Annotated in this window: 53 protein-coding genes, 20 tRNA genes, 1 rRNA gene, 1 riboswitch and 1 other annotated feature (1 of these 76 running past the window's edge); of the genes, 61 read left to right on the forward strand and 13 right to left on the reverse strand. The window is 58.0% G+C overall.

What is annotated here, in order from left to right:
• The first annotated feature begins 190 nt into the window (after positions 1-190).
• From rrf to ACFFIY_RS09425, 21 genes are all read left to right on the forward strand, one after another.
• Positions 191-306 (forward strand): 5S ribosomal RNA (gene rrf / locus ACFFIY_RS09325).
• 32 nt (positions 307-338) lie between these two features.
• Positions 339-414: transfer RNA gene (locus tag ACFFIY_RS09330), tRNA-Val, on the forward strand.
• A gap of 7 nt (positions 415-421) precedes the next feature.
• Positions 422-497, forward strand: a tRNA-Thr gene (locus ACFFIY_RS09335).
• Positions 498-505: 8 nt separating this feature from the next.
• Positions 506-581: transfer RNA gene (locus ACFFIY_RS09340), tRNA-Lys, on the forward strand.
• Between the two features lie 21 nt (positions 582-602).
• A tRNA-Leu gene (locus ACFFIY_RS09345) sits at positions 603-690 on the forward strand.
• Between the two features lie 3 nt (positions 691-693).
• Positions 694-768 (forward strand) — tRNA-Gly (locus tag ACFFIY_RS09350).
• Positions 769-778: 10 nt separating this feature from the next.
• A tRNA-Leu gene (locus ACFFIY_RS09355) sits at positions 779-867 on the forward strand.
• A 23-nt stretch (positions 868-890) separates the two neighbouring features.
• Positions 891-967: transfer RNA gene (locus ACFFIY_RS09360), tRNA-Arg, on the forward strand.
• Between the two features lie 3 nt (positions 968-970).
• Positions 971-1,047: transfer RNA gene (locus ACFFIY_RS09365), tRNA-Pro, on the forward strand.
• 5 nt (positions 1,048-1,052) lie between these two features.
• Positions 1,053-1,128: transfer RNA gene (locus tag ACFFIY_RS09370), tRNA-Ala, on the forward strand.
• Between the two features lie 20 nt (positions 1,129-1,148).
• Positions 1,149-1,222, forward strand: a tRNA-Met gene (locus tag ACFFIY_RS09375).
• A gap of 7 nt (positions 1,223-1,229) precedes the next feature.
• Positions 1,230-1,306 (forward strand) — tRNA-Ile (locus ACFFIY_RS09380).
• Between the two features lie 17 nt (positions 1,307-1,323).
• Positions 1,324-1,416 (forward strand) — tRNA-Ser (locus ACFFIY_RS09385).
• 71 nt (positions 1,417-1,487) lie between these two features.
• Positions 1,488-1,562, forward strand: a tRNA-Met gene (locus tag ACFFIY_RS09390).
• A 2-nt stretch (positions 1,563-1,564) separates the two neighbouring features.
• Positions 1,565-1,640, forward strand: a tRNA-Asp gene (locus ACFFIY_RS09395).
• Positions 1,641-1,665: 25 nt separating this feature from the next.
• Positions 1,666-1,741: transfer RNA gene (locus tag ACFFIY_RS09400), tRNA-Phe, on the forward strand.
• A 5-nt stretch (positions 1,742-1,746) separates the two neighbouring features.
• Positions 1,747-1,820: transfer RNA gene (locus ACFFIY_RS09405), tRNA-Gly, on the forward strand.
• Positions 1,821-1,826: 6 nt separating this feature from the next.
• A tRNA-Ile gene (locus ACFFIY_RS09410) sits at positions 1,827-1,903 on the forward strand.
• Between the two features lie 3 nt (positions 1,904-1,906).
• Positions 1,907-1,981 (forward strand) — tRNA-Asn (locus tag ACFFIY_RS09415).
• Positions 1,982-1,983: 2 nt separating this feature from the next.
• Positions 1,984-2,074: transfer RNA gene (locus ACFFIY_RS09420), tRNA-Ser, on the forward strand.
• Between the two features lie 4 nt (positions 2,075-2,078).
• Positions 2,079-2,150 (forward strand) — tRNA-Glu (locus ACFFIY_RS09425).
• 43 nt (positions 2,151-2,193) lie between these two features.
• Here ACFFIY_RS09425 and ACFFIY_RS09430 read toward each other — a convergent pair.
• Together ACFFIY_RS09430 and ACFFIY_RS09435 are read right to left on the reverse strand one after the other, a co-directional pair.
• Positions 2,194-2,940 carry a TraR/DksA C4-type zinc finger protein gene (locus ACFFIY_RS09430; RefSeq protein WP_354196351.1) on the reverse strand — a complete coding sequence of 249 codons (747 nt, stop codon included), beginning with the start codon at positions 2,938-2,940 and terminating at the stop codon, positions 2,194-2,196.
• A 159-nt stretch (positions 2,941-3,099) separates the two neighbouring features.
• Positions 3,100-4,014: a 1,4-dihydroxy-2-naphthoate polyprenyltransferase gene (locus ACFFIY_RS09435; RefSeq protein WP_354196353.1), complete on the reverse strand. Its 915-nt coding sequence runs from the start codon at positions 4,012-4,014 to the stop codon at positions 3,100-3,102.
• Between the two features lie 160 nt (positions 4,015-4,174).
• Here ACFFIY_RS09435 and ACFFIY_RS09440 point away from each other — a divergent pair, with 160 nt between their 5' ends.
• The 5 genes from ACFFIY_RS09440 (at position 4,175) to ACFFIY_RS09460 (ending at position 10,434) form a co-directional block, all read left to right on the forward strand.
• Positions 4,175-5,560: an isochorismate synthase gene (locus ACFFIY_RS09440; protein WP_354196355.1), complete on the forward strand. Its 1,386-nt coding sequence runs from the start codon at positions 4,175-4,177 to the stop codon at positions 5,558-5,560.
• On the forward strand, positions 5,553-7,274 hold the full coding sequence (gene menD / locus ACFFIY_RS09445; RefSeq protein ID WP_354196357.1) for a 2-succinyl-5-enolpyruvyl-6-hydroxy-3-cyclohexene-1-carboxylic-acid synthase: 1,722 nt from the start codon (positions 5,553-5,555) through the stop codon (positions 7,272-7,274). The genes ACFFIY_RS09440 and menD overlap by 8 nt, the downstream gene beginning before the upstream one ends.
• Entirely contained in the window at positions 7,262-8,092 is an 831-nt protein-coding gene (gene menH / locus ACFFIY_RS09450; RefSeq protein WP_354196359.1) for a 2-succinyl-6-hydroxy-2,4-cyclohexadiene-1-carboxylate synthase, read from the forward strand. Before menD ends, menH begins: the two co-directional genes overlap by 13 nt.
• Positions 8,089-8,907, forward strand: a complete 819-nt coding sequence (menB, locus tag ACFFIY_RS09455) for a 1,4-dihydroxy-2-naphthoyl-CoA synthase (protein ID WP_354196361.1) — start codon at positions 8,089-8,091, stop codon at positions 8,905-8,907. The genes menH and menB overlap by 4 nt, the downstream gene beginning before the upstream one ends.
• Before the next feature lie 81 nt (positions 8,908-8,988).
• The gene (locus ACFFIY_RS09460) at positions 8,989-10,434 is read left to right on the forward strand and encodes an o-succinylbenzoate--CoA ligase (RefSeq protein WP_354196363.1); all 1,446 of its coding nucleotides are present in this window, start codon (positions 8,989-8,991) and stop codon (positions 10,432-10,434) included.
• A 44-nt stretch (positions 10,435-10,478) separates the two neighbouring features.
• Here the strand turns inward: ACFFIY_RS09460 and ACFFIY_RS09465 are convergent, their stop codons facing one another.
• Positions 10,479-11,438 carry a metal ABC transporter solute-binding protein, Zn/Mn family gene (locus ACFFIY_RS09465; protein ID WP_354196365.1) on the reverse strand — a complete coding sequence of 320 codons (960 nt, stop codon included), beginning with the start codon at positions 11,436-11,438 and terminating at the stop codon, positions 10,479-10,481.
• Positions 11,439-11,513: 75 nt separating this feature from the next.
• Positions 11,514-11,750 (reverse strand): membrane protein insertion efficiency factor YidD, encoded by a 237-nt coding sequence (yidD, locus tag ACFFIY_RS09470; protein ID WP_354196496.1) that lies wholly within the window; start codon positions 11,748-11,750, stop codon positions 11,514-11,516.
• Positions 11,751-11,856: 106 nt separating this feature from the next.
• On the opposite strand from yidD, the gene ACFFIY_RS09475 reads away from it, so the two are divergent.
• The 4 genes from ACFFIY_RS09475 to ACFFIY_RS09490 all read left to right on the forward strand — a co-directional run bounded on the left by ACFFIY_RS09475 (position 11,857) and on the right by ACFFIY_RS09490 (position 13,989).
• Positions 11,857-12,306, forward strand: coding sequence for a Dps family protein (locus ACFFIY_RS09475; protein ID WP_354196367.1), 450 nt, complete (start codon positions 11,857-11,859; stop codon positions 12,304-12,306).
• A gap of 87 nt (positions 12,307-12,393) precedes the next feature.
• A complete protein-coding gene (locus ACFFIY_RS09480) occupies positions 12,394-12,699 on the forward strand; it encodes a transposase (RefSeq protein ID WP_354196369.1) in 306 nt (101 codons plus the stop codon).
• A gap of 47 nt (positions 12,700-12,746) precedes the next feature.
• A complete protein-coding gene (locus ACFFIY_RS09485; RefSeq protein ID WP_354196371.1) occupies positions 12,747-13,220 on the forward strand; it encodes an NUDIX domain-containing protein in 474 nt (157 codons plus the stop codon).
• The gene (locus ACFFIY_RS09490) at positions 13,198-13,989 is read left to right on the forward strand and encodes an alpha/beta hydrolase family protein (protein ID WP_354196373.1); all 792 of its coding nucleotides are present in this window, start codon (positions 13,198-13,200) and stop codon (positions 13,987-13,989) included. The genes ACFFIY_RS09485 and ACFFIY_RS09490 overlap by 23 nt, the downstream gene beginning before the upstream one ends.
• Positions 13,990-14,058: 69 nt before the next feature.
• Here the strand turns inward: ACFFIY_RS09490 and pckA are convergent, their stop codons facing one another.
• Entirely contained in the window at positions 14,059-15,642 is a 1,584-nt protein-coding gene (gene pckA / locus ACFFIY_RS09495) for a phosphoenolpyruvate carboxykinase (ATP) (RefSeq protein WP_354196375.1), read from the reverse strand.
• A gap of 360 nt (positions 15,643-16,002) precedes the next feature.
• A riboswitch (SAM riboswitch) is annotated at positions 16,003-16,114 on the forward strand.
• A gap of 195 nt (positions 16,115-16,309) precedes the next feature.
• Here pckA and metK point away from each other — a divergent pair.
• Complete coding sequence (metK, locus tag ACFFIY_RS09500; protein WP_354196377.1) at positions 16,310-17,506, forward strand: methionine adenosyltransferase; 1,197 nt, start codon at positions 16,310-16,312, stop codon at positions 17,504-17,506.
• 100 nt (positions 17,507-17,606) lie between these two features.
• On the opposite strand, the gene ACFFIY_RS09505 is transcribed toward metK, so the two are convergent.
• A complete protein-coding gene (locus ACFFIY_RS09505; protein ID WP_354196379.1) occupies positions 17,607-18,119 on the reverse strand; it encodes a gamma carbonic anhydrase in 513 nt (170 codons plus the stop codon).
• Between the two features lie 115 nt (positions 18,120-18,234).
• Here ACFFIY_RS09505 and ACFFIY_RS09510 point away from each other — a divergent pair, with 115 nt between their 5' ends.
• The 10 genes from ACFFIY_RS09510 to hutG all read left to right on the forward strand — a co-directional run bounded on the left by ACFFIY_RS09510 (position 18,235) and on the right by hutG (position 26,293).
• Positions 18,235-19,026, forward strand: a complete 792-nt coding sequence (locus ACFFIY_RS09510) for an alpha/beta hydrolase (RefSeq protein WP_354196381.1) — start codon at positions 18,235-18,237, stop codon at positions 19,024-19,026.
• A gap of 11 nt (positions 19,027-19,037) precedes the next feature.
• Positions 19,038-19,718, forward strand: a complete 681-nt coding sequence (locus ACFFIY_RS09515; protein ID WP_354196383.1) for a S1 family peptidase — start codon at positions 19,038-19,040, stop codon at positions 19,716-19,718.
• Positions 19,711-20,202: a cupin domain-containing protein gene (locus ACFFIY_RS09520; protein ID WP_354196385.1), complete on the forward strand. Its 492-nt coding sequence runs from the start codon at positions 19,711-19,713 to the stop codon at positions 20,200-20,202. Before ACFFIY_RS09515 ends, ACFFIY_RS09520 begins: the two co-directional genes overlap by 8 nt.
• A gap of 561 nt (positions 20,203-20,763) precedes the next feature.
• On the forward strand, positions 20,764-21,216 hold the full coding sequence (locus tag ACFFIY_RS09525; RefSeq protein ID WP_354196387.1) for a hypothetical protein: 453 nt from the start codon (positions 20,764-20,766) through the stop codon (positions 21,214-21,216).
• Positions 21,217-21,273: 57 nt separating this feature from the next.
• Positions 21,274-21,510 carry a hypothetical protein gene (locus ACFFIY_RS09530; RefSeq protein ID WP_354196389.1) on the forward strand — a complete coding sequence of 79 codons (237 nt, stop codon included), beginning with the start codon at positions 21,274-21,276 and terminating at the stop codon, positions 21,508-21,510.
• Between the two features lie 93 nt (positions 21,511-21,603).
• Positions 21,604-23,790: an ATP-dependent helicase gene (locus ACFFIY_RS09535; protein WP_354196391.1), complete on the forward strand. Its 2,187-nt coding sequence runs from the start codon at positions 21,604-21,606 to the stop codon at positions 23,788-23,790.
• Positions 23,787-24,152, forward strand: coding sequence for a fluoride efflux transporter FluC (locus ACFFIY_RS09540; RefSeq protein WP_354196393.1), 366 nt, complete (start codon positions 23,787-23,789; stop codon positions 24,150-24,152). Before ACFFIY_RS09535 ends, ACFFIY_RS09540 begins: the two co-directional genes overlap by 4 nt.
• Positions 24,149-24,508 (forward strand): fluoride efflux transporter FluC, encoded by a 360-nt coding sequence (locus ACFFIY_RS09545; RefSeq protein WP_354196395.1) that lies wholly within the window; start codon positions 24,149-24,151, stop codon positions 24,506-24,508. The genes ACFFIY_RS09540 and ACFFIY_RS09545 overlap by 4 nt, the downstream gene beginning before the upstream one ends.
• Before the next feature lie 74 nt (positions 24,509-24,582).
• Positions 24,583-25,338 carry a thermonuclease family protein gene (locus ACFFIY_RS09550; RefSeq protein WP_354196397.1) on the forward strand — a complete coding sequence of 252 codons (756 nt, stop codon included), beginning with the start codon at positions 24,583-24,585 and terminating at the stop codon, positions 25,336-25,338.
• 16 nt (positions 25,339-25,354) lie between these two features.
• Entirely contained in the window at positions 25,355-26,293 is a 939-nt protein-coding gene (gene hutG, locus ACFFIY_RS09555; RefSeq protein ID WP_354196399.1) for a formimidoylglutamase, read from the forward strand.
• 424 nt (positions 26,294-26,717) lie between these two features.
• Here the strand turns inward: hutG and ACFFIY_RS09560 are convergent, their stop codons facing one another.
• From ACFFIY_RS09560 to mnmM, 3 genes are all read right to left on the reverse strand, one after another.
• On the reverse strand, positions 26,718-27,266 hold the full coding sequence (locus ACFFIY_RS09560; RefSeq protein WP_354196401.1) for an isoprenylcysteine carboxyl methyltransferase family protein: 549 nt from the start codon (positions 27,264-27,266) through the stop codon (positions 26,718-26,720).
• A gap of 8 nt (positions 27,267-27,274) precedes the next feature.
• Entirely contained in the window at positions 27,275-28,354 is a 1,080-nt protein-coding gene (locus tag ACFFIY_RS09565) for a type III polyketide synthase (protein WP_354196403.1), read from the reverse strand.
• 95 nt (positions 28,355-28,449) lie between these two features.
• A complete protein-coding gene (mnmM, locus tag ACFFIY_RS09570) occupies positions 28,450-29,037 on the reverse strand; it encodes a tRNA 5-(aminomethyl)-2-thiouridylate-methyltransferase MnmM (RefSeq protein ID WP_354196405.1) in 588 nt (195 codons plus the stop codon).
• 168 nt (positions 29,038-29,205) lie between these two features.
• On the opposite strand from mnmM, the gene ACFFIY_RS09575 reads away from it, so the two are divergent.
• The 6 genes from ACFFIY_RS09575 (at position 29,206) to ACFFIY_RS09600 (ending at position 35,277) form a co-directional block, all read left to right on the forward strand.
• On the forward strand, positions 29,206-30,393 hold the full coding sequence (locus ACFFIY_RS09575; RefSeq protein ID WP_354196407.1) for an MDR family MFS transporter: 1,188 nt from the start codon (positions 29,206-29,208) through the stop codon (positions 30,391-30,393).
• A gap of 155 nt (positions 30,394-30,548) precedes the next feature.
• The gene (locus ACFFIY_RS09580; RefSeq protein ID WP_354196409.1) at positions 30,549-31,235 is read left to right on the forward strand and encodes a CoA transferase subunit A; all 687 of its coding nucleotides are present in this window, start codon (positions 30,549-30,551) and stop codon (positions 31,233-31,235) included.
• 26 nt (positions 31,236-31,261) lie between these two features.
• On the forward strand, positions 31,262-31,918 hold the full coding sequence (locus ACFFIY_RS09585; RefSeq protein ID WP_354196498.1) for a 3-oxoacid CoA-transferase subunit B: 657 nt from the start codon (positions 31,262-31,264) through the stop codon (positions 31,916-31,918).
• Positions 31,919-31,994: 76 nt separating this feature from the next.
• On the forward strand, positions 31,995-32,942 hold the full coding sequence (locus tag ACFFIY_RS09590) for an AAA family ATPase (protein ID WP_354196500.1): 948 nt from the start codon (positions 31,995-31,997) through the stop codon (positions 32,940-32,942).
• Positions 32,939-34,102 (forward strand): DUF58 domain-containing protein, encoded by a 1,164-nt coding sequence (locus ACFFIY_RS09595; RefSeq protein WP_354196411.1) that lies wholly within the window; start codon positions 32,939-32,941, stop codon positions 34,100-34,102. Before ACFFIY_RS09590 ends, ACFFIY_RS09595 begins: the two co-directional genes overlap by 4 nt.
• Positions 34,099-35,277: a DUF4129 domain-containing protein gene (locus ACFFIY_RS09600; protein WP_354196413.1), complete on the forward strand. Its 1,179-nt coding sequence runs from the start codon at positions 34,099-34,101 to the stop codon at positions 35,275-35,277. Before ACFFIY_RS09595 ends, ACFFIY_RS09600 begins: the two co-directional genes overlap by 4 nt.
• Positions 35,278-35,348: 71 nt before the next feature.
• Here the strand turns inward: ACFFIY_RS09600 and ACFFIY_RS09605 are convergent, their stop codons facing one another.
• Complete coding sequence (locus ACFFIY_RS09605; RefSeq protein ID WP_354196415.1) at positions 35,349-36,572, reverse strand: CynX/NimT family MFS transporter; 1,224 nt, start codon at positions 36,570-36,572, stop codon at positions 35,349-35,351.
• 129 nt (positions 36,573-36,701) lie between these two features.
• Positions 36,702-36,916, forward strand: a binding site (T-box leader).
• A gap of 40 nt (positions 36,917-36,956) precedes the next feature.
• On the opposite strand from ACFFIY_RS09605, the gene leuS reads away from it, so the two are divergent.
• On the forward strand, positions 36,957-39,374 hold the full coding sequence (gene leuS, locus ACFFIY_RS09610) for a leucine--tRNA ligase (protein WP_354196417.1): 2,418 nt from the start codon (positions 36,957-36,959) through the stop codon (positions 39,372-39,374).
• 190 nt (positions 39,375-39,564) lie between these two features.
• Here the strand turns inward: leuS and ACFFIY_RS09615 are convergent, their stop codons facing one another.
• Positions 39,565-40,836 carry a BaiN/RdsA family NAD(P)/FAD-dependent oxidoreductase gene (locus ACFFIY_RS09615; protein ID WP_354196418.1) on the reverse strand — a complete coding sequence of 424 codons (1,272 nt, stop codon included), beginning with the start codon at positions 40,834-40,836 and terminating at the stop codon, positions 39,565-39,567.
• 337 nt (positions 40,837-41,173) lie between these two features.
• On the opposite strand from ACFFIY_RS09615, the gene ACFFIY_RS09620 reads away from it, so the two are divergent.
• Both ACFFIY_RS09620 and ACFFIY_RS09625 read left to right on the forward strand, forming a co-directional pair.
• Positions 41,174-42,784, forward strand: a complete 1,611-nt coding sequence (locus tag ACFFIY_RS09620; protein WP_354196419.1) for a putative polysaccharide biosynthesis protein — start codon at positions 41,174-41,176, stop codon at positions 42,782-42,784.
• Positions 42,785-42,794: 10 nt separating this feature from the next.
• On the forward strand, positions 42,795-43,514 hold the full coding sequence (locus ACFFIY_RS09625; protein ID WP_354196420.1) for a pseudouridine synthase: 720 nt from the start codon (positions 42,795-42,797) through the stop codon (positions 43,512-43,514).
• Positions 43,515-43,555: 41 nt separating this feature from the next.
• Here ACFFIY_RS09625 and ACFFIY_RS09630 read toward each other — a convergent pair whose 3' ends face one another.
• Complete coding sequence (locus tag ACFFIY_RS09630) at positions 43,556-43,777, reverse strand: DeoR family transcriptional regulator (protein WP_354196422.1); 222 nt, start codon at positions 43,775-43,777, stop codon at positions 43,556-43,558.
• A gap of 280 nt (positions 43,778-44,057) precedes the next feature.
• On the opposite strand from ACFFIY_RS09630, the gene pepV reads away from it, so the two are divergent.
• Genes pepV through ACFFIY_RS09655 form a run of 5 tightly spaced genes read left to right on the forward strand, consistent with a single transcriptional unit; the run spans position 44,058 to position 48,813 of the window.
• Positions 44,058-45,446: a dipeptidase PepV gene (pepV, locus tag ACFFIY_RS09635; protein ID WP_354196424.1), complete on the forward strand. Its 1,389-nt coding sequence runs from the start codon at positions 44,058-44,060 to the stop codon at positions 45,444-45,446.
• A gap of 40 nt (positions 45,447-45,486) precedes the next feature.
• Positions 45,487-46,338 (forward strand): D-amino-acid transaminase, encoded by an 852-nt coding sequence (gene dat, locus ACFFIY_RS09640; RefSeq protein ID WP_354196426.1) that lies wholly within the window; start codon positions 45,487-45,489, stop codon positions 46,336-46,338.
• Between the two features lie 2 nt (positions 46,339-46,340).
• Positions 46,341-47,405 carry a diacylglycerol/lipid kinase family protein gene (locus tag ACFFIY_RS09645; protein ID WP_354196428.1) on the forward strand — a complete coding sequence of 355 codons (1,065 nt, stop codon included), beginning with the start codon at positions 46,341-46,343 and terminating at the stop codon, positions 47,403-47,405.
• Positions 47,335-47,937, forward strand: coding sequence for a tRNA (guanosine(46)-N7)-methyltransferase TrmB (trmB, locus tag ACFFIY_RS09650; protein ID WP_354196502.1), 603 nt, complete (start codon positions 47,335-47,337; stop codon positions 47,935-47,937). Before ACFFIY_RS09645 ends, trmB begins: the two co-directional genes overlap by 71 nt.
• Positions 47,938-47,961: 24 nt before the next feature.
• A complete protein-coding gene (locus ACFFIY_RS09655; protein WP_354196430.1) occupies positions 47,962-48,813 on the forward strand; it encodes a YtnP family quorum-quenching lactonase in 852 nt (283 codons plus the stop codon).
• A gap of 49 nt (positions 48,814-48,862) precedes the next feature.
• On the opposite strand, the gene ACFFIY_RS09660 is transcribed toward ACFFIY_RS09655, so the two are convergent.
• Complete coding sequence (locus ACFFIY_RS09660; RefSeq protein WP_354196432.1) at positions 48,863-49,177, reverse strand: hypothetical protein; 315 nt, start codon at positions 49,175-49,177, stop codon at positions 48,863-48,865.
• A gap of 171 nt (positions 49,178-49,348) precedes the next feature.
• Here ACFFIY_RS09660 and ACFFIY_RS09665 point away from each other — a divergent pair, with 171 nt between their 5' ends.
• From ACFFIY_RS09665 to ACFFIY_RS09690, 6 genes are all read left to right on the forward strand, one after another.
• Complete coding sequence (locus ACFFIY_RS09665; protein WP_354196434.1) at positions 49,349-50,422, forward strand: M42 family metallopeptidase; 1,074 nt, start codon at positions 49,349-49,351, stop codon at positions 50,420-50,422.
• A 62-nt stretch (positions 50,423-50,484) separates the two neighbouring features.
• Positions 50,485-51,033 carry a DUF84 family protein gene (locus ACFFIY_RS09670; RefSeq protein WP_354196436.1) on the forward strand — a complete coding sequence of 183 codons (549 nt, stop codon included), beginning with the start codon at positions 50,485-50,487 and terminating at the stop codon, positions 51,031-51,033.
• Between the two features lie 38 nt (positions 51,034-51,071).
• On the forward strand, positions 51,072-51,608 hold the full coding sequence (locus tag ACFFIY_RS09675; protein WP_354196438.1) for a hypothetical protein: 537 nt from the start codon (positions 51,072-51,074) through the stop codon (positions 51,606-51,608).
• A gap of 44 nt (positions 51,609-51,652) precedes the next feature.
• Positions 51,653-52,468, forward strand: coding sequence for a DUF1444 domain-containing protein (locus ACFFIY_RS09680; protein ID WP_354196440.1), 816 nt, complete (start codon positions 51,653-51,655; stop codon positions 52,466-52,468).
• Complete coding sequence (gene ytpR, locus ACFFIY_RS09685) at positions 52,465-53,070, forward strand: YtpR family tRNA-binding protein (protein ID WP_354196442.1); 606 nt, start codon at positions 52,465-52,467, stop codon at positions 53,068-53,070. The genes ACFFIY_RS09680 and ytpR overlap by 4 nt, the downstream gene beginning before the upstream one ends.
• Positions 53,071-53,286: 216 nt before the next feature.
• A protein-coding gene (locus tag ACFFIY_RS09690) for a DNA translocase FtsK (RefSeq protein ID WP_354196444.1) crosses the window boundary here: on the forward strand, positions 53,287-55,463 show its 5' portion. The gene runs 565 nt beyond the window's last position; 2,177 of the gene's 2,742 nt are visible here — the first part of the coding sequence; its start codon is at positions 53,287-53,289; the stop codon falls past the right edge of the window.

Consider the following 55,463-nt stretch of genomic DNA (forward strand, 5'->3'; position numbering starts at 1 on the left):
GTCCTGACCTGCAAGCCGCCGGCCGGCTTATGACCCGAGCGGCTGGCCGCCGAGGCCGGACAACATAAGCAAGGTTCGGCAGAAGCTTGGTTCAATGTCTGTTTTATCCGGTTTTGAAAGAACAAAAAAAGTACTTGCCAAACCGTGCAGGATTGGTATAATAGTACTTGTCCTTTCAAAGTGAATCAGGTCTGGCGATGATGGCGAAGAGGTCACACCCGTTCCCATCCCGAACACGGAAGTTAAGCTCTTCAGCGCCGATGGTAGTTGGGGGCTTCCCCCTGCAAGAGTAGGACGTTGCCGGGCCGATCACTTGATTGATGATACATACTTAATATGGAGGATTAGCTCAGCTGGGAGAGCATCTGCCTTACAAGCAGAGGGTCGGCGGTTCGAACCCGTCATCCTCCACCATTATTTTGCCGGCCTAGCTCAATTGGTAGAGCAACTGAATCGTAATCAGTAGGTTGGGGGTTCAAGTCCTCTGGCCGGCACCACAAAATACGAGCCATTAGCTCAGTTGGTAGAGCATCTGACTTTTAATCAGAGGGTCGCAGGTTCGAGCCCTGCATGGCTCACCATTTATATGCAAATCCACACATGCGGGTGTGGCGGAATGGCAGACGCGCTAGATTCAGGTTCTAGTGTCCTTTACCGGACGTGGGGGTTCAAGTCCCTTCACCCGCACCATATGCGGAAGTAGTTCAGTGGTAGAATACCACCTTGCCAAGGTGGGGGTCGCGGGTTCGAATCCCGTCTTCCGCTCCATATTTATTCCGCCGGGGTGGCGGAACTGGCAGACGCACAGGACTTAAAATCCTGCGGTAGGTGACTACCGTACCGGTTCGAAACCGGTCCTCGGCACCAGTTGTATGATTCAATTTAATAATGCGCCCGTAGCTCAATTGGATAGAGCGTCTGACTACGGATCAGAAGGTTGTGGATTCGACTTCTGCCGGGCGCGCCATTTCGGGAAATAGCTCAGCTTGGTAGAGCACTTGGTTTGGGACCAAGGGGTCGCAGGTTCGAATCCTGTTTTCCCGACCACCTATGGGGCCTTAGCTCAGCTGGGAGAGCGCCTGCTTTGCACGCAGGAGGTCAGCGGTTCGATCCCGCTAGGCTCCACCATTTCATATACATACTACTGTGGCGGTGTAGCTCAGCTGGCTAGAGCGTACGGTTCATACCCGTAAGGTCGGGGGTTCGATCCCCTCCGCCGCCATTTCAAAGGACCTTTAGCTCAGTTGGTTAGAGCAGACGGCTCATAACCGTCCGGTCGCAGGTTCGAGTCCTGCAAGGTCCACCATTCACTGGTTGATGCACGGAGGAATACCCAAGTCTGGCTGAAGGGGTCGGTCTTGAAAACCGAGAGGCGGGTCACACCGCGCGGGGGTTCGAATCCCTCTTCCTCCGCCATTTTCATGCCTCTTCAGTCAAGGGGAGCACTTTTCCGTCAGGGGATACCTGATCAGCCATCATTTTATTATCGCGGAGTGGAGCAGTGGCAGCTCGTCGGGCTCATAACCCGAAGGTCGCAGGTTCAAATCCTGCCTCCGCAACCAATGGTCCCGTGGTGTAGCGGTTAACATGCCTGCCTGTCACGCAGGAGATCGCGGGTTCGATTCCCGTCGGGACCGCCATTTTTTATACATAATTCTTGTTGCTGGCTTGGTAGCTCAGTCGGTAGAGCAAAGGACTGAAAATCCTTGTGTCGGCGGTTCGATTCCGTCCCAAGCCACCATTGACGCGGATGTAGTTTAGTGGTAAAACCTCAGCTTCCCAAGCTGAAGTCGAGGGTTCGATTCCCTTCATCCGCTCCAGAGAGTGGGCCTATAGCTCAGCCGGTTAGAGCGCACGCCTGATAAGCGTGAGGTCGGTGGTTCGAGTCCACTTAGGCCCACCATTTTCCGCAGTAGCTCAGTGGTAGAGCAATCGGCTGTTAACCGATCGGTCGTAAGTTCGAGTCTTACCTGCGGAGCCATTGGAGAAGTACTCAAGAGGCCGAAGAGGCGCCCCTGCTAAGGGCGTAGGTCGGGTAACCGGCGCGAGGGTTCAAATCCCTCCTTCTCCGCCATTCCGGCCCCTTGGTCAAGCGGTTAAGACACCGCCCTTTCACGGCGGTAACACGGGTTCGAATCCCGTAGGGGTCATCACAAAAAGAGCAGCTTTCCTTTTCAGGAGGCTGCTCTTTTTTTATTCTTTTTCTCCTGTATAGCTGTCCCGCTCATGATAGGGAATGTCGCCCATCGGGGATTCAAGCTGTTCTGCATCCAACTCTTCTTCGTACTCTTCCATCGTCTCGGACCTTGAAAAACCCTTCTTTGTTCCGGTTTCGTCCGTGCTAGCGAATTCCTCATATTCCTCGACAGCCCCCGATTCCAGGCCGTCATCGTAAAGATGGTTATAGTCATCGTGGTCTCCGGTCATGTCGGACGGCGTTTCGGAAGTGCCGTACTGGGCCACATCCCGGAAACTGTCTTGATTGTCCTGCACGTCGTCTTCCTGGCCGACTTCGAATGTATCCGGCTTGACCGGGTCCATGACGTTTTCCAGCACGTCTTCCTCAACCGGCCGGTCGTCCGGTATTTCACTGTCTGCATGTTCGATGCAGCGGTTTGTATACGGGATGGCTTCAAGCCGCTCGAACGGAATGTCTTCGCCGCATACTTCACATACTCCATAGGAACCGTCGTGCATGGCCCTTAGCGCATTCTCCACCTTTTCGAGTTCGCTTTCGGCATGGGTTTCAAGCGCCTGGTCGCGTTCCCGGTCGAAAAGTTCAGTTCCTGCATCTGCTGGATGGTTGTCCGCCAGAGACAGCTCTCCCGTGTCGTCACGCATGCTGTCATCGATTTCCCGGTCTTCTGCCGTTTCGGCGTATTGCCGTTGCATCTGTATCAGTTCCCGTTTTAGTATGGTTTTTTCCTGTTCACTCAACATGATGTCACTTCCTCATCCGGTTTTTATACGCAAGCCCCGCTGTGATGAAAATCAGGTCCTCGTGTCCCTCATCTTTTCCTTTTTGTCCGGATTGCTAAACCTGGTTCGGGGCAGACGAAAAGAACCGCCGCTCAAGAGAGCGGCGGTTCAGCGGAGCTTTCAGAGAAACCAATGTTCGATCATCAATGCGATGCAGAGGAGAAGCCCGAAGAAGGTGTTTGTCTGTGCTGTGGCCTTCATGGCCGGCATGACACGCAGAGGAATGTGTTCAGCCCGGAAGGTTCGGATGGCGGCGAGAGGCTTCGGAACGCTGAGCAGGACGAGCAGTGCCCAGGGCGTCAGTTTGCCGAACAACACCATCCCGGCTATCCACGCATAGGCGACGATGAAGAACAGGGCGAGAATGGTGACGGCATGATCCCTGCCGGCCAGGATGGCGACGGTCTTTCGTCCGCTTTCCTTGTCGCCTTCGAGATCCCGGATGTTGTTTGACATCATGATGGAGGCCACCAGGATCATACTTGGAACCGAAAGGGCCAGGGCAAACCCGCTGACATGTCCGGTCTGGATGAAGTAGGCAATCAATACGATGGCCATTCCCATGACCACTCCCGAAAAGAGCTCGCCGAGCGGGGTATAGGCGATCGGATAAGGACCGCCGGTATACAAGTAGCCGATGGCCATCGCCGCGCCGCCGACCGCGAGCAGAAGCCATGAAGTCTGTCCTGCGATATACAGTCCCATGGCCGCTGCAGCGAGATAGAGCCCGACGGCGATGGCAAGGACGGTCCGCGGACGGACGCCGTTGCGCACGATGGCACCCCCGATGCCGACGGAGTGTTCGGTATCCAGTCCGCGCCTGAAATCATAGTACTCATTGAACATGTTGGTTGCCGCCTGAAGGAACAGCGTTGCCAGCATCATCAGGATAAACAGGACCGGATCAATGGCCGTTTCCCGAAAGGCAATCAATGTCCCCAAGAGAACAGGAACAAAAGAGGCGGTCAGCGTATGCGGTCGCGTGAGCTGCCACCAAACTCTCCAGCCCTCATCCGCTTTTATCGAATGCTGCATGAAACTTCTCTCCTTAACTGTTCATTTTCCGCTCCTCATTATATATGAGTTTTGGGTGAAAGGACAGAGTGGCAGGCGTGGCTCCCCGACTCTTCCTGCAGGATATGATAAAATGGAAGGGCTATGCAGGATGAAGTGAACTGAGTTGGAGGGGTCTTGAATGAAACGAAATACGACTCCGCATTCGACGGGGCAAGCCGGCCGCGCGATCGGCGGTCTCCATTTTTACACGGAGACCCTCGATGCGGGCAGGCTGTCGCCGCTTGCGTTCTTTGAGGCGGGTTCGGATGAATTTTCCGGCCGCCGGTTTTATTGGGAAAATCGGGACAAGACGTGGAAGATGGTCGGGATCGGCCATGCGGCGGTCCTGGAAAGCGAGGCCGCGGACGGTCGGTTTGCCGATGTCCGTGCCCAGTGGCAGCGCCTCTGTTCGGTGCTGGTGAAAGAGGAAGGGGATTTGAACCCGGTGCTGTTCGGCGGCTTTTCGTTTGATCCGAAAAACCGCCCCTCTTCTGAGTGGTCGGGTTTTTCGCCCGCTTTCTTTGCCGTGCCGCAATTCCAGCTGATTGAGAAAAACGGACACACTTTTGTTTCGATCAACATGATCACGGAGGGTGAAGCGGCTGCGGCTGATTTTGAGCGGCTGCGCTCAATCGGCGAATCGCTCATCCATGAAGCACAGGTGATGGAAAGAACTCCGGCGCAAAAGCCTGATGTGAGCAGACTCGAAGAGCTGGCAAAAGATGATTATATGGATGCCGTGGGCTCAGTGACGGGCAAAATCCGGGCCGGGGAAGCGGAGAAGGTGGTCATTGCCCGTTCGGTGGAACTTCTGTTCAAGGATCCGGTCACGCCGGCCGCCGTTCTCGAGAATTTGTCGTCGGAACAGCAGGAAAGCTATCTGTTCGGCCTGGAAAGAGACGGAAAACTCTTTTTGGGGGCAACGCCAGAACGTCTTGTGGATCTGCACGATGGACATGCCCGGACCGCCTGTGTGGCGGGCTCCATCGGTCGCGGAAAATCGGCGGCAGAAGACCGCCGGCTTGGAGAGGCACTTCTCAAGGATGCGAAAAACCGGTCTGAACACCAGTACGTTGTCAGCATGATCGGTGATGTGTTCCGCGAATTTTGCTCGGATGTCAAAATCCCGGCAGGCCCCCGCCTGCTGAAAGTCCGGGACATTCAGCATCTGTTCACGCCGGTTGAGGGAATTCCGGATAACGGCAAGGATATTCTGGACTTCGTGGAGGCCCTGCATCCGACTCCCGCACTCGGCGGGACACCGAGGGAGGAGGCCCTTCCGATCATCCGTGAAAGCGAATGTATGGATCGCGGCTATTACGGAGCACCGATCGGATGGATGGATGCCGCGGGCAATGGAGAATTTGCGGTGGCCATCCGGTCCGCGCTGCTTGAAGAGCAAAAGGCGCGCTTGTTTGCTGGCGGGGGGATCGTCGCCGATTCGGTTCCTGAAGATGAATATGTTGAAACCTGGGTTAAACTGCGGCCCGTGATGAGGGCGCTCGGAGGGAAGCTGCATGGATGAGCGGAGAACACTGACTGCACATGTATTGGCAATAACGGAATCGCTGATCCGGGCGGGTGTCCGCCACGTCGTTGTCAGCCCGGGCTCCCGTTCCACGCCGCTCGCCTATGCTTTTGCAAAATCAAAAGGGATCTTGATGCATATCCAGACAGACGAGCGGTCCGCCGGGTTTTATGCGCTCGGCCTTGCCAAGGGATCCGGCGGTCCGGTTGCGATGCTTTGCACGTCCGGCACTGCGGCCTCAAACTACATGCCGGCGCTTACAGAAGCCAAGTATGCCCGCATCCCGCTCATCGCCATTACGGCGGACCGACCCCATGAATTGAGGGAAGTCGGCGCGCCTCAGGCGATTGACCAGGTCGGCATGTACGGACGCACGGTGAAATACAGCGTTGATTTTCCGCTTCCTGAAGAGCGCCCGGAATCTGCCGAGTTCATCACCCGGCATGTCCGCCGCGCGGTTTCGATCGCCACGGATGCGCCTGCCGGACCGGTGCAGCTGAATGTGCCGTTCCGGGAGCCGCTGCTCATCGACTTTGAGATGGAAGCAGCCGAGCCGGCGTTCCGGCATCGGTTCGCCGGGCAGATAGGGCCTGATCCTGAAATGATTGATTGGTTCGAAGGAGCTCTCCGGTCTGCCCATAAAGGGATGATCGTGGCCGGCGAGCTGCCGCCCGGCTTCGACCGGGGAGCGTTCTGGCGGTTTGCGGAAAGTCTTGGCTGGCCGGTTCTGGCCGATCCGCTGTCGGGACTGCGAAGCGAGGTTCCGGCAAGTGCGCGGTCCCTGTGCATCTCTTCCTATGATGCCGTCCTCAAGCACACCGGATTCGCGGAAAAGATGGAGCCTGACACAGTGATCCGGTTCGGCCCGCAGCCGGTTTCCAAGCCGCTGGCGCTGTTTTTAAAATCATGCAGGCCCAAGGTGTATGCCGTGGTGGACGACAGCCCGTCTTTCCGGGATCCGTATCACTTGGCGACCCACCATCTGCAATGTGCGCCGGAATCCCTGCTCGGTGTCCGGACGGATTCATCCGGCCCGGAGGAATATGCCCGGCTATGGGAAGAGGCGGACGCTGACGCGGCAGAAGAAACTGCGGCGTTTGCGAAAAACGGGAACGATGAAGGAGCGATGGCTGCCGTCCTCTTCGAGGAAATGAGCAGCGGCAGTGACTTGTTCGCCAGTTCGAGCATGCCGATCCGGGATGCCGACACGTTCTTCCTGAAGACGGAAAAGGACATCGGGATCTTTGCAAACCGGGGAGCCAACGGGATTGACGGGGTCGTTTCAACGGCGCTCGGACTCCAGGCGGCCCGGAACCGGCCGGCCTGGCTGCTCATCGGGGATCTCGCGATGCTGCATGATCAGAACGGGCTCATCGCCACCCGGTTTTCGGATGCGGATTTGACGATTGTCGTGATGAACAATGACGGGGGCGGGATTTTTTCTTATCTGCCTCAAGGAAGCGAGCCCCGCTACTTTGAAGAGCTGTTCGGCACTCCGACGGGACTCCGATTTGATCATCTTGCCGCCATGTACGGCTTTCAGTACGATGGGGTCCGCGATGCAGCGGAGTTCAGGGATGCTGTGAGAAAAGAAAAAGAGACGCCGGTCCGGATCATCGAGGCATTCAGCGACCGCAGCTTGAACCTGGCAGAGCACAGAAGGCTTTGGGGACGGATCTCCGAAAGGCTGGACGCGCGATGGAAGAACTGATCGCGAGTCTCCGGGGGCTCTGTACAGGCTGCCTGCTGAGCGGGGACCCGGAAGCGGAACCGCTTGTGCTCCTGCACGGATTCACCGGAAGTTCCCGCACCTGGCAAGAGACCGGACAGCTGCTTGGACACCAACGGATCATCATGCCCGATCTGATCGGGCACGGACGGACGGACTCGCCGGCTGAGCCGGGGCGGTATGCCATGGAAGAGCAGATCGAAGACCTGGATGCGCTGCTGGATGAACTCGGCGTCGGCCGTGTTGCGCTCCTCGGCTATTCGATGGGGGGGCGCGTGGCGATCGGATATGCCTCGGAACATCCGGAGCGGGTCAGCCGGCTGATCCTTGAAAGCACTTCTCCGGGACTCGGGACCGAAGAAGAGCGGGCTTCCCGCCGCGAGTCGGACAAGAAGCTTGCGGAGTTCATCCGGCGTGAAGGAGTCCCGGCTTTTACCGGCTACTGGGAGGGCATTCCGCTGTTTGCCTCACAGCGGAACCTGTCTGCAAAGAGGCGGCAGGCGATCCGTGACGGACGGCTCAACAACCGGGCGGAAGGACTGGCCGGCAGCCTGCTCGGCATCGGGACCGGCAGTCAGCCGTCTTACTGGGATAGGCTGGGGGAACTCACCATGCCCGTCACGCTCATCACGGGCAGCCTGGACGGAAAGTATGATGAGATCGCAAAGCGGATGCTCGGAATGCTGCCTGACGCACGGCATATCCGGGTGGCGGGCGCCGGACATGCCGTCCACGTGGAAAATCCGGAGCGCTTTGCTACAATAGTGAAGGAAGCCATAATTGAAGGAGGAAGACAATGACACGTCAATGGGAAACGATTCGTACATATGACGAGATCAAGTACGAAAGATACAACGGAATTGCAAAAGTGACGATCAACCGTCCGGAGGTGCGGAATGCCTTCACGCCGAAGACGGTCGAAGAAATGATTGATGCATTCTCCCGCGCACGCGACGATGAGAGCATCGGTGTCATCGTGCTTGCCGGCGAAGGGGACAAGGCATTTTGCTCCGGCGGCGACCAGAAAAAACGCGGTCACGGCGGCTATGTCGGCGAAGACCAGATTCCGCGGCTGAATGTGCTCGATCTCCAGCGGCTCATCCGGGTCATTCCAAAGCCGGTCGTGGCAATGGTATCGGGTTATGCAATCGGCGGAGGACACGTTCTTCATGTGGTCTGCGACTTGACGATTGCCGCAGACAACGCCATCTTTGGACAGACCGGACCGAAAGTCGGCTCGTTCGATGCGGGCTACGGCTCGGGTTACCTCGCGCGGATTGTCGGCCACAAAAAGGCTCGAGAAATCTGGTACCTGTGCCGGCAGTACAATGCACAGGAAGCGCTCGACATGGGGCTCGTCAATACAGTTGTTCCTCTTGAACAGCTCGAGGATGAAACGGTGCAATGGTGCGAAGAGATGCTCGAAAAGAGCCCGACTGCACTGCGTTTCCTGAAGGCGGCGATGAACGCCGATACGGACGGCCTGGCCGGCCTGCAGCAAATGGCGGGCGACGCAACGCTTCTTTACTATACGACGGACGAAGCGAAGGAAGGGCGCGATGCCTTCAAGGAAAAGCGCAAACCGGACTTCGGCCAATTCCCTCGTTTCCCTTGATCCGAAACACCCAAAAGACTGTCCGGCCGATCCGGACAGTCTTTTGCATACTCACGCACGAACCAGACGGAGGAGATCCACATGAATTTACCTAACTGGATATTGCAGCGTGCGGATCTGAGTCCGAACCGCACGGCACTCAGCTGCGGGGAAGAAAGATGGACCTTCCGGGAGGTGGCCGGAGAGGCGAAGCAGATGGCCGGCAAGCTCAGATCTCTCGGGATGAAGGAAGGAGACCGGGTGGCGCTGCTGCTGGAAAGCGGTCCGCGTGCGGTTTTCCTCATCCACGGAGCGCTGCTCGCCGGGCTTGAACTCGTTATGCTCAACAGCCGTCTCACAGAGGCGGAGCTGGCTTATCAGATTGCCGATTCGGCGGCTGTGTCCGTCATTGCTTCTGACGGGCTTGCAGCCAAGGCGGGCGTGCGGGCAATCCCGGCAAGCCGGCTGGCAGCTCTTGAAGCGGCGGCATTCACTCCTGCTTCTGTCTGGGCGGAGGATCGCACGGTGACAATCATGTATACGTCCGGAACGACAGGGTTCCCGAAGGGCGTCCGCCAGACGGTCGGCAACCATTTTGCCAGTGCCATGGCGAGCGTGCTCAATATGGGGCTGGCGGAGGAGGATGTGTGGCTCTGCTCCATGCCGCTGTTCCATATCAGCGGGTTTTCGATCCTCATGCGTTCATTGCTGTACGGCATGGAAGTCCGTCTGCAGCCGAAGTTTGACGAGACGGCGGCGGCAAGGGAAATCGCGGACGGCTCCGTCACGAGGATTTCTGTGGTGTCCGCAACGCTGGCACGGCTCCTCAACCGGCTTGAGGAAGAAGGGCTGCGGGCATCGGATCGCTTCAAAACCATGCTGGCAGGCGGCGGTCCCGTTCCGGTGCCGTATATCCGGCGTGCACAGGCGCTAGGCATTCCGATTCTCCAAACGTACGGGATGACCGAAACCGCATCCCAGACGGCGACGCTTTCCGCAGAAGACGCCGTACACAAGGAAGGGTCTTCCGGGAGACCGCTCTTTTTCAGCCGCATCCGGATTGACGGGGCCAAAGCGCCGGGGGATGAAGGAGAAATCCTGGTCAGCGGACCGAATGTAACCCCCGGCTATGTCGGCCGCTTTGCGGAGCGGGCCGCACTGCAGGACGGGTGGCTCCATACCGGGGACATCGGCCGCATCGACAAGGAGGGATTCCTCTATGTGCTCGACAGGCGATCGGATCTGATCGTGTCAGGCGGTGAAAATGTGTACCCGGCGGAGATCGAGCAGGTGCTGCTGGCCCATCCGTCCGTCATGGAAGCCGGCGTCATCGGCATGGCCGATGAGCAGTGGGGAGAAGTGCCGGCCGCATTCATTGTGGCTAAATCCGCTGTTACCGATGAAGAGCTCAGGGATTTTTGTGCGGAGCGGCTGGCCCCGTACAAATTGCCGAAGAAGTTCACCTTCACCGGCAGCCTGCCGAGAAATGCGTCCAACAAACTGCTGCGCCGGCAATTGAAGGAGCAGCTCGGCGGACCGAAACCATGAAAAAAGCGGCTTCCCCATGGGACAGCCGCTTTTTGCGCGAGCATTCATTCAGTTTTTTGTCCGAGTGCCGTCTTGAACCGATCAAGGTTGCGCTCCATCAGCGAAAAATAGGTTTCGCCATTTTTGACGTCGTCTGCAGTCAAGACACTGAGGTTGTGGAGCAGGAGCGGTTCGGCACCGATCTCTTTCCTGATGACTTCCGAAAGCTTGGAAGATACATTTTGTTCAAAGAAAATGTAGCGGATGTTCTCGTCCCGCGCCTGGTCAACAATGTGGGCCAGCTGTTTCTGGGATGGTTCGCTCTGGGAATTCAGACCGGCGACCGAGACTTGCTTCAATCCGTATTCATCCGCCACATAGCCGAACGAGGCATGCGAGATGTAGAACGTCTTCACATTTGCGGCATCTGCCATTTCCCGGTACTCGCCGTCCAGCTTCTTCAGTTCGCCGGAAAGGGCATCATAGCGCTCGGTGAAAGTTGCCTCAAGGTCGGGGCGCTCCTTGACGAGCGCGTCTTTCACGGATTCCGCCAGGCGATCGGCAAGAACCGGTGACAGCCAGACGTGAGGATCGATGCCGGAATGGTCATGGCTTTCGTGGCCGGCCTCTTCATCGTGATGGGCTTCCCCGTGACGCAGCATATTTTCCGGAATGGACGCACCGGCCGGAACGAGCCGGACGTTTTCGTTTTTCAGCGTTTTTTCCGCTTTGTCCACAAAGCCCTCCAGTCCGAGTCCGATATAGATGAACAAGTCGCTGTCTGCCAGCGCCATCATGTCCTTCTGGGTCGGTTCGAATGTATGGCTGTCTGCGCCGGGCGGGTAGATGGAGGAAGCCTCCACCGCATCACCGCCGATGCGCTGGGCAAAATAAGCGAGCGGGTAGACGGTCGTCTTCACTTGGATCGCTTCTTTGTTGTCGTCTGCACGTTGTTTATCTGAATTGGACCCGCAGGCGCCGAGCAAAAGTACGGCAGCCAGCAGAATCATCCACAAACGTTTCATGAATTCACCTCTAAATCGTAATCAATACGATTTATCATAACGCATCTGTTATCGGATTGGCAACCGCGAATCGGTTCAGCCTTTTTTCTTTTTGGGCCAATCTTCCGGAACAGGGTCGTATCCGCCATCATGGAACGGATGGCATTTGGAGATTCTGCGCACGGTCAGCCACAGCCCCTTGACCGCGCCGTGTTTTTCAAAAGCCTCCAGTCCGTATGCCGAGCAGGTCGGATAAAACCGGCAGGAGGGCGGCGTCAGCGGAGAGATCGCTTTCCGGTAAAACTTGATGATCAGGATAAATAAATGTTTCAGGACCAACACTCCAATCGTTGCATACGTTTATTTTAGACCCGCCGGTGGTAAATGAACAAGGGAATGAATTCGGAATCAGGAATGAAAAGAAACGGAGTGTTTGCAGATGTCAAAAGAACTGATGGATGAATTGAATGTACAGGTGGCCACTTGGTCGGTGCTCTATACGAAGCTGCACAATTACCACTGGTACGTGAAGGGGCCGCAATTCTTCACGCTGCATGCAAAATTTGAGGAACTGTACAATGAGGCGACGCTCCATATGGATGAAATTGCGGAGCGGATGCTGACGCTCGGCGGGAAGCCGGCCGCCACGATGTCCGAGCACCTCGAATTGTCGGTCATCGGCGAAGCGGACGGAACGGAAACTGCGAATGAAATGGTCGGCAGACTGACGGATGACTTCACCCGGGTGATGAAGTCACTTAAAACCGGGATGGAGCTTGCGGCGAAGGACGGGGACGACATGACGGAGGATCTCCTGAATTCAACTTACCAGAGCGTTGAGAAACATCAGTGGATGCTCAACGCATTCCTTGGCGAAGACAACAACTGACTCAACGGAAAATGCCGGCGGACGGCATTTTCTTTTTGTATCCTTAAACGGCAGCGGTGCATCCTAACCGGGAAAGGAGGAGCACCGATGTCCGAAAAATTGTATGTGTCCATTTCCGGCCGGCAGATCCACACTGAGCCGAAGCCGTTCCCGTGGGAATTCGCCATTGAGGCAACACCGGAAACGGAGCGGGTCATGAGAAGACTGTTCAGGCAGATCGAAGACGTGGAATGGACGAATTTCACCAGGGCGCATCTGCCTATTATTCCTTATCATCTCGATAAGGAAAATCACATGATCGACCGCAGGGTCATGAAGCTGTATGCGCTCGTCCATGAATACGGGGACGAGGAGACAAAGAGATTCATCGAAGAACTGCCGTATTTTCGTTGAATGGCGGGACTCTCCTCCGCTAAACTTGAACCAAAGGGGGGAGCCCGTTGTTTACATACAAAGACAAAGCCGGACAGCGAGTGGATCTGTTTGAAGAGCCCGGAGCGGCCGGAATGCCGCCCGGACACGTGCTGATCGCGGCACGGGTGCGCGGCAGCTGGCTCATGACGGACCATCCGAAAAGAGGGCTTGAGTGGCCCGGCGGCAAGCTGGAGGATGGAGAAACCCCGGAACAGGCAGCCGTGCGGGAAGCTTATGAAGAAACCGGGGCGGTCATCGGCAATCTGCGGTTCATCGCGGACTATGTCGTCCAAGCCGATCCCCCGTTCTGCAAGCGGGTGTTCGCAGCGGATGTGTGCAGGCTGGACGAAAAGGCACCGCTCCGGGAAACGCGCGGCGCGGCATGGTTGACGGAAGCGGACTGGGGTACCGGCGGCCTTCTGAGCAGCCATATGGACGATGAAGGGATGCGGCGCATCCGAAGGAGGGTGATCAGCCTTGAAACCGGACGGAACGATTGAATATTCGCGGCCCTATCCCTCGCCGGCCCCGAACGTGCGTCTGCGGGAAGTGACTTACTGGTCAAAAGGACTGCGGGTGAAAGGGATGATGGCGGAGCCTGCCGCTGAAGGAATCCGCGACGGCATCGTCTACCTGAGGGGCGGCATCCAGCATGTCGGAATGGCGCGTCCCGCCCGGCTTGCCCAGTTCGCCGCCCAGGGGTTCGTCGTGTTTGCCCCTTATTACAGGGGAAACCGGGGCGGCGAAGGGTTTGATGAATTCGGCGGAGAAGACCGGTGGGACGCGGTGAACGCGGTGGATGTCCTGAAACAGCACCCGAAGACCGATGCATCGAGGATCCATCTGTACGCCTTTTCGCGAGGCGGGATCATGGCGCTCTGGACGGCCATCCTGCGCGACGACATCACGTCCGTCGTCAACTGGGCGGGCGTCTCCGATGTCGTTTTCACCTATAAGGAACGGAAGGATCTGCGTCGCATGATGAAACGGGTGATCGGCGGCAGTCCGAACAGTGCGCCGGATGCTTACCGCGAACGGACCGCCCTGTTCCATGTCGACAGAGTGACGGCACCGTTTTTGCTGATTCACGGGCGGATGGACGAAAATGTCTCGCTTGAGCAGTCGGTGATGCTGGAGGAAGCGCTCAAAGAAGCCGGAAAGCCGGTGGAAACCTGGTACTTTGCGGAATACACCCACCACTTTCCGCCCGCCGTCAACGCGAGGATCGTCCGGGATCTGTGCAACTGGATGAAAGGGAAGGGGCACTGAACAGGACATATTAAAAAAGCAGCGCATCAGCCAAAAAGGCGATGCACTGCTTTTTTGTTAGGATCAGATTCAGATGATCGGTCCGCCCAGTTCTTTGATGTCTTCGGAGACGGAGCCGAATTTTTTGAAGTTCTCACGGAATGCGTCCGCAAGCTCTTTTGCTTTTTTGTCGTAAGCTTCTTTGTCCGCCCAGGCATTGCGCGGGTTGAGCACGTCGGTCGGGACGCCTTCGATCTCTTTTGGCATTTCAAGGCCGAATACGTTGCCTTTTTCCGTGTCGACGCCTTTGAGCTTGCCGTCGATCGCCGCGCGGACCATTGTGCGTGTGTAGCTGAGCTTCATCCGGGAGCCGACGCCGTATTCGCCGCCGGTCCAGCCGGTATTGACGAGATACACATTGACATCATGCTCATCGATCTTCTTGCCGAGCATTTCCGCGTACACTGTCGCATGAAGCGGCAGGAACGGGGAGCCGAAGCAAGTGGAGAAGGTCATCTGCGGAGAAGTGATGCCGCGCTCCGTGCCGGCGAGCTTCGAAGTGAAGCCGCTCAGGAAGTGATACATCGCCTGCTCTTTCGTCAGTTTGGAGATTGGAGGAAGCACGCCGAACGCGTCGGCCGTCAGGAAGATGATTGTCTTCGGGTGGCCGGCGACGGAAGGGATGACGCTGCCGTCGATGTAGTCGAGCGGGTAGGCCGCACGCGTGTTTTCCGTGAGCGAGCCGTCGTCGTAGTCCGGAACGCCCTCTTCGTCGAGCACGACGTTTTCGAGGACCGACCCTTCGCGGATGGCGCCGTAGATCTGCGGTTCTTTCTCTTCCGACAGGTTGATGCACTTCGCATAGCAGCCGCCTTCGATGTTGAAGACGCCGTCATCGGACCAGCCGTGTTCGTCGTCACCGATGAGCCGGCGGCCTGGATCTGCGGAAAGGGTCGTCTTCCCTGTGCCGGAAAGTCCGAAGAACAGGGCCACATCGCCTTCCTCGCCGACGTTGGACGAGCAGTGCATCGACAGGATGCCTTTTTTCGGCAGCAGGTAGTTCATGACGGAGAAGATCGATTTCTTCATCTCCCCGGCATACTCGGTCCCCCCGATGAGAACAATGCCGCGCTCGATGGAAATCATGACAAACGCCTCGGAGTTTGTACCGTCTGTTTTTGGATCTGCTTTGAACGAAGGGGCGGAAACGATCGTGAACTGCGGATTCATCTCTTTCAGCTCTTCTTCGGAAGGCCGGATGAACAGCTGGTGCACGAACAGGTTATGCCACGCGAATTCGTTCACGACCCGGATCGGCAGGCGGGAGGCCGGATCGGCGCCGGCAAAGCCGTTGAAGACGAACAGCTCCTCTTTTTTGCCGAGATGGTCAATTACCTTGTCGTAGAGACGCTCGAACACTTCCGGGCTGACGGGCTTGTTGACGCTGCCCCAGTCGATATCTTCCTGGGAGGGCAATTCTTGGACGATGAAGCGGTCCTTCGGCGAGCGGCCCGTGTAGGCACCCGTCGTCGCACGGACGGCCCCTTTGTCTGTGAGGACGGCTTCTCCGCGCTGGACCGCTTTTTCCGTCAGCGCAGCGGCCGACAGCTGTTCGCGGATCGAATCTCCTGTCAGAAGATCATTCAGTTTGTCGCTCAGTTTCGAAGAAGTCATCATCTGTACCACCCTTATCTGGTTAGTCCCGCAATCGGCGGGCTGCTTTAATGTGAAATAGTATAGCACATTTAGAATAATAGTCTATACTAATTGAAACCTCAAGCAAAAACCGGCAATCTTCATCATTTCTTCACAGAAATCACCCGCCCGGCTGGAGGGCGCTGAAAAAAGTTGGTCATGCACATTTTCGTTGCAGGTTTCCGCTTGCCGCAGGTATTTCGGGCCTGCAGCGGAAATAGCAACCGAGGCGTGTTTTTTTGTTGCTTCCCCGGTTGCCGGCTTGTTTGGACGGGGTGGGCAGGGAGAACTGTTTGACAGGATGAGAATTGTTTATTAGTATGGAAAATTGTACGGATACTCTTATCCCGAGCTGGTGGAGGGACAGGCCCTGTGAAACCCGGCAACCTGCCGTCTGAGGACGGAAAAGGTGCCAACCTGAAGCAAGGTGGAGAACCTTGGACGATAAGAGTGAAAGGTGTCAGACGATCCGGGCCTTTCCTCATTTTAGCCGATGAGCGGAAGGCCTTTTTTGATTGCAACGCCCTGCAGCCTCTTCAAAGCCCAAAACGGCTTGGAGTTCAATCCGTCAAGGAGCGGACTTGACAGGGGGAATGAGTACCGTAACATTTTCCGGCAGGCTGCCGGAGCCGAGGAGGAAATATCATTGACCAATCGTCGCCTTTTTACATCGGAATCGGTCACTGAGGGCCATCCGGACAAGATCTGCGACCAGATCTCCGATGCGATCCTGGATGCAATCCTGAAAGACGACCCAAATGCGCGCGTCGCATGCGAAACGACCGTCACGACGGGCCTTGTGCTTGTGGCGGGTGAAATCACGACTTCCACTTACGTGGACATCCCGAAAGTGGTCCGTGAAACCGTTAAGGAAATCGGCTACACGCGGGCGAAATACGGATTTGATGCCGAGACGAGTGCGGTGCTGACTTCGATCGATGAGCAGTCGCCGGACATCGCCGCCGGAGTCGACGTCGCACTGGAGTCGAGGGAAGGCCGGATGGACGATCAGGAACTGGAAGCGATCGGTGCCGGGGACCAGGGGCTCATGTTCGGCTTTGCGTGCGATGAAACACCGGAGCTCATGCCGCTCCCGATCAGCCTTGCGCACAAGCTGGCCCGGCGGCTGGCGGAAGTCCGCAAAGAAGAGGTTCTTCCTTATCTGCGTCCGGACGGCAAGACTCAGGTGACCGTGGAATACGGCGAAGACGGCCGGCCTGTCCGGGTCGACACGATCGTCATCTCGACGCAGCACCATCCTGAGATCTCCCTTGAGCAGATCCAGCGGAACATCCGCGAATATGTGATCGACGAAGTCGTTCCGGCGGAATTGATCGACGGGGAGACCAAGTTTTTCATCAATCCGACCGGTCGCTTCGTCATCGGCGGTCCTCAGGGAGATGCGGGTCTCACCGGCCGCAAAATCATCGTGGATACGTATGGCGGCTACGCACGGCACGGCGGAGGAGCATTCTCGGGCAAGGATCCGACTAAAGTCGACCGTTCTGCGGCTTATGCGGCGCGCTACGTCGCAAAGAACATCGTCGCAGCAGGGCTTGCGACAAAATGCGAAGTGCAGCTTGCCTATGCGATCGGCGTCGCACAGCCGGTTTCGATTTCGATCGACACATTCGGCACCGGCCAGGCAAGCGAAGAAGAGCTTGTCGGGTGGGTACGCGACCTGTTTGACCTGCGTCCGGCAGGCATCATCCAGATGCTGGATCTCCGGCGTCCGATGTACAAACAGACAGCCGCCTACGGACACTTCGGGCGCACCGACGTGGACCTTCCGTGGGAGCGGACCGACAAAGCCGGATCCCTGAAGGAAAAAGCGGGTCTTTAAGACGGCTGGCTGCGCGTCAAACGCAATGCCGCCCGATCCCCATCGGATCGGGATCAACAACAGGAAAGGCCCGGGTGCCAGATGGCACCCGGGCCTTTCTTCATTTCTGCAGGCTTTTATAGTATTGGCCTTTTTGGGCGTATTCACGCACGATCCGTTCCATGTCTTTCCGGTCTTCTTCATTGAGAGGCCGGATGACTTTTGCCGGAGAGCCGAAGGCGAGCATGCCGGCGGGGATTTTCTTGCCCTGCGGGACGAGCGAGCCGGCACCGATGAATGCACCCTCGCCGATTTCCGCTCCGTCCAGCACGATCGATCCCATTCCGATGAGTGCACCCTGCCGGATCGTGCAGCTGTGGAGGATAACATTGTGGCCGACCGTCACGTCGTCTTCGAGGACAAGCGGGAAGGCAGGGCTTTGGTGAAGCATCGACAGATCCTGGATATTGACGCGCTTTCCGATTTTCGTGGGCGAGACGTCGCCGCGGATCACAGTGTTGAACCAGATGGAGGACCCTTCGCCGATTTCGACATTGCCCGTCACGGTGGCATGGTCTGCGATGAAAACCGACGGGTGGATGGTCGGTTGTTTGCCGTTGAATGGATAAATCATCGAAAAATCCTCTCTTTCCATGTAAGATTGGTGATATATTAACTTTACCAGAAAAAGAGGTTCCGTTGGTTTCCGGGAACGGCCGGCAATCGCGGACGGGAGAGGATGGACAGCCATGTGGAAATGGGAAGCGGAGGGGCAGCCGAAGGCCACGGTCGTTCTGTTTCATAATGCATATGAATATCACGGCCGCCATGCATGGCTCATCGAACGGTTCAGGACGGCCGGCATGCATGTGATCGCGGGGGATCTTCCGGGCCACGGAAGCCGCGGAACGGAAGTCCATGACGAGGCAATCCAGGAATACCGCGAATTCGCAGGGCAGCTCGTCAAGGCCGGTCTCGCGGAGAGCGTCCCGCTGTTTTTGTACGGCCACGGACTTGGGGGTCTGCTCGCTGCCGACCAGGCAAGGCTGATGGGCAATGCGTGTGCGGGCCTGGTCCTGACTTCGCCGTGGTTTGCGCTCGATCATCTTCCGCCGAAGATGAAGGGAGCCTTGTCCGGCATCGGTAAAATCGCCTCGGGCATCAAGTTTAACCACCGGATCACCGAAGAAATGCTGACACGGGCACCGGAGCCCGGTGCTGCGGAAGGCAGCCGGCTTTCCTATCATCCGGTCGCAACGGCGGGATGGTACCGGGAACTGGCTTTATATATGAGGGAAATGTCCGAACTGCCTGCAGCCGGCGGAGCGCCTGTCCTGCTGCACACGGGGGAAAAGGATGAAATCGCCAGCCGGAAGGCGGCACGGGAGTGGCTCGTCAAGGAAGGCAGGGAGGAATTCCAGTACAAAATGTGGAATAACTGCCGTCATGACATTTTCCACGAACCCGAGAAAGAGGAAGTGTTCCTGTATACGGAAGCGTTCATCAACTCCGTGCTTCGTTCGCTCGGCTACGTGGCCTGAGGAGGAATGGGATGGACCAGGGAATCAGGAAGGCGGCGGCCCGGCTGCTGTTGACGGCGGCCCTGCTGCTGTTCGGCGACCCCGTGACCGGCACGTTCGGCACGAAAGACGAACCGTTGCTCGACCAGGTGTTCATGATCGGCAACGATGACGGGACCGGAACGGGATTTCTTATTGAAAAGTCGGGACTTCTCCTCACCAATCACCATGTGGTCGGCTCATTCGAGGAACAGGATGTCTGGTCGCTCGGAGGAGCGGAGTACAAGGGTGAGGTCTTGGAGACGAACCGATTCCTCGACCTGGCACTCATCAAGATCGACGGCTTTCCCGGCGGAACGCCGCTCGTGCTGTCCGATGTGACGCCCGAAAGGATGGAGAAAGTGCTTACGCCGAGCTGGACGGTGGATCATCCGTTCGTCATCCGGGAAGGCACGGTCCAGCTGCTGCATCAGATGGTCGGAGTCGACGAACAGGAACCGGTGTTTACCGACTTTATGATTGCCAGCACGAAGCTTGAACCCGGCATGAGCGGCAGTCCGGTCATCCGGACGGAAACGGGGGAAGTGATCGGCATCAATGTGGCAACGGAGGCCTGGAGCAAAATTTCAATCAGTGTCCCGGTCGCAACGGTCAGTGAAGTCACCGGCCGCTGGATCAACGAACACGGAGAAGGAGGTACGGAAGATGAATGACCGGTCGGAAATGTATATCCGCACGCTTGGACTGGAACCGCATCCGGAAGGCGGCCATTATGCCGGGACGTTTGCGGGGACTCCGGATGAGGAGGGCGGGGCTCATCTTTACACGAGCATTTATTTTCTCCTGGAGTCGGGGGACTGCTCCCGTCTGCACCGGCTGAAGTCGGACGAGCTCTGGTATTTCCACGACGGCGGGCCGCTCGATATCCATATGATTTTCCCGGACGGCTCTTGCCGGAGGGAGCGGCTCGGACTCGGGATCGAATGCGGAGAAAAGCCGCAGGTCCTCGTCCCGGCCGGTACGATCTTCGGCTCCGAACCGGCAGCCGGCAGCGAATTCTCGCTCGTCGGCTGCATGGTCGCCCCGGGCTTCGACTTCGCAGACTTTGAGCTGTTCACACAAAACGAACTGCTCGTCGACTATCCCCAACATGAAGAATTAATCCGGCAACTCGCCTACCCAGCCATCCCGAAATGACGGGATGACTTTTTTTGCAGGAAAACGGAATGAAGGTCGGAATATGCGGCCGGAAATCGGAGTATGGGGCCGAAATTCGAAGTATGGCATCTGAAATCGGAGTATGGGATCGAAATTCGGAGTATGGCATCTGAAATCGGAGTATGGGGCCGGATATCGGAGTATGGCGTCTGAAATCGGAGTATGGGATCGAAATTCGGAGTATGGCGTCTGAAATCGGAGTATGGGATCGAAATTCGGAGTATGGCGTCTGAAATCGGAGTATGGAAGCGAAAATCGGAGTATGGGGCCGAATATCGGAGTATGGGATCGAAATTCGGAGTATGGGATCGAAATTCGGAGTATGTCGTCTGAAATCGGAGTATGGGGCCGAAATTCGAAGTATGGCATCTGAAATCGGAGTATGGAAGCGAAAATTGGAGTATGGGGCCGAAAGTCGGAGTATGAAGCTGAAAACGGAGCATCCCGCCCCAACCCGCCGACACCCTCCATCTTCGCGTAACCCCGGGCCTTTTCCTCCGTCTGATTAAATAGGGGAAGGGGCGATCATGGATGATCCGCTTGACCATATTTTCATTGATCATCATGCTGACGCTTGCCGGCTGCGGCGAGCGCACCGGCGGGCCGGTGGAGACGGCAGAACCCGCAATACCGGAAATGATCATAGTCATCGACGGGCAGGAGTACCGGACTGCGGTCGGTCCGTATTGCTGGCAGTCGGGCAACTCGGCCGTTTGTGCGGACAAGGAAGGGGATCCGTTTGCCTACGAAGAATCGGTTCCCCCGATCACGGGCGCGCCGGGGGAAGAGGCGACATTAAAATTTGAACAGCCGCCTGATTCGTTTTCCGTCAAGGTCCAAGACGAGCACGGCCGGGACATTTCCCAATCCGGTGAACCCATCTTATTGCCCGGCGCAGACGGAAAATATGGTTATTCGGTCACCGGCGTCTGGCCGCAGGGAGAAGTGACTTTCCTGTTCGTCGTCCGGGTCAAGCCGCATTCGCCGGATTGAAAAATGGCTTTCCGGGTAAAGTAAGCTGTAGACGCAATCAAGAAGGAGGAATCCGTCATGTCCCAAAACAACAGCAGAACGCCCGAACAGATGGCCAAGGCTTCGGCGGAAGCCATGAAGAAGAGCCATGAGCAGACGCAAAACATCGCGAAGAAATCCGGCGGCACCTCACCGGTCAAGCCGGGGAAACAATTCTCCGATGAGGCGCGCAAGACCGACCAGGTGGCAGCCACTGAATATACGGACGGCGACGGCGGTTTCGACCCGCGGGACAAGCTGGAGACAGGCGAATAAACACGGAATATCCGGAAGGCGGCGCTGCATGGGTTTGCAGACCGCCTTTTTTTGATTAGAATAAAGGGATTGAGGAAAGAAAGGGTGGCGGACATGACGGACTTTTTCGAACGGAAGCGGGCGGAGACGGGAGTGGCGCTGAATGAAGTGCAGAAGCAGGCGGTCCTGACGACGGACGGCCCGCTTCTACTGCTTGCCTGCCCGGGTTCGGGAAAGACGACGACGATGATCATGAGGATCGGCTACATGATCGAGGAAAAGGGGATCAACCCCGGCCGCATCAAACCGATCACATTCAGCAAGGCGTCCGCCCGCGACATGGCCAACCGGTTTGCGCAGCTTTTCCCGACGCTCCGGGTGCCCGCATTCTCGACGATCCACAGCCTGGCATTCAAGATTGCCCGGGAGCATCTCGAGCAGACAGGCAAAGGCTTTGCGCTTATTGAAGGGGAAAAGCAGCCGGGCATCCCGACGAGGAATGCGCTGCTCCGCCAAAGCTTTCGCGATGTCGAAAAAGAAGAACCGAAAGAAGAAGAGCTGGCTTCCCTGTCCACTTTTGCTAGCTACGTGAAAAACCGGCTCATTTCACCAAGTGAATGGGGCGGCCTAAAAGGTCCTTTTCCGCAGGCGGGAATGATGCTCAGGAAATATGAAGCACTGAAGACGAGAAACCCGCGGCAGCTGTTGCTGGACTTCGATGATATGCTCACCATTGCGGAGGAAGGGCTGCGGACTGATCCCGATTTGTGCAGGCGGACGCAGGATCGTTTCGACTATGTCATCACGGATGAAAGCCAGGACACCTCGCTGGCGCAGCACCGGATCGTCGAGCACCTCGTCCGCCGTCATCAGAACCTGTGTGCGGTCGCGGATGACGACCAGACCATCTATACATGGAGGGGAGCGGATCCCGAATATTTGCTGGGGTTCACCGGGCCGTATCCTGATGCGAAGATCCTGATGATGGAGACCAATTACCGGTCATCGGAAGAAATCGTGGGCGTTTCGGCGGGCTTCATCAAGCGCAACCGGAAAAGATACGAAAAAGGAATGAGGGCCGTCAACGGCAATGCCGGCCCCGTCTTCGTCAAAAAATTTCCGGACCGGGACACGCAGGTCCGCTACATTATTTATGAACTGCTCGCAGAGGAAAATCCGGGCGATGCAGCGGTGCTGTTCCGCAACAATTCGTCTTCGACGGCATTCGTCCATGAGCTGCACCGGCGAGGCATCCCGTTTTACATGAAAGACGCGGACGACCGGTTTTTTGACCACTGGATCGTGGAAGACGTGCTGAATTTCATGCGCCTTGCCTTCAATACCGCACACAAAGGCGTGTTCGGCAAGATCGCACTGAAAATGGATCTGTACATATCACGCGCGGCGCTTGACCAGTTTATCCGTTCGGGTGTCGGCGGGAACGTTTTCGACGGATTCCTTGAAGAGCCGGGGCTCAAGGACAGCCAGCGCAGAAAGCTTGTCCTTTACCGGGATATTTACGGCAGCCTGAAGGGCAAAAGGCCGGCAGAAGTGATCCGGATCATCCGCCGGGACCTCGGATACGAAGAATCCCTGAAAAGCCGTGCGGACAAGTTCGGTTACCGCGCGGATGCCCTGCTCGGCATGCTGGACACACTGGAAAGCATCGCCAAGCCGCTCAGGACGATGACCGAGTTTGCAGAGCGGCTCACCGAACTGAAAGAGGCCGTGAAAGAGGCAAAGACACGTCCGTCGGAAGGCGCCGTGACGCTTTCGACTTTCCACAGTTCAAAGGGCCTTGAGTTCCGCCGGGTGTTCATGATCGACTTGATCGAAGGCCAGTTTCCGTCTGCCGAAGATGCAAAGGATCCCGATCTGCTCGAAGAAGCGAGGCGGCTGTTCTACGTCGGCATGACGAGAGCGAAGGCTCGGCTTGAGTTGCTTGGCTATGATCGGGATGACCGCGGCTCGTCTGTGTCTGCTTCGCGTTTTGTCGGAGAAGTGGATGGCCTGCTTGCGATCAAGGAAGGGCGCGAACGCCTGCAGGCTCCCTCGGCAGCCGGGGAAACGCGATCATTTGTCCGGTCCTCCACCAACACCGAGCCGATGCCCGGCGCGATCCAGGATCCGGCGAAAATTGTGCCCGGCCTGAAAATCCGCCACCGCGTCTTCGGCGACGGAGAAGTCGAAGCGGTCCGGGACGGCCGGGTTTCCGTCAAGTTCAAAAAACAGCAGAAGGATCTGGATCTCGGGATGTGCATCGGGCGCGGGCTGATCGCGGAAGCCGGTGAAGGGGCGTGAAGGCATGGATTGCGGTCGGGATCGGCGGCGCAGCCGGCGCGACGGGGCGATTCCTGGTCGGCCTGTTGCTCCAGCAGTCAGGCGGCTTCCCGTACGGCACTCTTTTCGTCAATTTGACGGGGACGTTTGTCCTTTGTGCCCTGATTTCCGCCTCTCCGTTCAAAGGTGCCTGGAAATCGGGCGTCCAGACCGGATTCCTCGGCTCCTTTACCACCTTCTCGGCACTTGGAACAGAACTGGCCGGCTTTCTTGATGAACAAAGATGGGCCACGGCCGGTCTCTACGCCGCCGTGAGCCTGGCGGGCGGATTTATTGCGGGAACGGCGGGCTTTCGGGCCGGCGAGAGGAGTGAAAGCGCATGAGCGCCTGGACAATCGGAGCGGTGGCGGCGGGCGGATTTCTCGGAGCGGTGGCGCGCCACGTTGTGTCCGGCCGGCTGAACCGCCCAGATCGCCCGTTTGGAACGGCACTGGTCAATCTCGCCGGCGCTTTCCTGGCCGGTTTTTTCCTGAACGGCGTGCTGGCCGGACTGCCTCATGCCTTCGCTGTTTATGGATTCCTCGGCTCCTTCACCACTTTCTCCACCTGGCAGTCGGAAGTTGTGGGGCTGTGGAAGAAAGGAAGCCGGCGGTCGGCTGCGATTTCTTCGTCCGGCCTGCTCGTCCTCGGTGTCCTGGCCGCAGCCTTTGGCTGGCTGGCCGGGCATGCGGGCGGTTGAGCACTGATTGACTGGAAAGGGAGGGGGATTTAATGGCTTCCGGTAAAAAGAACGGCAACAGGTTTCGGCCTTTTATGATATTAATCGTCGTGCTCCTGCTGGCCGCGGCATATATGCAGCTGGGGTCGGAGGAACAGGACGGAGAGGGTCAGACGGGGTCCGGTACGCAGCCTGCGGAAGAACAGACTGCGGTTTCGGCGCCTGCCGGGGACCTCATCCCCGTTAAGCTCGTCAAGACAATCGACGGCGACACGATCAAGATCAAGTACGAAGGAAAAGAACAGAACGTCCGCTATCTGCTCATCGACACGCCGGAAACGAACCATCCTAGACTCGGCAAGCAGCCGTTTGGCGAGCAGGCAAAAGAGCGGAACCGGGAACTCCTCGCAAAAGGCGAAGTGTCGATCGAGTTCGACGTCGGAAACCGGAAAGACAAGTATGACCGGCTCCTGGCCTATGTCTATGTGGACGGGGAAAGTGTGGAGGAAAAACTCCTCGAAGAAGGGCTGGCGCGCGTCGCCTATGTGTATCCGCCGAACACCCGCCACCTCGACCGTTTTGAAAAAGCGGAAAAAAGGGCAAAGGATAAAGGGATCGGCATTTGGTCAATCGAAGATTATGCTACAGACCGGGGCTTTGACAAAGAAAAGGCCGAAGAAGTTGAAGAAGCGCCTGGCTCCGAGCCGGCTTCCGACAAGAATACGGGCAACCGGTTCGAGAATTGCACGGAACTGCGGAAAGTGTATCCGGACGGGGTCAAGCGGGGACACCCTGCCTACGAACCAAGAATGGACGGCGACAAAGACGGAGTGGCGTGTGAGCCGGCGTAAGGAGGAAGATGAGGAGATGGACTTAAAAAGCAGATGGAAGGGCCGCGTTGACTCTGCAACGGACCGTGCCTTTTTCAGGTACCACCAGATTGTGGAGGAAAAGCAGGAAGAGGGGTCGGCGATTTCGCTTGTCGGCTTCTGCTGTGATGAAGGGGTCCGGCGTAATCAGGGCCGCCCCGGCGCTGCGGAAGCGCCGGACGCACTCCGGGATGCGCTCGCCAGCCTGCCGTGGCATGGAGGAGACTGCACGCTCGCCGACTATGGAAACGTGACCTGCGAGGAAGGGATGCTGGAGGAGGCGCAGGATGCCCTGGCGGAACAGGTGGCCGAAGCCTATGCCGCCGGTTCCAAGGCCATCATTCTCGGAGGCGGCCATGAAACCCTTTACGGGCATTACCTCGGCGCCAGGCTCCATCTCGGACCTGAGGCGAAGCTCGGCATCATCAACATCGATGCACACTTCGATCTGCGTCCGTACGACGGCGAAACTTCCTCGGGTACGATGTTCAGGCAGATTCTCGACGAAGATCAGAAGGCGGGCTATTTTGTTCTGGGCATCCAGCGGTTCGGCAACACTGAATCCCTGTTTGAGGCAGCCAGCAAATTCGACGTCGAATACATGCCCGAAGAAATCGTCAGGACGTCGGATCCGGCCTCGATTGCCCGGAGGCTGCATTCGTTCATCGACCGGCATGATGCTGTCATCGTGACGCTTTGCATGGACGTGCTGGACGCGGCCGCCGCACCGGGCGTGAGTGCGCCGACGCCGTTCGGTCTGGATCCCGTTACTGTGAGGTCGATCATCCGCGCCGCCTGCAGCCGTCCCGATGTCCTCTCCTTTGACATCTCGGAAGTGAACCCGGGACTCGATGAGGGCGGGCGGACCGTCCGTCTCGGTGCGTCGCTGGCGAATGAAGCGATTCTTGCCATGCTCGGCAAGTCACCCGAGTCCTGATATCCATTTCGACAGAAGAAAAGGCTTGTCCGGGAAGCAGCCGCGCTTCCCGGACAAGCCTTTTTCTGCAGTGCAACGGTGAAATCAAACCGTCCGCTCTAAGTGCGATTTTCTTGCTCTAAGTGCGAACCGTCCGCTCTAAGTGCGACTTTCTTACGCTAAGTGCGAACCGGTTGCTCTAAGTGCGAACCGGTTGCTCTAAGTGCGATTTTCTTGCTCTAAGTGCGAACCGGTCGCTCTAAGTGCGATTTTCTTGCTCTAAGTGCGAACCGTCCGCTCTAAGTGCGACTTTCTTGCTCTAAGTGCGAACCGTCCGCTCTAAGTGCGACTTTCTCGTTCTAAGCGCGAACCGTCCGCTCAAAGTGCGATTCTCCTGCTCTAAGTGCGAACTTCTCGCGTTAATGGCATAGTTCTTGGTGGAGCATCAACGGCGCCCGGTGCGGGCGGAGCCGAAGCGATCCGTGTAGTCGGTCGCCTTTCGCAGCGCCCGCTCCTCTGCGGGAATCCGGACGGACAGCATCCATGCATTGAGTGCCGCGAACAGGATGGCGGTGAAGTAAGCCTGAAACAGGAGCGGCAGGACAAGCAGCTCCGTCGTGACGATCACATAGTTCGGATGGCGGAGCCACTTGTAGGGTCCGCGCCTGACGACATTGGCACCGGGCAGGATGATGATCTTCGTGTTCCAGAATTCGCCGAGCGATGACAGGCACCAGACCCGAAGCACCTGCATGGCGAGGAAAATGGCGAGAAGCGGGATCCAAAACGGGGAAAGCGGCCGGTGTGCCAGTAGCACTTCCCCCATCAGGCTGAAGAAAAAGGCGGCATGCATGGCGACCATATATGGATAATGGGACTTGCCGGCCTCAAACGCACCCTTTGCCAGGAGCCGCTGTTCATTGCGCCTGGCCACGCGGAGTTCGACAAGACGCTGAATGATGACGAGGAGGATCACAACCCAGAAAAGTGCCATCGGTCCCTTCACCTCCATTGAAGCAGCAGGAGTTCTCCGGAAAAACCGGGGCCGAGCGCCGCCATCAAGCCTGATTCGCCCGCAGCCGGCTGCCTGAGCATGAATTGTTCAAGCACGAACAGCACGGTCGGGGAAGACATGTTGCCGTATTGCCTTAGAATCTCGCGAGACACATCGGTCATTCCCCGGTCGAATCCGAGCGCCTCCTCATAGGCCGTCAGCACTTTTTTTCCGCCCGGATGCGCGACGAAATGGCGGATGTCCCGGGGGGAGATTCCATTCGTTTCGAGAAACTCATGGACGAACGGGCCGAGCCACTCCGAAATGATCGCCGGAATGCTCTTGGAAAAGATGACGTGGAGTCCGGTGTCGTCGACATCCCAGCCCATGACGTCCTCAGAATCCGGCATGAGTTTTGAAACGGTGGAGCGGACATTCGGCAGCGTGGATGCAGAAGGGATGTCCGCACCGTCGCCCGTTACGAGCGCGCAGGCGACGCCGTCAGCGAACAGCGAGGCACCGACCAGGTTGCTCTTCGTATAATCCTCGCTCTGGAACGTCAGCGAACAGAGCTCGACGCAGAGAACGAGCACTTTGTGGCCGGGATGCGCCAGGCAATAGTCATGTGCCCGGCTGATGCCCGAAGCACCGCCTGCGCAGCCGAGCCCCCAGATCGGAATCCGTTTGACGTCGTCCCGGAAAGGCAGCTTGTTCATGATCCGTGCCTCGATGCTCGGCGTGGCGATGCCGCTGCTTGAAACGTAGAAAATCGCGTCGATCTCCCGGAAGTCCACTTCGCGGCCGAGAAAGCGGTCGTTTTTCAGGCAGCCGGAAATCGCCTCTGCGCCGAGGCGGACGGCGTGTTCGATATATAGGTCATTTCGGACGCCGAACGGGTGATTCTCTTCGTACCACTCAAGCGGCATGGCCACATGGCGGGTTTCGATGTCGCCGTTGTCAAACACTCGGAGCAACCGCTCAATATCTTTGAACTTTTCCTTGAACAGCCTTCGGGTGAGCCCCGCGGCATCGTCCTGCCGGATTTCGTGTTCCGGCACGGTTGTGTATATCGATTGGATGACGGGCATTTCGGTTCCTCCTTCGGTTTCTGGTCCTTTCTTACTGAATACCCCTGCAGGGACAGGATATGCCGACCGCCCCAAAGTTAGAAAGACCCGGTTCTTTAAGCGATGACCGCCGGTTCGCCGAATTCCTTTTTCTTTTCAAAGACGATCAGGAAAGGCGGGTGTCCATGCTGGTTGAGGAGCTCATACCTGGCGACATGGACTTCGCTTTCATGGAGGCTGCCGGCGTATTTGAGCAGAGCATCACGCTCTTCGGCCCCGCCCTCGTGGCCGTCATACACGCACACGGTGATCAGTCCTTGTTTCTTGAGGAGTCCGAGGATCGAGTGGATCGCCCGGACGGTCGTCTCCGGCCGCGTAATGACAGTCCGGTCTCCGGTGTTTGGCAGGAAACCAAGATTGAACATGGCGCCGCCGACCGGCCGATCCGCATATTTGGCCGCTTCCGAGTGACTGTCGAGAATGAGCTCCACGCGTGCGGACATCCCGCCGAGCCTCGCAGCCGTCGAATCGAGGGCTTCCTGCTGGATGTCGAATGCCAAAACCGTTCCTGCTTCTCCGACAAGTTGGGCCAGAAACAGGGTGTCGTGGCCGTTTCCCGCGGTTCCGTCGATGACCGTTTCTCCCGGCTTTACCGTCTTTTCCATCCAGCGCCTCGCCTGTGCGAGCGATCTTCCAAGTTCCATTAAAAGCCACTCCTCTTGCTTTGAAATCAGTTCCCATGTTACCATCCGGCACGGCCGGGCACCATCCGCCGGCGATTGCAATGTTCGGACAATGGCCGGCCATATTGAAATGCGTTCTTTCGGGGAATACAATCATGGAAGTGATTTTAAATCAGGGAGGTGACGGCCGTGCCGAAAAGTGTGTGGCTTCTGGTCATCGGAATGTTCGTCAACACGGTCGGAAACTCGTTCATCTGGCCTCTGAACACCATTTACATGCATGATCATCTCGACAAATCGCTGTCTGTCGCGGGGCTGGTCCTCATGGCCAACTCGGCAGCCGGGATTGTCGGCAATATGCTCGGCGGGTTCCTGTTCGACCGGATCGGCGGTTACCGTTCGGTCATCACGGGAATCGTGCTGTCGCTCATTGCGTTGGTCGGACTCGTATTTTGGCACGGCTGGCCACAGTACGTCTGGCTGCTGGCATTTCTCGGCTTCGGCGGGGGGATCGTCTTTCCGAGCATGTATGCGATGGTCGGGACCCTTTGGCCGGAGGGCGGCCGGAAGGCGTTCAACGCCATCTATCTGGCAAACAATGCGGGTGTCGCCATCGGGCCGGCCCTCGCGGGGATCGTGGCCTCATACAAAATCGATTACATTTTTCATGCGAACACAATCATGTATGTCCTCTTCCTGCTGATCGCGGTCTTCTTCTACCGGGGCTTCAAGATCGACCCGGCGACGCACACTTCGGTCATCAAGGAACAGAAGACCATCCGGCAGAAAGCGCCTCTTTATTCGCTGGTCATCGTGCTGAGCGGATTTTTCCTGACATGGCTCGTTTATTCGCAATGGACGACGACCATCTCGACGCACGCCATCGACCTTGGCGTGTCGCTCGCTCAGTACAGCCTGCTCTGGACGATCAACGGCGCGCTCATCGTGCTCGGCCAGCCGCTGATCAAGCCGATCATCAAGCGCATCGAAGACAAGCTGAAGATCCAGATGCTGATCGGAATCGTCATTTTCATCGTTTCGTTCGTCGTCGTCGGCTTTGCGGAGTCATTCGCGATGTTCGCCACGTCGATGGTCATCCTGACATTCGGTGAGATGTTCGTCTGGCCGGTGATCCCGACGATCGCCAACAACCTCGCCCCGAAAGGACGGGAAGGGTTTTACCAGGGGATCGTCAACAGCGTCTCGACTGCGGGCCGGATGGTCGGTCCGGTGCTCGGCGGCGTGCTCGTCGACCTGTACGGAACGCACATGATGCTGACCATCCTGACGGCCGTCATGAGCCTGGCCATCCTGACCAGCCTCCTGTACGACCTGCCGATCAAGCGGCAGGCAGCCCGGGAGTCCGCTTCACAGTAATCAGAATGAGAGTCTCCGCTGTTGCTGCGGGGGCTCTCTTTTTGGTTTTGCGGGTGACTCTTTCTGGCCCGGAGCCGCGAGACCGTTGCAAGCGGCGGATTCTTCTGATTTAATTAAATGTAGGCGTTTGCACAATAGAAACGGAGGGGGATTCCATGAAACCAATATATGATGCGGCCGCCGAGGCAGTGGCGGACATCCGCGACGGAGCGACCATCATGGTCGGCGGGTTCGGGCTCGTCGGCATTCCGGAACAGCTGATCCTTGCGCTTGTCGACAGCGGCGTCAAGGACTTGACCGTCATCTCGAACAACTGCGGGGTGGACGACTGGGGCCTCGGCCTGCTCCTGAACAACAAGCAGATCAAAAAGATGATCGGCTCTTATGTAGGGGAGAACAAGGAATTCGAGCGTCAGGTCCTTTCGGGAGAAATTGAAGTCGAACTGACGCCGCAGGGCACGCTCGCCGAGAAGATCCGTGCAGGCGGTGCCGGCATTCCGGCTTTCTTCACTCCTGCCGGCGTCGGAACACCGGTGGCGGAAGGAAAGGAAATCCGCTCGTTCAACGGCAAGGAATATGTGCTGGAAGAAGCGCTGACGGCGGACTTCTCACTCGTCCGTGCGGCGAAGGCGGACAAGCTCGGCAACCTCATCTACAACAAGACCGCACAGAACTTCAATCCGATGATGGCGGCGGCCGGCAAAGTGACGATTGCAGAAGCGGAAGAGATCGTGGAAACCGGTGATCTTGATCCGGCATGCATCCACACGCCGAGCATTTACGTGCAGCGGCTCATCCAGGCAAAGCAGGAAAAGCGGATCGAGCGGCTCACGACCCGGTGAAGATCGACGAAAGGAGAGAGTGGACGATGGACAAAGCACAAGTAAGGGAACGGATTGCCCGGCGTGCCGAGCAGGAAATCCATGACGGGGACTATGTGAACCTCGGGATCGGCATGCCGACGCTCGTGGCCAATTATATTTCGGATGACAAAACCGTAATCCTGCAGTCGGAGAACGGCCTGCTTGGAATCGGGCCTTATCCGGCGAAAGACGAAGTCGACCCGGATCTGATCAACGCGGGCAAGGAAACCGTGACGGCGATCAAGGGAGCTGCCTATTTCAACAACGCGGAGTCATTTGCGATGATCCGAGGGGGGCACATCGACGTCGCCATACTCGGCGGCATGGAAGTGTCTGAAACCGGAGATCTTGCGAACTGGATGATCCCGGGCAAGATGATCAAAGGAATGGGCGGCGCCATGGATCTGGTCCACGGTGCAAAGAAAATCATCGTCATCATGGACCACACGGCCAAGGACGGCTCGCCGAAAATCCGGAAAGCGTGCTCGCTTCCGCTGACCGGCAAGGGTGTAGTCGACATGATCATCACCGAGCGGGCGATGATCGAAGTCACGCCGGACGGACTCAAGCTGAAGGAAGTGTTCGAAGGCTTCAACGTGGATGATGTCGTGAATGCCACCGAAGCGGAACTGGATACAAGCGACGTAAAAGAGAATGCGTGATTCAAACGGGCCGGAAAAGGGGACTTTTCCGGCTTTTTTGACGAATCCGGATGAATCAGAAAGGGGAGTGGAGGGGATGGCCGGGCACAAGTTGCTGGAAAAAATGCAGTCAGCGGTCGGACAGGTGCTGTTTGAAAAAGAGGAAGTGACCGAGCTTATGCTGACGGCGCTCATTGCGGGCGGCCATGTGCTTCTGGAAGACGTGCCGGGAACGGGGAAAACCGTGCTGGCCAAGACGATGGCCTCTGTCATCGATGCTTCCTTCAGCCGGATTCAGTTTACGCCCGACGTGCTGCCGGGCGACGTGACGGGCATTCGGTTCTTCAACATGAAGACGCAGGAATTCGAATTCAGGAAAGGGCCCGTCATGACAAACATCCTGCTCGCGGATGAAATCAACCGGGCCACGCCGCGTACACAGTCCAGTTTGCTGGAGGCGATGGAGGAACACCAGGCGACAGTCGACGGGGAAACGCACCCGCTGCCCGAACCGTTTTTCGTCATCGCGACACAAAACCCGATCGAGTCGGCCCAGGGAACGTTCGATCTTCCTGAGGCTCAGATGGACCGGTTCCTCATGAAGATCCAGCCGGGGTATCCGTCTGAAGGGGGAGAGCGGGCGATGCTCCGCTCATACATGCATGGACGGCCAGAAACGTCCGCCCCGTCCGCCGGCCTGGACGACATCCGGTCCATCCGCAAAGAAGCGCTGAAGGTCCGTGTGAATGAGGCGGTCGAGGAATACCTGATCCATCTGGTGAGGGAAACGAGGGACCATCCGGACGTCGAGACGGGGGCGAGCCCCCGCGGAACCATCGCCCTCATGCGGGCCGCACAAAGCAGGGCCCTTCTCCGGGGCAGGGACTTTGCCGTGCCCGAAGATGTCCGGGACCTGGCTGTGCCGGTTCTTGTCCACCGCCTTTCGCTGACGGTGGAGGCCTCGATGAGAAAAGCACCCGAAGAAGTGCTGGCATCGATTTTGGACAGAATTCCCGTCCCTGTAGAGGATGTCGGAGGACGTTGAGCGGCCAATTCCATCTGAAAGTCCATGCGGAGCGGCGGGCGCTGGCCGTCAGCCTGGCGGCGGTCGTCTTTCTCCTCGTTGCCCTGTTCGGGAAAAATCCGCTTGTCTGGAGCCTGCCGCTTTCCATTCTCCTCGTGGTCATCGGGAATTATGCCTACGTGTTCCGTGCCGCCCGCAATATCCGGTTCAGGAACGAGCGGACGGTCCTCCGTTTGTTTCCCGGTGATGAAGGCCGGCTGCTGTTCAGCTTCACCAATGCCGGCCGGCTGCCGGTCCTCAGTGCCTCCTGGTCGGCAGAACTGCTCGACCGGGACGGGGCACTTGGCGGGAACGGAAAGGGCCCGGATGAATACCGCCCGCTTCTCCTCCTGGGCAGAGAGACTGCCGTCTTTCCGCTGGATGTCCTGGCGGCCAAGCGCGGATTTGCCCGGTATCCGGTCCTGAAAGTGAGTGTGCGCGATCTTCTCGGGCTTTACACGATCTGGCTTACATACACCGGATATGTCAGAAAAGAAATTTGCGTGTATCCGGAACTGCGGCCGTTTCAGCTTCCGGCCCGGCTTTCCCGGCTGGAGCCCGGTGCGTCACCGGAGCGCATGTCGCTGTTTGAAGAACCGACGATGCCCCGCGGCAGCCGGACATACAGGCAGGGAGATCCGTTCGGGTCGGTCGCTTGGAAGGAAACAGCCAGGACCGGCGAACTGCGGACGAAGGAATTCGAGCGGGTCGTGCTCACGCGCTGGATCCTTGCCGCGAACCTGCCGGGGGACCGGTCCGGGCAGCCCGGTGAACGGCAGACCGAGAAGATTTTCGGTGAGATTGCTTTTGCGATGAGTGTTGCGGAAAAGAGGGGCATTGAAACGGAAGTGTGGCTCAACGTCCGGATGGCGGGCGCGCGTTCTTATCTTCGCGTTCCCGCGGGACTGGGTCCTTCCCATTTCACCTCCGTGCTCCAGACACTTGCCCGTCTTCCGGCATCCGCCACCGTGGCGGATCCGACGAACATGTACGGCGGCATTTCCAAGGTTGCCGGCAAGGGGCATGTTCTTCTGCACTTCGGTGAGGCGGCCGAAAGTGCGGCCGGCATGGAGCGCCTCCTGAGAAGGAAAGGGGTTCCCGTGCACCTCATCAAACCGGAGCGGGAGGTGGAGGCGGGATGAAGGATCCGCGGATGACTGCCATCCGGCTGGCCGCCCTGATTCTGGAATTCACGGCTGTGTATATCTTCTCGGCACCCCCTTATCTGTTCCAGGATGAATTGCCGCCGGCCTGGCCGGTGATCCTCGCTCTCTTGGCAGGCGGTGCAGGGTATTTCCCGTTAAGGAGGAAGAATGCCCTCCTTGCCGCATTGGTCGCGTTGGTGCTGGCGTTCCTGGCCGGTATGACATGCGGACTGAGCCTTGGATTCTCCCTCATCCTGGCAGTGGTCGCCGTCTGGCGGTTTGGCGCATTCGCTTCCGGCGGTCCGCATGATACGGAACTGGCGGCTGCACTCCTGTCGGCCGGCTACGGTCTTGCCGCATTCTTCCTGATCGGGGGCGAAGCGGGGGATGCACTTTTAAAAGTGCTCATTTTACAATTCGGATTTGCGGTGTTCGTCCGAGTGGCCAAAACCGTTCTCCAAACAGGACAGGGAGGCAGCAAACAAGACGGCGTATTGGCTGTGTTGGCGGCGGCGGCCGTTTTGTTTGCCGCAGCTGTCCTGAATCTCGGGCCGATCATGAGCCGGCTGGCCGTTCCCGCCGCCTGGCTGATGTCGGTGCTCGGAAGCCTGGTCGGCTGGGCCGCCTCGCCGTTCCTGCAGGCGGCGGAGCCATTGCTTGACCTACTCAATGAAAAACAGGAACAGATCGACAGTGGGCAGCCGGACGCGGGAGAAGCCGGGGAGCAGGAAGATTTTCAATTCACGGGCGGTGACGGGCTTCCTGATCATCCTTGGGCCGCGGTGGTGTTTTTCATCCTCCTCTTGATCGTTGCGGCGGCAGTGACGCTGTATTTGGTTCACCGGTACAGGGCCGCCCGCTCGATGCAGCGGCCGGATGTTCTTCCGGAAAGCCGGGTGCCGGCAGAAAGCCCCGGCCGGCGGAGTCCCCGGTCCCGCCGGCCGTCCGATCCGGTCCGGCGGGAAGTGTTCCGGCTGGAGAGGAAGATGAGCCATGCCGGCCGCGGTCGCAGGGCCGGGCAGACTTTCGGCGAATGGCTTGCCGATCTCGGAGCGGACCGGGAAACAGCCGATGTGCTGGAAGGATTGTACGTCCGGGTCCGCTACGGGGAAGGGCCGGCAACGACGGAAGAAACGAAGGAATTTCGGCGGCTGATCCGCCGGCTGGGGTGATGCAAGACACCGGCGAGGTGACCCGATACATGGTGGTGTGGCGTTTTCGGAATTCACCGCGCGTATCATTTTCATTGTTCCGCAGTCGGCACCGTCTTCTCGTTCCTGGCGGCCATCTGTCCGGACAGGAACAGCAGGATGATCGTGACGATGAACAGCCAGATTGATGCGTTCCAGGCGCCTGTCATGTCATGGAACGCGCCGAACAGGACGGGGCCTGCCGCGGCAAGCAGATAGCCGAGCGACTGGGCCATCCCCGACAGCGAGGCGGCTTCGGCCGGCGTGTTCGTCCGGAGCGCGAAGAACAACATCGCAAGCCCGAACGAGGCGCCGCCGGATACGCCCATCAGGACCATCCAAAGCGGAGTGAGCGCCATGTTGTTCACAAACAATCCGCCGTATCCGGAGATGTAGAAGACGGTGATGATTGCCACGAGCAGCCGCTGGTCTTTCATCCGGCCCGCCACGATCGGGATGATGAACGTGAACGGGATCTGCGAGAACTGCACGAGCGAAAACATCCAGCCCGCCGCACTTTCATCCATCCCCCGCGACATGAGCACTTCGGGCACCCAGGCGGCCGTCGTATAAAACATGACCGACTGAAGGCCCATGAAGAACGTGACGCCCCAGGCGAGCGGGGATTTCCAGAGCGGCCTCGGTGCGGGTCCGGCAGACGGGCCCGACACTTCAAGCACCGGCCGCTTCTTCACCTGCGGGAGCCAGATGATGGCTGCGACGGCGGCGAGCAAAGCCCAGATGCCGAGGGAAGCGCGCCATCCGACTGCAACTGAGTTGGCGATCGGCGCACTGAGCCCGGCGGCGATGCCTGCCGAGAGATTCATCGACACGGTGTAGACGCCGGTCATGAGACCGACCTGAAGAGGGAAGTTCATCTTCACCAGGCTCGGCAGAAGCACATTGCCGAATGAAATTGCCACGCCGAGCAGGAAAGTGCCCGTGATGAGCATGCCGGTTCCTCCGGCCGACCGGATAAAGATCCCGACAACCAGGAGAAGCAGGGCGATGAACAGGCTTCTTGCCATTCCGATCCGGTCAGCGATCTTCGGCACGACCGGGGAAACGAGCGCAAATGCGAGGAGCGGGATTGTTGTCAGGAAGCCGGCGATCGTACTGGAAATGCCCAGGTCCTCCATGATCCGGGAAATGACCGGGCCGACCGAAGTGAGCGGGGACCGCAGGGTAAAGGCGATGGCGATGACGCCGATCAGCAGGAGCCAGGCACCGGGCGGCAGCCGGAGCCGCTTTGATCGATATGTATGAGTTTCTTCCAAATGCAGCCCTCCAGACAGAAAATACAAACAATGCTTCCATCATCGTACCACCGGGCTTCATCCGTGTAAATCCGCCCGCACACTGGTACTTGCGGCGGCATGGACTATCGGGTACAATAATGCCAATAGTCAAAGACGTTGACGGGGAATAGTAAGCGTTCCGGTCCTTCCAAGAGAGCCGGCGGTCGGTGCAAGCCGGCAGGACGGAACGCCGAACTCGCCTCCCGAGTCCGCACCGCAGGAAATTGCCTGCAGGTGCCGTCCCTCCGCGTTAAGGAAAAGCTGGACGGCTTGCCGTCAATTTGGGTGGCACCACGGGAGCGCAACAGTCTCTCGTCCCTGTTTCGGGACGGGGGATTTTTTATTTCTAAGGAGGAATGGGCCATGAGCTACAATCATCAGGAAATCGACCGCAAATGGCGGAAGTACTGGGAAGAAAACAAAACATTCAAGACGGTCGACGAACCGGAGAAACCGAAGTTTTATGCACTGGATATGTTTCCTTATCCATCGGGCGCCGGGCTTCATGTCGGCCACCCGCTCGGATACATTGCAACCGACATCCTGAGCGGCTTCAAGCGGATGCAGGGGCATAATGTCCTTCATCCGATGGGCTGGGATGCATTCGGCCTGCCCGCCGAGCAGTATGCGCTGGACACCGGCAATGACCCTGCCGAGTTCACGGCGAGGAACATCGCGACATTCAAGCGCCAGATGCAGGAACTCGGATTTTCGTATGACTGGGACCGGGAGATCAACACGACCGATCCGGAATATTACAAATGGACACAGTGGATCTTCATCAAGCTTTATGAACGCGGCCTCGCCTATGTGGACGAAGTGCCCGTCAACTGGTGCCCTGCACTCGGCACGGTGCTCGCGAATGAAGAAGTCATCGACGGCCTGTCCGAACGCGGCGGCCACCCGGTCGAACGGCGTCCGATGCGCCAGTGGGTGCTCCGCATCACCGAATATGCCGACCGCCTGCTCGAAGATCTCGACGACCTCGACTGGCCGGACAGCCTGAAGGAAATGCAGCGCAACTGGATCGGCCGTTCCGAAGGTGCACAGATCCAGTTCCCGGTCGATGGGTCCGGAAAGTCGTTTGAAGCGTTCACGACCCGCCCGGATACAATATTCGGCGCCACCTACGCGGTGCTTGCACCTGAGCACAAACTCGTCTCCGACATCACGACGCCGGAGCAGCAGGCGGCGGTCGATGCGTATCTTGACAAAGTGAAGACGAAAAGCGATCTCGAACGGACGGATCTGGCCAAGGACAAGACGGGCGTCTTCACCGGCGCATACGCCGTCAACCCGGTGAGCGGGGAGAAGATGCCGATCTGGATTGCCGATTACGTACTGTCCACGTACGGGACGGGCGCCATCATGGCCGTCCCGGCACACGATGAGCGCGACTATGAATTTGCAAAGAAATTCGACCTGCCGATCAAGGAAGTGGTCGCGGGCGGCAACGTCGAAGAAGAAGCATATGTCGGCGACGGCCCGCATGTGAACTCCGGATTCCTCGACGGACTGGATAAAGACGAGGCGATTGCCAAGTCCATCGCCTGGCTCGAGGAGCACGGGGCGGGCGAGAAGAAAATTACGTACCGCCTGCGCGACTGGCTGTTCTCGCGCCAGCGCTACTGGGGCGAGCCGATCCCGGTCATCCACTGGGAAGACGGCACGATGACGACCGTTCCGGAAGAAGAGCTGCCGCTCATGCTGCCGAAGACGGACAACATCCGCCCGAGCGGCACCGGCGAGTCTCCGCTCGCGAACATCGAGGAGTGGGTCAGCGTCACGGATCCGAAGACCGGCATGAAAGGCCGCCGCGAGACGAACACGATGCCGCAATGGGCCGGCAGCTGCTGGTACTACATCCGCTACATCGACCCGCACAACTCCGAGCAGCTCGTCGATCCGGAGCTCGCCGAGCGCTGGCTCCCGGTCGACATCTACGTCGGCGGAGCAGAGCACGCGGTGCTTCACCTGCTGTATGCGCGGTTCTGGCACAAAGTGCTCTATGATATCGGTGTCGTGAAGACGAAGGAACCGTTCCAGAAGCTGTTCAACCAGGGCATGATCCTCGGCGAGGGCAATGAAAAGATGTCCAAGTCGAAGGGCAACGTCGTCAATCCGGACGACATCGTCGAAAGCCACGGCGCCGATGCGCTCCGTCTCTATGAAATGTTCATGGGGCCGCTTGATGCATCGAAGGCCTGGTCGACGAACGGACTTGACGGTGCCCGCAAGTTCCTTGACCGGATCTGGCGCCTGTACACGGAAGCGGACGGCACGATTTCTTCGAAGATCACGGAAGAAAATGACGGCGCGCTCGACAAAGTGTACAACCAGACGGTCAAGAAAGTGACGGAAGACCTTGAGGCCATGCACAACAACACGGCGATTTCGCAGATGATGGTGTTCATCAACGAAGCCTACAAGGCCGACAAGCTGCCGAAGGAATATGCGGAAGGCTTCGTGAAGATGCTGTCGCCGATCTGCCCGTTCATCACGGAAGAGCTTTGGCGCATCCTCGGGCATGAAGAGACGATCAAGTATGAGCAATGGCCGGCCTGGGACGAATCGAAGCTCGTCGATGACGAAGTGGAAATCGCCGTCCAGATCAATGGCAAAGTACGCACAAAAGTTGTGGTGTCTGCAGATGTCACGAAAGAAGACCTGGAAAAAGCCGCACTCGCGGAGCCTCGGGTAAAGGAACTGACGGAAGGCAAGGAAATCAAGAAAGTGATCGCCATTCCGGGACGGCTTGTGAATATCGTGGTTGCCGGCTGAGCCGGACGCAAAAAACCCGGAGCGGGGAAGACCTGCTCCGGGTTTCGTTCATAGATCCGATAAAGATAACGCTTTGCCTGATAAAGATAACGTTTTGGGCGATAAAGATAATGCTTCATCAGATAAAGATAACGCCGGGGGAAATGAAAAACCCGGAGCGGGAAAAACCTGCTCCGGGTTTTATGCTGCCTTATTCACCTGTTCCGAGCGCAGACTGTGCTGCGTTCATGCCGGCGATCCGGCCGGTGACGAGTGCGGAAGTGATGTTGTATCCGCCCGTGTACCCGTGGATGTCGAGGATTTCACCGCAGAAGAAGAGACCTGCTTTTTTCTTGGACGCCATCGTTTTCGGCCACACTTCCTTCACCGACACTCCGCCGCCCGTGACGAACGCCTTTTCGATCGGCTGGGTGCCGTTCACGGTCATTTCGAATGAATGCAGAAGACGGGACAGGCTGCGCAGCTTCTCGTGGGCGATTTGGCCTGCGGGTGCCGCCGGATCGATTTCCGCTTCTTCCATGAGGAACAGCAGCCACCGCTCAGGCACCAAGCCTTTCCAAAGATTTTTCGCCGCTTTTTTCGGCTCTTCCTTTGCGCCCTTCACTAGCTTCTGGAACGTTTCTTCGGTGTTTTCATCAGGCAACGCATCAATTTGCATCGTGACCGGAGCGCCGCCGGTCTTTTTCATTTCCTTTACGACAAACTGGCTGCAGCGCAGGATCGCCGGGCCGCTCAGCCCGAAGTGGGTGAACAGCATGTCCATCCGGTGGGTGACGAGCGTCTTGCCTTTCTTGTTCAGCACCGATACGGCCGCATCCCGGAGGGCGAGGCCCTGGAGCGTCCTCGACCGGATGAACGGCTCGCCGGAGAGAAGCGGCACTTCGGTCGGATACAATTCGGTGACGGTGTGGCCGGCACGTTCCGCCCACGGATAGCCGTCGCCCGTCGAACCGGTCTGAGGAACGGCCTTGCCGCCGGATGCCACGACGACCGAACGGCTCCGGATTTCCTCTCCGTTTTCGAGCCGGACGCCGAGAATGTGCTCCTCATCCATGAGCAGCTTGGCGACACGTGCGCCGAACCGGACTTTGACACCGAGCTTTTCGAGCTCGCCCGTCAGCGCGTCGACCACGTCTGATGCCTTGTCGGACACCGGGAACATCCGGCCGTGGTCTTCTTCTTTCAACGGAACGCCAAGCCCCTCGAAAAAGCGGATGATGTCTTGATTGTCAAAAACGGAGAACGGTCCGTAGAGAAATCGGCCGTTGCCGGGGATGTGGCGGATGATTTCCTCGTAATCCAGATTGTTGGTCACATTGCACCGCCCGCCTCCGCTGATGGCGAGTTTCTTGCCGAGCTTGTTTCCTTTCTCGATCAGTAGCACATCGGCGCCTTCCGCCCCCGCAGCCGCGGCGGCCATGAGCCCCGAAGGACCGCCGCCGATGATGATCACGTCATGCATAGTTTCCATCCTTTCAAAATGACCGGGCCTGAGACCCGGCCAGAAGACAATTCAGTTGTTGCCGGCTGCATTCCCGGTTGGAACGCAGGTTTTATCGAGTCGAACGATTATGTCCCCGAGTCGAACGATTATGTCCCTGAGTCGAATGATTAAGCCTATGAGTCGAACGATTACGCCCCCGAGTCGAATGATTCGCGTCCGGCGGCCGCGTGCAGCCCGGGCAACCCGCTCTGCACGGGCACGTCCTTCATTATACAACACGATCTCCGCAAAAGGATTTGAGATATCGGCCGCCGCGGAGTACACTGTAGAATAGTTTATAGAAAGGAACGGTCCTATGTCATCCAACTTAGTCAAAGGGACGGCGGTCCTGTCGATCGGGCTGTTCCTGTCCAAGGCGCTCGGTCTCCTGTATGTCATTCCGCTTTATGCGATGGTCGGCAAGGAGAACCTGGGGCTTTATCAGTATGCCTACATACCGTACAACATCATGCTGTCGTTCGCGATTTCGGGCATGCCGATCGCAGTGTCGAAATTTGTCTCCAAATATAATGCGCTCGGCGACTATGAAACCGGGCGCAGGTTGTTCAAATCCAGCCTCGGCATCATGATCGGGACGGGGATTGTCTCGTTCCTCCTCCTGTTCTTCCTAGCCGAACCGATGGCGCACATGGTCATCGCCGATGATGAGCAGGTGTTCTCGGTCGATGAAATCGCCGGCGTGATCCGGTGGGTGAGCTTCGCGCTCATCGTCGTCCCGTTCATGAGCCTGACGCGCGGCTTTTTCCAGGGCTATCAGCAGTTCACGCCGACTGCCGTATCCCAGCTCCTGGAGCAGATCGTCCGGATTCTGTTCGTCTTGGCGGGCGTGTATGTCGTCATCAACTTCATGGAAGAATCGCCGAGGACTGCGATTTCGTTTGCAGTGTTCGCCGCGTTCATCGGTGCACTGGCCGGCCTGGCGATCCTCGGCTATTACTGGAAACGCGAAAAGCCGGAGTTCGACCGGCTGCTTGATGGGAGCACCCACTCGAACGGGGCCAGCCTGAAGGACATGTACCGCGAACTCATTGTCTACATTTTCCCGATCGTCCTTGTCGGGCTGGCCAATCCGCTGTTCCAGTTTGTCGATATGATCACATTCAACCGGGCGATGGCGTCCATCGGGCTCGCTTCCGTGTCGGACGGGATGCTCGCGATGCTGAACTTCACGACACACAAGATCGTCATGATCCCGGTCATGATCGGGACGGCGTTCTCGATGGCGCTCATCCCGATCATTACGGGCTACTTCACGACGGGCAACCGCCCGGCGATGACCCGCTCGCTTGATCAGACGTATCAGATCGTCGCTTTCCTCACTTTCCCGATGGTCCTCGGCCTGATGATTCTGTCGGGCGAGTTTTACCATCTTCTGTTTGAACAGGACCCGGTCGGCGCGGATATTCTGCGCGCCTATGCCCCGACGTCGATCCTGTTCGCGTTGTATTCGGTGACCGGCTCGATCCTGCAGGCGATCGACCGGCACAAGTGGATCGTCCTGAACCTGCTCATCGGCCTGTTCCTGAAACTGGCGCTGAACATTCCGCTCATCAAGCTGTTTGAAGCGGAGGGGGCGATTCTTGCGACGGTGATCGGCTACGGTGTGGCGGTCGCGATGAATATCATTGTCGCCTCGCGTGCGCTGAACTACCGCTCGTCGATGGTCATGCGCCGCCTGCTGCTCATTCTCGTATTCAATCTGGCCATGGCGCTTGCCGCCTGGCTCACGCTGAAGGGACTCCGGCTGTTCGGCCCTGCGGATACGAAGGGGAGGGCATTCATTTATATCGTCGTGACGGCTGCGGTCGGTGCGGTCGTCTATGCGGTCATTTCGTTTAAATCCGGTCTTGCCCAGAAGCTGTTCGGCGACCGGCTCAAGCGGCTGACCGACAAACTCGGACTGTGAGGCGAATGATTTGAGACTGGACAAACTGCTGGCCAACAGCGGCTTTGGTTCGAGGAAAGAAGTGAAGGCCCTGCTCAAGCAGGGGGCGGTAAGCGTGGGGGGAGAGGTCGCACGGGACCCGAAGCTCCATGTCGATCCGGCGGTTGACGGCGTCACCGTTTACGGGGATCCGGTCCACTACCGGGAGTTCATCTACATCATGATGAACAAGCCGCCGGGCGTCGTCTCGGCGACCGAAGACAACCGGGACCGGACGGTGATCGACCTGCTGCCTCATGAATACCGCCGGTTCGAGCCGTTCCCGGCCGGCCGCCTCGACAAAGACACGGAAGGCCTGCTGCTCATCACGAACGACGGAAAGCTGGCGCATGAACTGCTGTCCCCGAAACGGCACGTCGACAAGATATACTTTGCCAGAGTGAGCGGAGAAGTGACCGAAGCGGACAGGGAGGCCTTTGCGGCCGGCGTGGAACTGGACGACGGATACATCACGCAGCCTGCCGTGCTGAACATCCTTTCGGCAGGACCGGTTTCTGAAATCGAACTGACGATCACGGAAGGGAAATTTCATCAGGTGAAGCGGATGTTCGAAGCACGGGGCAAGCGGGTCGTCTTCCTGAAACGTCTCGCGATGGGGCCGCTGCCGCTGGATCCCGGTCTTGCGCCAGGCGACTGGCGTGAACTGACGGGGGAAGAATTGGAACAGCTGAAAACACACAAAAAAGGATGACCCGCCGCGAGGCAGGCCATCCTTTTCGTATGTGTACAGTCTCAAGAAGTCAGTTTTACCCGTTTCTCCGTCGTTGTCCATTTGCCGCGGCTGGGGCTGTCGACCAAGCCGTTGAAAGCAAGCACGTTCAGATCTCTCTGGACCGTGCGCGGAGTGATGCCGAATGCATCGACCAGATCATCGGTCGTGACGGTGCCCCGATCCCGGATGTACAAATAAACATCCTTGATCCGGGTGAGCATCCGGTCGGTAGTAGGTTTCATGTCCAGAACCACTCCTTCACCATTTATCTCCTTGGCAAGACCAGCGGACGTCCAAAGCGTCGAGCCATGCTCGAAGACTCTTCTGTAGAGGGCGTACACATCCTTTGTTTGGTTTGGGCAACCCGAACGGTCCCTCTCTTATTATACAACAATAATTAGAGTATTCCAACGTCACCGGCTCGGTTTTACAATATTTACAATCTGGCAAAGGAACTGCATACGGCTTTTCATTTTTTGAGGAACGTGTAGAATGGCACTATAACTGACGGGAGGCGGAAATATGGACTGGAAAATGAAATCCCGGCAAGCCGAGGACGTGCTCATAGAAGACTTGAAAGCGCTCATTTCGATCAACAGCGTGCTCGATGAGTCGACTGCCGATGAGCGGGCTCCGTTCGGGGAAGGGCCGAGACGCGCGCTCGACTGGATGCTCGAAGAAGGCAGGAAGGCAGGGATGACCGTTAAGGACATCGACGGCAAGGCGGGCCACATCGAGATGGGAGAAGGAGAGGAACTTCTCGGGATCCTCTGCCACGTGGACGTTGTTCCGGCAGGGGAAGGATGGACCACGCCGCCGTTCCGGGCGGATGTCCGCGACGGCAAAGTGTTCGGCAGAGGAGCGATCGACGACAAAGGACCGACAATCGCCGCCTGGCATGCGATGAAGATGGTGAAGGAAGCGGGGATCCCGCTGGGCAAGCGTGTTCGCCTCATCATCGGAGCGGACGAGGAAAGCGGCTTCCGATGCATGGACAGGTATTTTGAAACGGAAGAAATGCCGGGCATCGGTTTTGCACCGGATGCCGACTTCCCGATCATCTTTGCAGAAAAGGGGATCGCAGGTCTCGTCTTTTCGCAGGTGCCATTCTCCGGAACCGGTCCGCTCGTTTCATTTAGGTCCGGCAGCCGGACGAACATGGTGCCCGATGAGGCGGAGGCGGTCGTGAAGCTTCCCGAAGAAGAACTCCTGGAACCTTTCCGCGGCTTCCTCGGCGACAACGGACTCGAGGGAACTATTGAATCCGCCGGCGAAGGAGCCAGCAGGCTGTTCCTGCAAGGCAAGGCCGCCCATGCGATGGAGCCGGAAGACGGCGTCAACGCGGGAATCCGTCTTGCAGAGTTTTTGGATCCGTTCATGGAAGGCGATGCCGCCCGGTTCACTTCGTTTGTCTCGCAGGCATTCGGCGACGATTCAAGGGGCCGTTTTCTCGGACTCGAATTCTCTGACGAAATTTCCGGAGAAACAACGCTCAACGCCGGCGTCCTGACGTATAATGAAAAGAACGGCGGAGAAGTGGCGGTCAGCATGCGCTACTCGGTCGAATATCCGCTGGAAGAAAAGCTGTCCCGCTGCCGTCGGGCTCTGGAGGGGTCCGGCTTCGGGATGGATCTGTCATCTGATTCGCCGCCCCACCATGTGGATGCGGACGATCCGTTCATCCGGACGCTCCAGCGCGTGTATGAGCGCCAAACCGGCGATCCGGCGGAGCTTCTGGCGATCGGCGGGGGCACGTATGCCCGCACGCTCAAAAAAGGCGTGGCCTTCGGGATGCTGTTCCCGGGCAGGCCGGACGTCGCCCATCAGGCAGACGAATATGCAGTTGTTGAAGACCTCGTGAAGGCGGCCGGGATCTACGCCGACGCCATTGCGGAGCTTGCCGGAAAATGATCCGGCTTCCCGACAATCATTTATGAAAGAAGGATCAGGAATGTCCACCTACTTGCTGAATGACCGATTTGTCAAAGAAGATGAGATCACCGTCTCCATTGAAGACCGCGGCTATTATTTCGGGGACGGTGTGTATGAAGTGATCCGGGTATACGGCGGGATCCTGTTCACGGCGGACGAGCACATCGGCCGGCTCTATGAATCGGCCTCCAAAATCCGCATGGATCTTCCGTACGGGGAAGAGGAAATGAAAGCGAAGATCGAACAACTTGTCAAAGACAACGGCATCATCGAAGGCCATGTGTATGTCCAGGCGACACGGGGGGCTGCGCCGCGCGTACACCAATTTCCGGGCGAAGGCGTCGTGCCGGTCATCACCGGATACACGAAAGCGTATGGACAAGGGGCGGAGCCGGCCGAAACCGTTTCGCTCAAATCCGTCGAGGATATCCGTTGGATGCGCTGCGACATCAAGAGCCTGAATCTGCTCGCCAATGTGCTCGCGAAACAGGAAGCCCATGAACACGGCTGCTATGAAGCGCTCCTGCACCGCGGCGGCACGGTCACGGAAGGTTCGTCCTCGAACGTGTTCGGCGTGAAGGACGGCGTCATCCATACGCATCCGGTTTCCAACTTCATCCTGAACGGCATCACGCGCCGGGTCGTCATGGAGTGCTGCGAGGAGCTTGGCCAGCCGGTCCATGAACAGCCGATGGCTCTTGAAGACGTCTACACAATGGATGAATTTTTCATGACCTCAACGACAAACGGAATCGCGCCGGTCTCGGCCATCGATGGACGCCAGATCGGCGACGGCCGGCCGGGACCTGTCACAAAGGCCCTGATGGCCGCGTTCGACAAGAAGCTGCCCGCACCGGTTGCATCAAAATAAACGTGGAAGTCGTCTTCATCGTCAATCCGGCTGCCAAAAACGGCAGGTCGCTTGACCGGTGGGCATCGTTTCGGAAACAGATCGGCTTTCCGCACAGGACAGTCATGACGAAAGGCCCCGGGCATGCGGTTGCCGTTGCCCGGGGTCTGTCTTCAGCCGGAGATCCCCGCCCGATTCTCCTTGTCGCTTTCGGAGGCGATGGAACCGTCCATGAAGTGATCCGGGGCGCGGCGGGCTTCCCGCATGTGCTTATCGGTTCGATTGGTGCGGGATCCGGCAATGACTTCGGCCGGGGCTACCGGTCATTTAAAAACGCAGATGAAATCGCCCGGTTTACGGAATTCGGACCGTATGACCTCGGCACCGCCGGGGCAGAGGACCGGTCAGTCTTCGTCAACAGCGCGGGTGTCGGCTTTGACGCCGTCATTTCCCGCGATGTGAACCGGTCGCACTTCAAGCGTGCTTTCAACCGTTTCGGGGCAGGCAAGCTGATCTACGCCTTTTTCATCTTCAGGGCGTTGTTCGCCTTCCGCCCGTTTGGGCTAATGGTGACCGCGCACGGCCGGCAGATACGTTTTGACAAGGTCTGGCTTGCCGCTGTCAGCAATCAGCCGTACTACGGCGGCGGGATGATGATTTCGCCCGGTTCCGACCCGGCGGACGGCAAGCTTGAACTCACGGTCATCCACGGACTGAGCCGGCTGAAACTGCTGCTCGTCTTCGGGACAGTATTTACGGGCAGCCATGTCCGTTTCAGGGAAGTTTACCGGCAGGCAGGAGAAAGGTTTGAACTGACTGCGGACCGAGCGATGCCGGTCCATACAGACGGGGAGGATGCGGGCCTGGCAGAGCCGGGCCGCGCCATTCCGTTTGCCGTCCGGCATGCCGCTTGGCGGCTCGCAGGACCAACACGCAACAGGAAGGTTAGGGATAATCATGAGAGCACGCCACAAGCCATGGGCGGAAGCTTACATAGCAGAGCGTCCGGAAATCGTCATTCCGGAACCGGAAAAACAGAAGGGCCGGTGGAAGGAAGCATTCGGCAACGACCGGCCGATCCACATTGAGGTCGGGACCGGGAAAGGCCGCTTCATCACGGGAATGGCGCAGGCCAACCCGGATATCAACTACATCGGCATCGAAATGTTCCGCGACATCATCGTCACCGCCGTGCAGAAAGCCGAAGTGGCGGACAAGCCGGGCAACCTGCGCCTGCTGAATGTCGATGCGGGCAGGATGGCCGAATTTTTTGCGCCGGGTGAGGTGTCCCGCGTTTATCTGAACTTCTCGGATCCGTGGCCGAAAACACGTCACGCCAAGCGCAGACTCACCCACGACAATTTTCTCCGCCTTTATGAGTCGGTCATGCCGGCCGGCGGGGAAGTGCATTTCAAGACAGACAACCGGGGCCTGTTTGAATACTCGCTCATGAACATGACCGATTACGGCATGAGGCTGGCCGATGTGTCGCTCGATCTGCATGCGGACAATCCGGAGGACAACATCATGACGGAATACGAGGAGAAATTCTCCTCGATGGGCCAGCCGATCTACCGGCTGGAAGCCGCATTTCGGAATGCGCCTGACGAAGGGGAATAATTCAGGAACGAGGGGGAATCCATCATGGATGAGTACAACTTTCACGACATCAAGCTGACCTGGCTTGACGGGGGATTCAACAAACTGGACGGCGGAGCGATGTTCGGGCCTGTCCCGAAAGTGCTCTGGTCGAGGAAATACGCCGTCGACGAAGACAATAAAATCGAACTTGCCACGGAGCCGGTCCTCCTTCAGACCGGCGGGAAGAACATCCTGATCGAGTCCGGCATCGGTGCCGGCAAGCTGACGGACAAGCAGATCCGGAACCTTGGGGTGACACGGGAATCCCGCATAGAAGAGAGCCTGGAAGAGCTCGGCCTCAAACCGGAGGACATCGACATCATCCTCATGACGCATCTGCACAACGACCATGCCGCAGGCTTGACGAAGCGGGAAGGGGACAACTTCGTTTCCGTTTTCCCGAACGCGGTCATTTACACGTCACAAATCGAGTGGGACGAGATGCGAGAGCCGAATATCCGGTCGAAGAGCACCTACTTCCGGGAAAACTGGGAGGCGGTCCAAGACCAGGTGAAGACGTTCGAGGACCGGATCGAAGTGCTTCCGGGCATCGAGATGATCCATACGGGCGGCCACAGCAATGGCCATGCGGTCATCAAGATCCGGCGGGACGGGGAGACGATGATCCACATGGGCGACATCATGCCGACCCATGCCCATCAGAATCCGCTATGGGTGCTCGGCTTTGACGACTACCCGATGGATTCCATCTTCGCAAAGGAACGCCTGTTGAAAGAGGCCTATGAAGGCAACTGGCGATTCATTTTTTACCACGACGCCGTCTACCGGATGATCCGCTGGGATGAAAGCGGGAAGGAAATGACCGAAACGCTCAAGCGGACTCCGTTTGAATGAAAAAAAGGCGCTGCTCCCTGGCCGGGAAGCGGCGCCTTTTGCAAGTGGATCAGATTTTTGTCATCTCGACGACGGTGCCCGTTTTGGCATCCGCCGCAAACTCGTATTCTTCGAAGACGCCTTCGATTTCACGGGTGAGACCGCCCCGGTACACGTCAAGCTGGACGGCCTTTTGTCGGAATGGTTCCGTCTTCATGACAATCCAGGAGCCTTCGATCGGCCCTTCTTTCTTGAACGCACTCTTGACGCTATCCAGCACTTTTTCAGCCGGCACATTCCGGTCGGCACGGTTCACGGCCTCAACGACCGCGGCACCGGCAACTGCGCCGGCGATGGCACCTACTGCAAAGTCTTTCATGTTCATCCCAATTCCCTCCTCAGGCACGCTTTTTTCACAGTATATCATAGAAAGCCCGGCAGGCCCTATATGGAAATCGGAAGATTGAATTTCGTCTTCCGAAAGAACCCGGTGGAAACATTCTGAACCATCGTCTACAATGGGAAGGAACCGGTCACCATATGGGAGGGTTTTCGGATGGAAAAAGAGACACTGGATTTATTCAAAACATTGACGGAACTGCCGGGCGCACCCGGCAATGAACATGCCGTGCGCGATTTCATGCGCGGGGAGCTGGAACGCTATTCGGACGAGGTCATCCAGGATCGGCTCGGCGGCATCTTCGGCGTGCGCAAAGGGGAAGCCGATGCGCCGAGAGTCATGGTCGCGGGGCATATGGACGAAGTCGGTTTCATGGTGAAAAGCATCACGGAAAACGGAATGCTCACTTTCCAGCCGCTCGGCGGATGGTGGAGCCAGGTGCTCCTCGCCCAGCGTGTGGAAATCATGACGGACGGCGGTCCGGTGCCGGGCGTGATCGGTTCGATTCCGCCGCACCTGCTGAGCGATGAGGTCCGCAACAAGCCAATGGAAGTGAAGAACATGCTCATCGACATCGGTGCGGACGACCGGGAAGACGCAGTCCGGATCGGCATCCGGCCGGGCCAGCAGATTATCCCTGTCTGTCCGTTCACTCCGATGGCAAATGAAAAGAAAATTATGGCGAAGGCCTGGGACAACCGGTACGGCTGCGGGCTGGCGGTGGAGCTCCTGAAGGAAGTTCACGGCGAACAGCTGCCGAACAATCTGTATTCGGGCGCGAATGTCATGGAGGAAGTCGGCCTCCGCGGCGCCCAGGCTGCCGCAAACATGATCAAGCCCGACATCTTCTTTGCGCTGGACGCGAGCCCGGCAAATGATGCCTCGGGCAACAAAAACGAATTCGGACAGCTCGGAAAGGGAACGCTCCTGAGGATATTCGACCGGTCGATGGTCACCCACCGCGGCATGAGGGAATTTGTCCTCGATACGGCCGAGTCGAACAACATTCCCTACCAGTATTTCATCTCACAGGGCGGTACCGACGCCGGGCGCGTCCATCTGTCCAATGAAGGTGTTCCGAGCGCGGTCATCGGCATCTGCTCTCGCTACATCCATACGGCGGCGTCGATCATCCATACCGACGACTACGCCGCTGCGAAAGAGCTGCTCACAAAGCTCATCCGCTCGCTTGACCGCACCACGGTGGAGTCAATCAGGCAGAATGTATGAAAACAGGGGCCGGCGGGCTCCTTTTTCAATCTCGAAATCCCAAAGTCCCAGGAGGAAAATCTATGTATGAAATCACGGTCGGATCAACAAACAAGGCAAAAGTGGAAGCGGTGCGACATGCCTTCCGAACGATGGGCATCGAAGCTGAAGTGACGGGCGCGGGAACCGAGTCCGGCGTGTCGGGGCAGCCTTTCGGCGATGAGGAAACGATGGCAGGTGCCCAAAACCGGGCCGTCGCAGCCTCAAAAATCACCGGAGGAATCGGAATCGGACTTGAAGGCGGCGTGAAGGAGCTCGCAGGCCGTCTCTACATCTGCAACTGGGGGGCGCTGGCACTGCCGGACGGAACAGTATTCATGGCGGGCGGCGCCCAGATTCCCCTTCCGGAAGAAGTGGCTTCGCCGGTAAGGAAAGGCGAAGAGCTCGGTCCGGTCATGGAACGGTATTCACACCGCCAGGACATCAGGCAGACCGGCGGCGCGGTCGGCGTGTTCACAGCAGGTGAAGTCGACAGGGCGGACATGTTCGGCCAGATCGTCAGGCTGCTTGCCGGGCAGTGGCGGTTTGGAGGCGGGGACAGACCGGTTGCAAGCCGTCCGGAACATGCTTAAAATGATGGGGATGCTTTAATTTGAATGGAGGAAACAGGATGGCCAAAGGACTTCGTCTGATCGGCTTCGCCCTGCTTGCCGTCATGCTTGCCGGCTGCTCCGCGACTGCGGAGGAACGAAGCGAAAACGGCACAGAGACTGCCGGGAAAGTGTTCCGGGCGGATGTACACCGGACAAATGCGGAAGTCGGATCTGTCCGTTTGTACAAGCCTGCCGGGTTCAAGATACGCGAAGGGTCCGACGAGCAGAATATTGTGCTGGAAAAGGGCGGGGAGACGTATGTGTTGTTCATCAATCCGAATGAGCCGGACAACAGCCGCCTGTTCTATGAGCTGCTTTATGCGGATCCGGCGAAAGAGATCGTCACGACGGCAACGTATGAGCAAAACGGAGTATTCGGATTTTCCGGCATCACGGATGCGGGGAACGAACGCTATGAGCTCGTCGCGGGCAGCGGCGGAAACAAACTGACGACCCTGTCGAAGGAAAAGGCGATTGAGCCGAATCTGAGGACGATGATGGAAATCGTCCGCTCGGTGGAACGGCCGGACGACCCGGACTTGACGATGAATTGACCGGGCCCTGCCGATGACGGCGGGCCGGAGAAGGAGGGGACCGGATGAATGCATCCCAGCTAGTGAATTTATTGAAGGAGCGGCTCGGTGCCGATCGGTTCGAATGGGAGTTTGACCGGCAGAACAACCGTCTCCGGATGACGAACAAAGCCCTCGGCAAAGGAATGGAACTGAGCCTGCCGCCATTGCTGGCGAAATACGAGCAGAAAAAAGAGAAGGCGATCGACGAAGCGGTCTACACGATCGATGAAACATTTTCCGCCATGGAGAGGGAAGCGTCGGAAGGGTTTGACGCGGCGGGGCGGATTTATCCGGTCATCCGGTCGACGTCTTTCCCGGTGGAGTCAAGGGACGGGAGACGGTTCGTCACGAGTGATCACACCGCAGAGACCCGGATCTTTTATGCGCTCGACCTCGGCAAGACATACCGGCTCATAGATGAAGCGATGCTGGGTGATCTTGGCATGGGCGAACAGCAGGTAAGGGAATCGGCCAGATTCCGCGTCCGGCAGCTGCCGACCGGCGTGAAAAAGGATGAAGTGGCCGGCAATGTGTTTTACTTCGTCAACAATAACGACGGGTATGATGCAAGCAGGATCCTGAACGATAAATTCCTGCAGGACATGCAGGAGAAAATCGAGGGGGATATGACCGTGTCCGTCCCGCATCAGGACGTCCTCATCATCGGGGATATCCGGAACGAGACGGGATATGACGTGCTCGCACAGATGACGATGCACTACTTTACGGTCGGGACCGTGCCTGTCACGTCCCTTTCGTTCATCTATGATAACGGGGAACTGGAGCCGATCTTCATCTTGGCGAAAAATCGGCCGGTCGGAAAGGAAGAAAAAGAATGAACGCATTTTATAACAAGGCGGGCGTCGGCGATGTGTTGCTTGTCCAGCTCACGCCCGAAACGCCTTCGGAAATCCGCACAGAAACAAACGGGGATGTCACAGTGATCCGAGACGCTGAAAGCGGAAAAGCGGCCGGCTTCAACCTGTTCCATGCCTCAAGTTATATGGAGGCGGGACAGGACGGCCGTGTGGAGGTCGATGAAGCCCTGCTCGACGGGCTTCAGCGCGCATTTGAGCAGAACGGAGCCCGGTTCGATTTTGAGATCGACCTTTCGCCGAAGTTCGTTGTCGGCCATGTGCTCTCCAAGGAAAAGCACCCGAATGCGGACAAGCTGAACATCTGCCAAGTGGACGTCGGCGGAGAAACACTGCAGATCGTCTGCGGTGCGCCGAACGTCGAAGCCGGACAGTCTGTTGTCGTGGCCAAGCCGGGTGCGGTCATGCCATCGGGAATGGTCATCAAGGACGCTGAACTCCGTGGAGTTCCGTCGTCCGGGATGATCTGCTCGGCGCGTGAGCTGGATCTGCCGGATGCCCCGCAGGAAAAAGGGATCCTTGTTCTTGAAGGGGACCGCAAGCCTGGAGAATCTTTCGCACTGTAAGGAATTTCATACAAGAAACGGCAAGGCCTCCGGTGCTTTCGGAAAGCACCGGAGGCCTTGCCTTTATTTGTCCGTCGGAGGGCGGTTTTCCGCTTCTGCGCTTCACTGGCATACCCTTCCCGGGGCCGTACCCGGCGTTGCCGGCCGATGTCTGTTTGATTCCTCCGGTCGGGGCTGATAAAATAAAGTGATCGACTTTGAAAAGAGTGATGCTTGTTGAATTGGTTTAAAAAGTTTTTCCAGAGAAATCTCGATGAACCTGAACAGACGACGGTGGAAGAATACATAGAAGACGCGGGACAGGAACAGCCCGTCCCAAGAAAGAACAGCAAGTTCCGTTTTCCGCTCATATCTGACGCAGAAGCGGATGTGCACGACGATCCGGATTCCGGCCGCGGGGAACCGGATGAGGGCGACGCTTACGGAACCGGGCTGCCGGTCCCGGCACATGCCGCTGATCCGTTCCATGTGACGGACACCGACAGAAGACGGTTCCGGAACGGAATGCCGGCCGCCACGGCCTCCTTCCGGTCAAGACAGGAGTCTGCGGAGCGAATTTCCTGGCAGGATAGCCGTTTCCCTGCAGAAGACCACGCACTGCCGTCTCGCCCCAGCGAAGCAGGCATCGGCTTTACGGAATCCGGACGCCTGCGCAGATTGCCGGACGAACGGCCGCAGCCGCCTGTCCGGACGCGCGGCTTCACGCCGTCTGAAGTGCCTTCGCCGATTTATGGGCTTGGCCGCCGGCCGGTCAGGAGCGAAGAAAAACTTCCGTCCGAACGTCAGGCCGCACTCACGGGTCTTGGTGAAAAGCTGAAAGAGCGGCAAGAGCCTTCGAAGGATCGGACTGCGGTCCAACCACCGGAACGGGAGCATGAAAGCCGTTTGGCGTCCCGGCCGGAAGCTGCCGGAACGAATCCCGAAAACCGCCCGGTGAGGAAGGAAACAGCAGCGGAACCGGAAGCCTCTGACCACTGGAAGAAAATCATGAACATCCCGGCCGCGGCCGCAAAAACGCCGAAAATGGAACCGGAGGACCGGCCGGAAGCCGGCCGTGACGCAACCCGGGAACTTGAGAGCGAAGCACGGCCCGGATTGGCGCAGAAGCCGGAAAATGATGTCCCGGCACAACCACGGGAATATGCAAGCACAACTGAAGACCATCAGGCAGGAACCGGACAGGAACCGATCGTTCAGGAAACGGAACTGCCTGATGAGCCCAAAGAGAAAGCTCTGGGGGAAAAGAGAAGGTCCGGAACCCCGTTCAATGTGGTTATGCTGAAGTCCGACAAAGACCGGCTGGCCGGAATGGAGAACCTCAAAGGACTGAAGAGCACAACGAAGAACCCTGACGGCCGGGCAGCCGGCCATGACAAGGCGGTCATCTCCCCGCGGCAGCCGGCAGCTCCTCAAGCCGCGCCCGTGCAAGATGTGCTTCTCGCACCAAAAGCGGAACTGCCGGCTGCTCCCGCCACTCCTTCGCCCCAAGCAGACGAAACGGATTCTGCGGTGGAAGAGCCGCTCCCGCACTATGCGCTTCCGGGAATGGATTTCTTGGATCCGCCTGCAGAAAAAAGGGAAGACACCGAGTGGATGGAGTCGCAGGCCGCAAAGCTTGAAGAGTCGCTTTCTTACTTTTCCATCCAGGCCAATGTGGTCGGAATCGTCCAGGGCCCGGCCGTCACCCAGTTTGAATTGACTGTCGGCCACGGGACGAAGGTGAGCAAGATCCGGAATCTGCAGGACGATCTCAAACTGGCCCTTGCGGCCCGCGACATCCGGATCCAGGCGCCGATCCCCGGAAAAAGCTCGATCGGGATTGAAATTCCAAACCGGATTTCGCGTCCGGTGCGGATTTCGGAAATCATCGGCTCGGATGAGTTCGCCGCATCCGACTCGCCGCTGGAAGCGGTGCTCGGACTTGACCTGGCGGGCCGTCCCACGACCGTGGATCTCAGGAAAATGCCCCATGGCCTCATCGCGGGTGCAACCGGCTCCGGAAAGTCGGTCTGCATCAACTCCATTTTGACAAGCCTGCTGTACAAGGCTTCACCTGATGAGCTTCGGCTTTTGCTCATTGATCCGAAAATGGTGGAACTCGCACCGTATAACCGGATGCCGCATCTTGTCAGCCCGGTGATCACGGACGTCAAGGCGGCGAATGCGGCGCTGAAATGGGCGGTTGAAGAAATGGAGCGGCGGTATGAGCTGTTCGTCCATGCCGGAGTGCGGGACATCGAACGGTTCAACCGGAAAGCCGATGATCACCGTGAATTTGGCCGGAAGCTTCCTTATCTCCTGATCGTCATCGACGAACTCGCGGATCTGATGATGGCTGCGCCTGCGGAAGTGGAAGAGTCGATTTGCCGGATCGCCCAAAAGGCGCGGGCTTG

It is taken from the genome of Bhargavaea ullalensis (assembly GCF_042432615.1).
Taxonomy (GTDB): Bacteria; Bacillota; Bacilli; order Bacillales_A; family Planococcaceae; genus Bhargavaea; species Bhargavaea ullalensis.

What these genes read in the sequence shown, in the direction of transcription:
- ACFFIY_RS09435 (WP_354196353.1), bottom strand. Translation starts at nt 4,014, where the DNA reads ATGCAGCATTCGATAAAAGCGGATGAGGGCTGGAGAGTTTGGTGGCAG.
- ACFFIY_RS09590 (WP_354196500.1), top strand. Translation starts at nt 31,995, where the DNA reads ATGGCCGGGCACAAGTTGCTGGAAAAAATGCAGTCAGCGGTCGGACAG.
- ACFFIY_RS09440 (WP_354196355.1), top strand. Translation starts at nt 4,175, where the DNA reads ATGAAACGAAATACGACTCCGCATTCGACGGGGCAAGCCGGCCGCGCG.
- ACFFIY_RS09655 (WP_354196430.1), top strand. Translation starts at nt 47,962, where the DNA reads ATGGATGAGTACAACTTTCACGACATCAAGCTGACCTGGCTTGACGGG.
- ACFFIY_RS09600 (WP_354196413.1), top strand. Translation starts at nt 34,099, where the DNA reads ATGAAGGATCCGCGGATGACTGCCATCCGGCTGGCCGCCCTGATTCTG.
- hutG (WP_354196399.1), top strand. Translation starts at nt 25,355, where the DNA reads ATGGACTTAAAAAGCAGATGGAAGGGCCGCGTTGACTCTGCAACGGAC.
- ACFFIY_RS09580 (WP_354196409.1), top strand. Translation starts at nt 30,549, where the DNA reads ATGAAACCAATATATGATGCGGCCGCCGAGGCAGTGGCGGACATCCGC.
- ACFFIY_RS09615 (WP_354196418.1), bottom strand. Translation starts at nt 40,836, where the DNA reads ATGCATGACGTGATCATCATCGGCGGCGGTCCTTCGGGGCTCATGGCC.
- ACFFIY_RS09520 (WP_354196385.1), top strand. Translation starts at nt 19,711, where the DNA reads ATGAATGACCGGTCGGAAATGTATATCCGCACGCTTGGACTGGAACCG.
- dat (WP_354196426.1), top strand. Translation starts at nt 45,487, where the DNA reads ATGTCCACCTACTTGCTGAATGACCGATTTGTCAAAGAAGATGAGATC.
- menD (WP_354196357.1), top strand. Translation starts at nt 5,553, where the DNA reads ATGGATGAGCGGAGAACACTGACTGCACATGTATTGGCAATAACGGAA.
- ACFFIY_RS09530 (WP_354196389.1), top strand. Translation starts at nt 21,274, where the DNA reads ATGTCCCAAAACAACAGCAGAACGCCCGAACAGATGGCCAAGGCTTCG.
- ACFFIY_RS09630 (WP_354196422.1), bottom strand. Translation starts at nt 43,777, where the DNA reads ATGAAACCTACTACCGACCGGATGCTCACCCGGATCAAGGATGTTTAT.
- leuS (WP_354196417.1), top strand. Translation starts at nt 36,957, where the DNA reads ATGAGCTACAATCATCAGGAAATCGACCGCAAATGGCGGAAGTACTGG.
- ACFFIY_RS09620 (WP_354196419.1), top strand. Translation starts at nt 41,174, where the DNA reads ATGTCATCCAACTTAGTCAAAGGGACGGCGGTCCTGTCGATCGGGCTG.
- ACFFIY_RS09565 (WP_354196403.1), bottom strand. Translation starts at nt 28,354, where the DNA reads ATGCCCGTCATCCAATCGATATACACAACCGTGCCGGAACACGAAATC.
- ACFFIY_RS09670 (WP_354196436.1), top strand. Translation starts at nt 50,485, where the DNA reads ATGTATGAAATCACGGTCGGATCAACAAACAAGGCAAAAGTGGAAGCG.
- ACFFIY_RS09535 (WP_354196391.1), top strand. Translation starts at nt 21,604, where the DNA reads ATGACGGACTTTTTCGAACGGAAGCGGGCGGAGACGGGAGTGGCGCTG.
- ACFFIY_RS09430 (WP_354196351.1), bottom strand. Translation starts at nt 2,940, where the DNA reads ATGTTGAGTGAACAGGAAAAAACCATACTAAAACGGGAACTGATACAG.
- ACFFIY_RS09680 (WP_354196440.1), top strand. Translation starts at nt 51,653, where the DNA reads ATGAATGCATCCCAGCTAGTGAATTTATTGAAGGAGCGGCTCGGTGCC.
- menB (WP_354196361.1), top strand. Translation starts at nt 8,089, where the DNA reads ATGACACGTCAATGGGAAACGATTCGTACATATGACGAGATCAAGTAC.
- ytpR (WP_354196442.1), top strand. Translation starts at nt 52,465, where the DNA reads ATGAACGCATTTTATAACAAGGCGGGCGTCGGCGATGTGTTGCTTGTC.
- menH (WP_354196359.1), top strand. Translation starts at nt 7,262, where the DNA reads ATGGAAGAACTGATCGCGAGTCTCCGGGGGCTCTGTACAGGCTGCCTG.
- pepV (WP_354196424.1), top strand. Translation starts at nt 44,058, where the DNA reads ATGGACTGGAAAATGAAATCCCGGCAAGCCGAGGACGTGCTCATAGAA.
- ACFFIY_RS09660 (WP_354196432.1), bottom strand. Translation starts at nt 49,177, where the DNA reads ATGAACATGAAAGACTTTGCAGTAGGTGCCATCGCCGGCGCAGTTGCC.
- ACFFIY_RS09465 (WP_354196365.1), bottom strand. Translation starts at nt 11,438, where the DNA reads ATGAAACGTTTGTGGATGATTCTGCTGGCTGCCGTACTTTTGCTCGGC.
- ACFFIY_RS09545 (WP_354196395.1), top strand. Translation starts at nt 24,149, where the DNA reads ATGAGCGCCTGGACAATCGGAGCGGTGGCGGCGGGCGGATTTCTCGGA.
- ACFFIY_RS09585 (WP_354196498.1), top strand. Translation starts at nt 31,262, where the DNA reads ATGGACAAAGCACAAGTAAGGGAACGGATTGCCCGGCGTGCCGAGCAG.
- ACFFIY_RS09665 (WP_354196434.1), top strand. Translation starts at nt 49,349, where the DNA reads ATGGAAAAAGAGACACTGGATTTATTCAAAACATTGACGGAACTGCCG.
- ACFFIY_RS09560 (WP_354196401.1), bottom strand. Translation starts at nt 27,266, where the DNA reads ATGGCACTTTTCTGGGTTGTGATCCTCCTCGTCATCATTCAGCGTCTT.
- ACFFIY_RS09550 (WP_354196397.1), top strand. Translation starts at nt 24,583, where the DNA reads ATGATATTAATCGTCGTGCTCCTGCTGGCCGCGGCATATATGCAGCTG.
- mnmM (WP_354196405.1), bottom strand. Translation starts at nt 29,037, where the DNA reads ATGGAACTTGGAAGATCGCTCGCACAGGCGAGGCGCTGGATGGAAAAG.
- ACFFIY_RS09460 (WP_354196363.1), top strand. Translation starts at nt 8,989, where the DNA reads ATGAATTTACCTAACTGGATATTGCAGCGTGCGGATCTGAGTCCGAAC.
- ACFFIY_RS09475 (WP_354196367.1), top strand. Translation starts at nt 11,857, where the DNA reads ATGTCAAAAGAACTGATGGATGAATTGAATGTACAGGTGGCCACTTGG.
- ACFFIY_RS09480 (WP_354196369.1), top strand. Translation starts at nt 12,394, where the DNA reads ATGTCCGAAAAATTGTATGTGTCCATTTCCGGCCGGCAGATCCACACT.
- ACFFIY_RS09675 (WP_354196438.1), top strand. Translation starts at nt 51,072, where the DNA reads ATGGCCAAAGGACTTCGTCTGATCGGCTTCGCCCTGCTTGCCGTCATG.
- ACFFIY_RS09505 (WP_354196379.1), bottom strand. Translation starts at nt 18,119, where the DNA reads ATGATTTATCCATTCAACGGCAAACAACCGACCATCCACCCGTCGGTT.
- ACFFIY_RS09510 (WP_354196381.1), top strand. Translation starts at nt 18,235, where the DNA reads ATGTGGAAATGGGAAGCGGAGGGGCAGCCGAAGGCCACGGTCGTTCTG.
- pckA (WP_354196375.1), bottom strand. Translation starts at nt 15,642, where the DNA reads ATGACTTCTTCGAAACTGAGCGACAAACTGAATGATCTTCTGACAGGA.
- ACFFIY_RS09515 (WP_354196383.1), top strand. Translation starts at nt 19,038, where the DNA reads ATGGACCAGGGAATCAGGAAGGCGGCGGCCCGGCTGCTGTTGACGGCG.